General features: G+C 71.0%; 49 protein-coding genes (2 of these 49 only partly in view). 24 read left to right on the top strand and 25 right to left on the bottom strand.

Features of this window, described 5'->3' with window-relative positions; translation table 11 throughout:
• The 4 genes from ACLF3M_RS03480 to ACLF3M_RS03465 form a co-directional block, all read right to left on the bottom strand.
• Nucleotides 1-415, bottom strand: partial view of an ABC transporter ATP-binding protein gene (locus tag ACLF3M_RS03480; protein ID WP_430655447.1) — the 5' portion only. Its footprint begins 539 nt before the window's first position; only the first 415 of its 954 coding nucleotides appear in the window; its start codon is at nt 413-415; the stop codon falls past the left edge of the window.
• On the bottom strand, nt 412-1281 hold the full coding sequence (locus ACLF3M_RS03475) for an ABC transporter permease (protein ID WP_430655446.1): 870 nt from the start codon (nt 1279-1281) through the stop codon (nt 412-414). The genes ACLF3M_RS03480 and ACLF3M_RS03475 overlap by 4 nt, the downstream gene beginning before the upstream one ends.
• A gap of 4 nt (nt 1282-1285) precedes the next feature.
• On the bottom strand, nt 1286-2236 hold the full coding sequence (locus tag ACLF3M_RS03470; RefSeq protein ID WP_430655445.1) for an ABC transporter permease: 951 nt from the start codon (nt 2234-2236) through the stop codon (nt 1286-1288).
• A gap of 63 nt (nt 2237-2299) precedes the next feature.
• Nucleotides 2300-3841, bottom strand: a complete 1542-nt coding sequence (locus ACLF3M_RS03465) for an ABC transporter substrate-binding protein (RefSeq protein ID WP_430655444.1) — start codon at nt 3839-3841, stop codon at nt 2300-2302.
• Nucleotides 3842-3918: 77 nt separating this feature from the next.
• On the opposite strand from ACLF3M_RS03465, the gene ACLF3M_RS03460 reads away from it, so the two are divergent.
• The 7 genes from ACLF3M_RS03460 to ACLF3M_RS03430 are packed head-to-tail and all read left to right on the top strand — an operon-like array spanning nt 3919 to nt 11164.
• Nucleotides 3919-4929: a succinylglutamate desuccinylase/aspartoacylase family protein gene (locus ACLF3M_RS03460; protein ID WP_430655443.1), complete on the top strand. Its 1011-nt coding sequence runs from the start codon at nt 3919-3921 to the stop codon at nt 4927-4929.
• Between the two features lie 29 nt (nt 4930-4958).
• The gene (locus ACLF3M_RS03455) at nt 4959-5723 is read left to right on the top strand and encodes a class II aldolase/adducin family protein (protein ID WP_430655442.1); all 765 of its coding nucleotides are present in this window, start codon (nt 4959-4961) and stop codon (nt 5721-5723) included.
• Nucleotides 5720-7021, top strand: coding sequence for an alanine racemase (locus ACLF3M_RS03450; RefSeq protein ID WP_430655441.1), 1302 nt, complete (start codon nt 5720-5722; stop codon nt 7019-7021). Before ACLF3M_RS03455 ends, ACLF3M_RS03450 begins: the two co-directional genes overlap by 4 nt.
• A gap of 12 nt (nt 7022-7033) precedes the next feature.
• On the top strand, nt 7034-8014 hold the full coding sequence (locus tag ACLF3M_RS03445; RefSeq protein WP_430655440.1) for a Bug family tripartite tricarboxylate transporter substrate binding protein: 981 nt from the start codon (nt 7034-7036) through the stop codon (nt 8012-8014).
• Entirely contained in the window at nt 8011-9264 is a 1254-nt protein-coding gene (locus ACLF3M_RS03440) for an MmgE/PrpD family protein (RefSeq protein ID WP_430655439.1), read from the top strand. Before ACLF3M_RS03445 ends, ACLF3M_RS03440 begins: the two co-directional genes overlap by 4 nt.
• Nucleotides 9261-10421 (top strand): FAD-dependent oxidoreductase, encoded by a 1161-nt coding sequence (locus tag ACLF3M_RS03435; RefSeq protein WP_430655438.1) that lies wholly within the window; start codon nt 9261-9263, stop codon nt 10419-10421. The genes ACLF3M_RS03440 and ACLF3M_RS03435 overlap by 4 nt, the downstream gene beginning before the upstream one ends.
• Nucleotides 10418-11164, top strand: coding sequence for a hypothetical protein (locus ACLF3M_RS03430; protein WP_430655437.1), 747 nt, complete (start codon nt 10418-10420; stop codon nt 11162-11164). The genes ACLF3M_RS03435 and ACLF3M_RS03430 overlap by 4 nt, the downstream gene beginning before the upstream one ends.
• A gap of 204 nt (nt 11165-11368) precedes the next feature.
• Here the strand turns inward: ACLF3M_RS03430 and ACLF3M_RS03425 are convergent, their stop codons facing one another.
• Together ACLF3M_RS03425 and ACLF3M_RS03420 are read right to left on the bottom strand one after the other, a co-directional pair.
• Nucleotides 11369-11773 (bottom strand): DUF6481 family protein, encoded by a 405-nt coding sequence (locus ACLF3M_RS03425; protein WP_430655436.1) that lies wholly within the window; start codon nt 11771-11773, stop codon nt 11369-11371.
• A gap of 93 nt (nt 11774-11866) precedes the next feature.
• A complete protein-coding gene (locus ACLF3M_RS03420; protein WP_430655435.1) occupies nt 11867-12835 on the bottom strand; it encodes a Bug family tripartite tricarboxylate transporter substrate binding protein in 969 nt (322 codons plus the stop codon).
• A 46-nt stretch (nt 12836-12881) separates the two neighbouring features.
• Between ACLF3M_RS03420 and ACLF3M_RS03415 the strand changes: the two genes are divergently transcribed.
• Nucleotides 12882-13841, top strand: coding sequence for a 2-dehydropantoate 2-reductase (locus tag ACLF3M_RS03415; protein ID WP_430655434.1), 960 nt, complete (start codon nt 12882-12884; stop codon nt 13839-13841).
• 23 nt (nt 13842-13864) lie between these two features.
• On the top strand, nt 13865-15487 hold the full coding sequence (locus tag ACLF3M_RS03410) for a peptide chain release factor 3 (protein WP_430655433.1): 1623 nt from the start codon (nt 13865-13867) through the stop codon (nt 15485-15487).
• On the opposite strand, the gene ACLF3M_RS03405 is transcribed toward ACLF3M_RS03410, so the two are convergent.
• From ACLF3M_RS03405 to paaN, 7 genes are all read right to left on the bottom strand, one after another.
• Entirely contained in the window at nt 15484-16113 is a 630-nt protein-coding gene (locus ACLF3M_RS03405; protein ID WP_430655432.1) for a GAF domain-containing protein, read from the bottom strand. The genes ACLF3M_RS03410 and ACLF3M_RS03405 overlap by 4 nt on opposite strands.
• 2 nt (nt 16114-16115) lie before the next feature.
• Entirely contained in the window at nt 16116-16817 is a 702-nt protein-coding gene (locus ACLF3M_RS03400; RefSeq protein ID WP_430655431.1) for an ABC transporter ATP-binding protein, read from the bottom strand.
• On the bottom strand, nt 16810-17646 hold the full coding sequence (locus ACLF3M_RS03395) for an ABC transporter ATP-binding protein (RefSeq protein ID WP_430655430.1): 837 nt from the start codon (nt 17644-17646) through the stop codon (nt 16810-16812). The genes ACLF3M_RS03400 and ACLF3M_RS03395 overlap by 8 nt, the downstream gene beginning before the upstream one ends.
• Nucleotides 17643-18575: a branched-chain amino acid ABC transporter permease gene (locus ACLF3M_RS03390; RefSeq protein WP_430655429.1), complete on the bottom strand. Its 933-nt coding sequence runs from the start codon at nt 18573-18575 to the stop codon at nt 17643-17645. Before ACLF3M_RS03390 ends, ACLF3M_RS03395 begins: the two co-directional genes overlap by 4 nt.
• A gap of 1 nt (nt 18576) precedes the next feature.
• Nucleotides 18577-19452, bottom strand: coding sequence for a branched-chain amino acid ABC transporter permease (locus ACLF3M_RS03385; protein ID WP_430655428.1), 876 nt, complete (start codon nt 19450-19452; stop codon nt 18577-18579).
• A 193-nt stretch (nt 19453-19645) separates the two neighbouring features.
• Nucleotides 19646-20812: an ABC transporter substrate-binding protein gene (locus ACLF3M_RS03380; protein ID WP_430655427.1), complete on the bottom strand. Its 1167-nt coding sequence runs from the start codon at nt 20810-20812 to the stop codon at nt 19646-19648.
• Nucleotides 20813-20848: 36 nt separating this feature from the next.
• The gene (paaN, locus tag ACLF3M_RS03375) at nt 20849-22504 is read right to left on the bottom strand and encodes a phenylacetic acid degradation protein PaaN (RefSeq protein ID WP_430655426.1); all 1656 of its coding nucleotides are present in this window, start codon (nt 22502-22504) and stop codon (nt 20849-20851) included.
• Nucleotides 22505-22612: 108 nt separating this feature from the next.
• On the opposite strand from paaN, the gene ACLF3M_RS03370 reads away from it, so the two are divergent.
• The 7 genes from ACLF3M_RS03370 (at nt 22613) to ACLF3M_RS03340 (ending at nt 29027) form a co-directional block, all read left to right on the top strand.
• Complete coding sequence (locus ACLF3M_RS03370) at nt 22613-23404, top strand: enoyl-CoA hydratase-related protein (protein ID WP_430655425.1); 792 nt, start codon at nt 22613-22615, stop codon at nt 23402-23404.
• Nucleotides 23401-23832 carry a hydroxyphenylacetyl-CoA thioesterase PaaI gene (gene paaI / locus ACLF3M_RS03365; protein WP_430655424.1) on the top strand — a complete coding sequence of 144 codons (432 nt, stop codon included), beginning with the start codon at nt 23401-23403 and terminating at the stop codon, nt 23830-23832. Before ACLF3M_RS03370 ends, paaI begins: the two co-directional genes overlap by 4 nt.
• Complete coding sequence (gene paaK / locus ACLF3M_RS03360; RefSeq protein WP_430655423.1) at nt 23829-25142, top strand: phenylacetate--CoA ligase PaaK; 1314 nt, start codon at nt 23829-23831, stop codon at nt 25140-25142. The genes paaI and paaK overlap by 4 nt, the downstream gene beginning before the upstream one ends.
• 165 nt (nt 25143-25307) lie before the next feature.
• The gene (locus ACLF3M_RS03355; protein ID WP_430655422.1) at nt 25308-25952 is read left to right on the top strand and encodes a TetR/AcrR family transcriptional regulator; all 645 of its coding nucleotides are present in this window, start codon (nt 25308-25310) and stop codon (nt 25950-25952) included.
• A gap of 252 nt (nt 25953-26204) precedes the next feature.
• Nucleotides 26205-26549 (top strand): DOPA 4,5-dioxygenase family protein, encoded by a 345-nt coding sequence (locus ACLF3M_RS03350; RefSeq protein WP_430655421.1) that lies wholly within the window; start codon nt 26205-26207, stop codon nt 26547-26549.
• Between the two features lie 176 nt (nt 26550-26725).
• Nucleotides 26726-26965: a hypothetical protein gene (locus ACLF3M_RS03345; protein WP_430655420.1), complete on the top strand. Its 240-nt coding sequence runs from the start codon at nt 26726-26728 to the stop codon at nt 26963-26965.
• A gap of 139 nt (nt 26966-27104) precedes the next feature.
• Entirely contained in the window at nt 27105-29027 is a 1923-nt protein-coding gene (locus tag ACLF3M_RS03340; protein ID WP_430655419.1) for a hypothetical protein, read from the top strand.
• 286 nt (nt 29028-29313) lie between these two features.
• Here the strand turns inward: ACLF3M_RS03340 and ACLF3M_RS03335 are convergent, their stop codons facing one another.
• Together ACLF3M_RS03335 and ACLF3M_RS03330 are read right to left on the bottom strand one after the other, a co-directional pair.
• On the bottom strand, nt 29314-30597 hold the full coding sequence (locus ACLF3M_RS03335) for a PQQ-dependent sugar dehydrogenase (protein WP_430655418.1): 1284 nt from the start codon (nt 30595-30597) through the stop codon (nt 29314-29316).
• Entirely contained in the window at nt 30594-31013 is a 420-nt protein-coding gene (locus tag ACLF3M_RS03330) for a DUF2231 domain-containing protein (protein ID WP_430655417.1), read from the bottom strand. Before ACLF3M_RS03330 ends, ACLF3M_RS03335 begins: the two co-directional genes overlap by 4 nt.
• 184 nt (nt 31014-31197) lie before the next feature.
• Between ACLF3M_RS03330 and ACLF3M_RS03325 the strand changes: the two genes are divergently transcribed.
• Both ACLF3M_RS03325 and nikR read left to right on the top strand, forming a co-directional pair.
• A complete protein-coding gene (locus ACLF3M_RS03325) occupies nt 31198-33180 on the top strand; it encodes a sensor histidine kinase (RefSeq protein WP_430655416.1) in 1983 nt (660 codons plus the stop codon).
• 58 nt (nt 33181-33238) lie between these two features.
• A complete protein-coding gene (gene nikR, locus ACLF3M_RS03320; RefSeq protein WP_430655415.1) occupies nt 33239-33694 on the top strand; it encodes a nickel-responsive transcriptional regulator NikR in 456 nt (151 codons plus the stop codon).
• Nucleotides 33695-33732: 38 nt separating this feature from the next.
• Here the strand turns inward: nikR and ACLF3M_RS03315 are convergent, their stop codons facing one another.
• From ACLF3M_RS03315 to mdlC, 3 genes are all read right to left on the bottom strand, one after another.
• Nucleotides 33733-35277 carry an ABC transporter substrate-binding protein gene (locus ACLF3M_RS03315; protein WP_430655414.1) on the bottom strand — a complete coding sequence of 515 codons (1545 nt, stop codon included), beginning with the start codon at nt 35275-35277 and terminating at the stop codon, nt 33733-33735.
• A gap of 98 nt (nt 35278-35375) precedes the next feature.
• Nucleotides 35376-38204, bottom strand: coding sequence for a tandem-95 repeat protein (locus tag ACLF3M_RS03310; protein WP_430655413.1), 2829 nt, complete (start codon nt 38202-38204; stop codon nt 35376-35378).
• A 146-nt stretch (nt 38205-38350) separates the two neighbouring features.
• Entirely contained in the window at nt 38351-39955 is a 1605-nt protein-coding gene (gene mdlC / locus ACLF3M_RS03305; RefSeq protein ID WP_430655412.1) for a benzoylformate decarboxylase, read from the bottom strand.
• Between the two features lie 108 nt (nt 39956-40063).
• Here mdlC and ACLF3M_RS03300 point away from each other — a divergent pair, with 108 nt between their 5' ends.
• Nucleotides 40064-41728, top strand: coding sequence for a DUF924 family protein (locus tag ACLF3M_RS03300; protein ID WP_430655411.1), 1665 nt, complete (start codon nt 40064-40066; stop codon nt 41726-41728).
• Nucleotides 41729-41878: 150 nt separating this feature from the next.
• Here the strand turns inward: ACLF3M_RS03300 and ACLF3M_RS03295 are convergent, their stop codons facing one another.
• Nucleotides 41879-42853, bottom strand: coding sequence for a Bug family tripartite tricarboxylate transporter substrate binding protein (locus tag ACLF3M_RS03295; protein WP_430655410.1), 975 nt, complete (start codon nt 42851-42853; stop codon nt 41879-41881).
• A 161-nt stretch (nt 42854-43014) separates the two neighbouring features.
• Between ACLF3M_RS03295 and ACLF3M_RS03290 the strand changes: the two genes are divergently transcribed.
• A complete protein-coding gene (locus ACLF3M_RS03290) occupies nt 43015-44475 on the top strand; it encodes a right-handed parallel beta-helix repeat-containing protein (protein ID WP_430655409.1) in 1461 nt (486 codons plus the stop codon).
• 56 nt (nt 44476-44531) lie between these two features.
• Here the strand turns inward: ACLF3M_RS03290 and ACLF3M_RS03285 are convergent, their stop codons facing one another.
• Entirely contained in the window at nt 44532-44966 is a 435-nt protein-coding gene (locus ACLF3M_RS03285) for an RES family NAD+ phosphorylase (protein ID WP_430655408.1), read from the bottom strand.
• Nucleotides 44967-45083: 117 nt separating this feature from the next.
• Between ACLF3M_RS03285 and ACLF3M_RS03280 the strand changes: the two genes are divergently transcribed.
• Together ACLF3M_RS03280 and ACLF3M_RS03275 are read left to right on the top strand one after the other, a co-directional pair.
• Complete coding sequence (locus tag ACLF3M_RS03280) at nt 45084-45965, top strand: DUF2092 domain-containing protein (protein WP_430655407.1); 882 nt, start codon at nt 45084-45086, stop codon at nt 45963-45965.
• Nucleotides 45966-45976: 11 nt separating this feature from the next.
• Nucleotides 45977-46714, top strand: a complete 738-nt coding sequence (locus tag ACLF3M_RS03275; RefSeq protein ID WP_430655406.1) for a hypothetical protein — start codon at nt 45977-45979, stop codon at nt 46712-46714.
• 46 nt (nt 46715-46760) lie between these two features.
• On the opposite strand, the gene ACLF3M_RS03270 is transcribed toward ACLF3M_RS03275, so the two are convergent.
• A complete protein-coding gene (locus ACLF3M_RS03270) occupies nt 46761-47672 on the bottom strand; it encodes a hypothetical protein (RefSeq protein ID WP_430655405.1) in 912 nt (303 codons plus the stop codon).
• Between the two features lie 79 nt (nt 47673-47751).
• Nucleotides 47752-48777: a Tim44 domain-containing protein gene (locus ACLF3M_RS03265; protein WP_430655404.1), complete on the bottom strand. Its 1026-nt coding sequence runs from the start codon at nt 48775-48777 to the stop codon at nt 47752-47754.
• Nucleotides 48778-48884: 107 nt separating this feature from the next.
• Between ACLF3M_RS03265 and ACLF3M_RS03260 the strand changes: the two genes are divergently transcribed.
• The gene (locus ACLF3M_RS03260) at nt 48885-50471 is read left to right on the top strand and encodes an ABC transporter substrate-binding protein (RefSeq protein ID WP_430655403.1); all 1587 of its coding nucleotides are present in this window, start codon (nt 48885-48887) and stop codon (nt 50469-50471) included.
• Nucleotides 50472-50577: 106 nt separating this feature from the next.
• Here ACLF3M_RS03260 and ACLF3M_RS03255 read toward each other — a convergent pair whose 3' ends face one another.
• The 3 genes from ACLF3M_RS03255 to thrC form a co-directional block, all read right to left on the bottom strand.
• Nucleotides 50578-51909 carry a TldD/PmbA family protein gene (locus ACLF3M_RS03255; RefSeq protein WP_430655402.1) on the bottom strand — a complete coding sequence of 444 codons (1332 nt, stop codon included), beginning with the start codon at nt 51907-51909 and terminating at the stop codon, nt 50578-50580.
• Between the two features lie 187 nt (nt 51910-52096).
• Nucleotides 52097-53368 (bottom strand): M16 family metallopeptidase, encoded by a 1272-nt coding sequence (locus ACLF3M_RS03250; RefSeq protein ID WP_430655401.1) that lies wholly within the window; start codon nt 53366-53368, stop codon nt 52097-52099.
• A 13-nt stretch (nt 53369-53381) separates the two neighbouring features.
• The gene (thrC, locus tag ACLF3M_RS03245) at nt 53382-54788 is read right to left on the bottom strand and encodes a threonine synthase (protein WP_430655400.1); all 1407 of its coding nucleotides are present in this window, start codon (nt 54786-54788) and stop codon (nt 53382-53384) included.
• 1043 nt (nt 54789-55831) lie between these two features.
• Between thrC and ACLF3M_RS03240 the strand changes: the two genes are divergently transcribed.
• Nucleotides 55832-56132: the 5' portion of an OsmC family protein gene (locus ACLF3M_RS03240; protein WP_430655399.1), read on the top strand. 152 nt of this gene lie beyond the right edge of the window; the window shows 301 of its 453 coding nt (coding positions 1-301); it begins with the start codon at nt 55832-55834; its stop codon lies beyond the right edge, outside the window.

The following is a 56132-nucleotide window of genomic DNA, read 5'->3' as shown; positions in this document are numbered from 1 at the left end:
CGGCGGCCGCGATCTCCACCAGCTTCAGCAGCGCGACGGCTTCCCTGTGCGCGCTGCGCCGGTCCATGCCGCGGTGGCGGCGCAGCACCTCGGCGATCTGCTCGCCGATGGTGAAGACCGGGTTCAGGGACGATGTCGGCTCCTGGAAGATCATCGCGACGCGCTCGCCCCGCAGGCGCTGCATCTCGCGTTCCGGCAGCGTCAGCAGGTCGCGGCCCTCGAAGACGATGCGGCCGGCCGCGGTCCCGTGCATCGGCAGCAGGCCCATGATGGCGAGCGCGGTCATGGACTTGCCGCTGCCGGATTCGCCGACGACGCCGAGCACCTCGCCTTCCGCGATGTCGAAGGATACGGCTTCCAGGACGCGCGTCGGGCCGAAGGACACCGCGAGATCAGCGACCGAGAGCAGGCTCATCGGATGGCTGTCCGCAGCCGCGGGTCCAGCGCGTCGCGCAGCCCGTCGCCCATCAGGTTCAGCCCCAGCACCACCAGCGCGATAACCACGCCGGGTGCCAGGCTGATCCAGGGCGCTTCCTGGATGAAGTCGCGCCCATCCGAGATGATGCCGCCCAGCGTCGGCGTCGGCGGCGGCGGCCCGACGCCGAGGAAGCTCAGCACGGCCTCGGCCAGGACGGCGAGGGCGAAGACATAGGTCTGCTGCACCACCAGCGGCGCGATCGCGTTCGGCAGGACGTGCCTCAGCAGCACGCGCGTCGGCGAAGCGCCGATGGCGCGCGCGCCCTCCACGAAGGGGAATTCCCGCACGACCAGGACGCCCGCCCGCATCACGCGCGCGGTGCGCGGGGCATAGGCAATGGACAGCGCGAGGATCACATTCAGCTCCGACGGGCCGAGCGCCGCGGCGAGTGCGATTGCCAGCAGCACCGCGGGAAAGGCCATCAGCGCGTCCATGAAGCGCATGATCGGCCCGTCCGCCTTCCGCCAGAACCCCGCGACGGCGCCGATCGCGCCGCCGATCACCGCGGTCAGCGCGGCGACGCCGAGGCCGATGCGCAAGGATACCTGGATGCCGAACAGCGTGCGGGAGAGGATGTCGCGCCCGAAGCGGTCCGTTCCGAACCAGAACATCTCGTCCGGCGCGCGCATGCGCGTGCGGAAGTTGTTGCGCAGGGGATCGAAGGGCGCGAGCCAGGCCGCCAGCAGCCCGCACACCGCGACCGCGCCGAACAGCAGCAGCCCCCAGCGGAAGGAGGGATGCGCAAGGAGACGCGACAGCGCACCGGGAGGTCTCGCCCGTCGCGCCGGAGGCGCGCCAGACACAGCTTCAGCGCCGGCCATGGCGGATCCGGGGATCGAGGGCGGCGTAGAGGAGATCCACCAGCAAATTCACCACCACGAAGATGGTCGCCGTCAGCAGCAGCCCGCCCTGGATCACGGGGTAGTCGCGCCGCTGGATCGCGCCGACGATCAGGCGCCCAACACCGGGCAGCGAGAAGACGGATTCGATGACGACCGCGCCTCCGAGCAGCACGCCGACCGCAATGCCGGCCACCGTGACGACGGGGATCAGCGCGTTCCTCAGCGCGTGCTTGCCGACGACGATCCAGCCCGGCATGCCCTTGGCGCGCGCGGTGCGGACATAGTCCTGGCGCAGCACCTCGAGCATCGCCGCGCGCGTCATCCGCGCGAAGAGCCCCATCTGCGCCAGCGCCAGCGTGCCCGCGGGCAGGATCATGTTGCGCGCCCAGCCCAGCGGATCAGCGGAGAACGCGACATAGCCGCCGGTCGGCAGCCATCCCAGCACGACCGCGAAGAAGTAGACGAAGACCAGGCCCAGCCAGAAATCCGGGATCGAGAAGCCGATCAGCGCCGTGCCCATCGCCGCGCGGTCCGCGGCCTTGCCCGCGCGCACCGCCGCGACGACGCCGAGCGCGGTGCCGCAGACGAGCGCGATGGCGAGTGCGGTGAAGGTCAGCGACAGCGTCACAGGCAGGCGTTCCACGATCGCGGCGCCGACGCCCTGGCGCAACAGGATGCTCTCGCCGAGGTCGCCTCGGGCCAGCGCGCCGTACCAGCCGATGAGCTGCTCGTGCCAGGGCCGCGTCAGGCCGAGCCGTTCGCGCAGCCGCGCAAGTTCCTCGGCGGTCGCGGTCGGGCCCGCCATCTCGGCGGCCACGTCGCCTGGCACGATCCAGACGATGCCGAAGGACAGCAGCGAGACGATCGCAAGGACGGGCAGGGCGGCGAGAAGTCGGCCAGCGGCGTAGCGGATCATACCGCCCTCTCCCTCCCCCGCATGCGGGGGAGGGTCGGGGTGGGGGCGCTCACCCGCGCTGCCCTAAGCCAGCGAAATTCCCCACATCCGCGGGATGCGATAAGGCTTGTAGTCCCTGACCTGCGCGCGCGTGGCCTGCACGATGCCGACGTCGCCGCACTTGATGGCGATGGCCTGGTCGTACATCCGCGCCTGGAAGTCGCTGACCGCCTTCTTGCGGTCGGCCTCGGCCAGGCTGGTCGTCAGGCGGCGCTGGCAATCCTCGATCACCTCGTCGCGCTGGTGCTGCACCGGCGCGTTGCCGCTGAAGAAGCCGACCACGCCATAGGGCCCCTCATAGGGCTCGATGCCGAGCATCAGCGCCCACATGTGCCAGCCCGTGCGCTGCGTGCGCTGGCTGAAGGCGGTCGGCCAGTCCGTGATGACGGTGCGGACGTTGATGCCGACCGACTTCAGCTGCTCCGCCGCGGTGACGATCGTCGCCTGATGGTTGGAGAAGCTGGAATCACCCAGCAGGATGATCTCCTCGTTGCGGTAGTTCGCTTCCCGCAGCAGGGCGCGGGCGCGGTCCTTGTTGTTGATGTTGTAGAGCGGCCGACCGACATCGCCGGCGAAATAGGTCGTGTTCGGGTGCTGCCAGCCATGCGTCATGCGATAGAGCCCGTCGGTGGAGATCGCCATGATCTCCTCGAGGTCGAGTGCCGCCTGCAGCGCGCGGCGGAAGACCGGGTTGTCCATCGGCGGCTGCACGTGGTTGAGCATCAGCGTCTGGAAGGACCAGGGCATCATCTCGTGCATCTGCAGGCCGCGGTCGTTGCGCAGCCGCTGCGCCGCGGGGACAGCGATCGCCTCCAGGATCTGCATCTCGCCGGTCTGCAGCCCGGCGGTGCGGGCGCCGGCCTCCGGCACGAATCGGATCATGATGTTCTCGACATTCGCGACCTTGCGGCCGGCGAAGCCGTCCATGCCCTGGTACTTGGTGTTCTGCACATACTCGGCAAAACGCGTCATCCGGACATGGCTGTCGGGGCGGTATTCCACGAAGCGGAAGGGGCCGGTGCCGACGATCTCGATCCGGTTGAGCTCCTTGCCCGCCTCCTCCTCGGGGTAGATGGCGCAGGGCGCGCGCGGCGAGGAGATGCCGGCGATGAAGCCGGGGCTCGGCTCCTTCAGGCGGACGACGACGGTGTTGGCGTCGGGCGTGTCGATGGCGTCCACGGGGTTCATGATGAACGCCGATCCGCCGAGCCGGCCGTAGCGCTGCAGGCTGGCCTTCACGTCGGCGCTGGTCATGCGCTTGCCGTTGTGGAAGCGCGCCTCGCGCAGGCCGAAGCGATAGGTCAGGCCGTCGGCGCTGATATCCACACCCTCCGCCAGGTCGGGCACGGGGTTGCCGGCCTCATCGCGGGCGAAGAGCGTCTCGAAGATGTGCAGGCTGATGTTGCGGCTGGCCTGCGCCGTGGTGGTCTGCGCGTCGAGCGAGGGCGGCTGCGCCTGCTGCGCCATCACCACCGTCCCGCGCGCGCCCTGCGCCAGGGCGGGCCGTGCCAGCGGCGAAAGCCCGAGGGCCCCCGCGGTCAGGCCCAATTCGCGTCTCGTCAGCATAGCCGTCCCTCTCCCGTCTTCTGGGCGCGATGCTACCGTCGGGTCGCGCGAAACATCAATGCGGGGGAGCGAAGCGAATGACGAACAGCCCGGTGGTGCCGGAGGTGGACCTTTCAGCCGGCGGCCGTCAGGTCGGGCATCTCCGCGTGCCTCAATCCCGCGACGATTCGGGCTGGGGCACGATCCAGGTGCCGATCGTGGTGGTGGCGAACGGCACGGGCCCGACCGTGCTGCTGACTGCCGGCAACCATGGCGACGAGTATGAGGGCCAGGTCGCGCTGCTCGACCTCGCCCGCACGCTGGACCCGGGGTCGGTGCAGGGACGCGTGATCATCCTGCCCGCCATGCACTACCCCGCCTGCGCGGCGGGCAAGCGGCTGTCCCCGTTGGATGGGCGCGACTTCAACCGCTGCTTCCCCGGCGATCCCTTCGGCGGCTTCGCGATGAGCCTCGCGCATTTCGTGGACAGCGTCCTGCTGCCGGTCTGCGACTACCAGATGGACCTGCACAGCGGCGGGACCGGGATGGACATCGTGCCCTCCGCCGTCGGTCACATCCTCGATGACGCGGGGGATGACGCGGGGCTGCAGGCGAAGACGCTGGCCATGGCGGATGCCTTCGGCGCCCCCATCACGCTGCTGCTGAGGGAGGTCAATGCCGGCCCGACCCTGCTGGCCGCGGCGGAGAAGCACGGCGTCGTGGCGCTGTCGTCGGAGCTCGGCGGCGGCGGGCGGCTGAACCCCGCGGCGCTCGCGATCACGAAGCGCGGCGTGCGCAACTTGCTGCGCCATGCCGGCGTGCTGGAGGGGCTTCCGGCGACGGGAGAGTACGGCCCGTCGCGTCGCATGACCGTCCCGGACCTGGCGCATTACGTCTTCGCGCCGGCCGACGGCATCTGGGAAGCGGCCGACCCCCTGAACACGACGGTGGAGGCCGGCGCCCCGGCCGGCCTGCTGCACCGCATCGAGGACCCCGCCGCGCCACCGATCCAGCTTTCCTATAAGGCGACCGGCCTACTCTGGTGCGCGCGCTTCGCCGGCCGCGTGAAGGCCGGCGACCCCGTAGCGGTCATAGCCCGCGACATGTAGGCTCGGCCCAACCGGCAGGAGGAAGACAGATGTCCGCTATCATCGAATCCCGCAGCAGTTCCAAGGCGGACGAGCGGGAATGGGAGCTGCGCTGCGACATGGCCGCAGTCTTCCGCGTCGCCGCGCGCGAGGGCTGGAACGAGCAGATCGGCAACCACAATTCGCTGATGCTGCCCGATGAGGGGGAGCCGCGCTTCCTTATCAACCCCCGCGGCTATCTCTTCCAGGAACTGAAGGCGAGTGACCTCATCGTTTGCGACCTCGACGGCAAGGTCCTGCGCGGCACCGGCGAGCTGCGCAAGGTCGCCTTCCACATCCATGCGCGCATCCACCTGCTGAACCCCAACGCGACCTGCGTCATCCATGTCCATCCGCGCTGGCTGACCGCGCTGTCGCTGCTGCGCGATGCGGAGATGCACCTGTCGCATCACAACAACCTCGCGCTCAACGACCGCATCGTCTACGACCATGAGGGCGACGAGCCGGTGCATCACAACGAGGAAGGCGACCGCATCGCGCGCTGCCTCGGCGACAAGTCCACCATGGTGATGCGGGGGCATGGCGTGACGGTGGTGGGCCCGACCGTCGCCGACGCCTTCGACGAATGCTTCATCGCGGAGCGCACCGCGATGTACCAGATGACCGCGATGTCCACGGGCCAGGCGATGCACCACCTGCCGGAGCGCCTGCGCCGCCGCTACAACGGCCCCTGGGGCGACCGCTACGACGCGCGGCTGCACCTGGATGCCTGGCGGCGGATCCTCGACAGGGAAGAGCCGGACTACAAGCAGTGACCGACGGAATCGCGCTGCCCGATCCTTTGGCGCCGCGCGACGAGGCGATCGCGGGCTTCGCGCTGGACGGCACGGTCAAGGGCGTGAAGCCCGGCGCGTCGCTGCGGCTGGACCAGATCGGCGCGCAGGGCTGGGCGCTGCCGGAGATGCCGCTGCCTCTTGCCGTGCTGCGCACGGACCGCATGCGGCACAATGCGCGCTGGATGGCGGATTTCGCCAGGCGTAACGGGCTGTCGCTCTGCCCGCATGGCAAGACGACGATGGCGCCGCAGATCTGGGCGCTGCAGGTCGCCGAAGGCGCCTGGGGGATCACGGTCGCGACGTCGCACCAGCTTCAGGTCGCGCGGCGCTTCGGCATGAAGCGCGTGATCTGGGCGAACCAGCCGATCGGGACGATCGCGGTGGACGCCGCGCTCGGCGCGATCGCCGATCCGGAGTTCGACCTCTATGTGCTGGCCGACAGCCTGGCGGTGGTCGAAGGGCTTGCCGCCGGCGCTGCGCGGTCCGGGCACACGCGGCCGCTGAACGTGCTGCTGGAGGTCGGCGCGATGGGCGGGCGCACCGGCGCGCGCACGACCAAGGCCGCGCTGGAGGTCGCCCGCGCCATCTCTGCGGCGCCGGGCCTGAGCCTGGCCGGCGTCGAGGCCTTCGAGGGGCTGCTGGCGGAAACGCGCGACGTGGATGCCTTCCTCGACACGCTCACCGCGACGGCGCGCGCCTGCGCGGCCGAATCGCTGTTCGGCTCTTCGGAAATCCTGCTGACCGCCGGGGGCTCCGCGTTCTTCGACCGCATCGGCCCGCGTCTCGCCGAGGCCGGCGATCTCGGCCTGCCTGTCCGCCGTGTGCTGCGCAGCGGCTGCTATGTCACGCACGACAGCCTGGGGTACGAGCAGAACTACCGCCGCATGCGGAAGGAGAGCCTGACCCTCGACTGGCCCGTCGGCGACCTTCGGCCCGCGATGGAGGTCTGGGCGCATGTCCAGTCGATCCCGGAGCCCGGCCGCGCCATCATCACCTGCGGCAAGCGCGACATCGGCTTCGACACGGGCTGGCCCGTGCCGTTGCGGCTGATCCGCGTCGGCGACAAGACCTCGATGCCCTTCGGCGCCTTCCACAAGGTGACAGGCATGAACGACCAGCACGGCTACCTCATCGGGCCGGCGGACGGACTGCTGCGGGTCGGCGACATCGTCGTGCTCGGCGTCGCGCATCCCTGCACGACCTTCGACAAGTGGCAGGTCATCCCGCTGGTGGACGAGCAGTTCCGGATCACCGGCGCGATCCGCACCTTCTTCTGACGAGGCGTTCCCATGAAGAACCTGATGGCGCGCCGCACCGCGCTGGCCCTGCTCGCCATGCCGGCCGTTGCGCACGCACAGGCACCCTGGACACCGACGCGGCCGATGCGCCTGGTGCTGCCCTTCGCGCCAGGCGGGCTGACCGACATCCTCGCCCGCGCCTGCGCCGAGCAGCTGCAGGCCCGCATCGGCCAGCCCGTCGTGGTGGAGAACCGCGGCGGCGCCGGCGGCAACCTCGCGGCCGAGGCGGTCGCGCGCGCCACACCGGACGGCAGCACGGTGCTCATCGCGACACAGGGCATCATCGCGATCAACAAGGCGCTGTACCCGACGCTGCCCTACGACCCCGACCGCGACTTCACTCCGATCGCGATGCTGGGCCAGCAACCAAACCTGCTGGTGGTCTCGCCGCGCGCGCTGCCCGACGTGACCGACGTCGCGTCGCTGATCGCGAAGATCAAGGCGACGCCGGGCGGCATGCCCTATGGCTCGAACGGCGTCGGGTCCTTCACGCATCTCTCGTTGGAGCTGTTCCGCAGCCAGGCGGGCATCGAGATGACGCATGTCCCCTATCGCGGCAGCGCGCCGCTGCTGACGGACATGGTCGCGGGCACGATCCCCGTCGCCTTCGACGGTCTCGCGACCTCGGCGCCGCAGGTGCGGCCCGGCGGCGCGCTGCGCGCCATCGCCGTCAGTTCCGGCCAGCGCTTCCGGGCGATGCCGGACATCCCCGCTGTGGCCGAGGCGCTGCCAGGCTTCGACGCCAGCCCGTGGTACGGGATCTTCGTGCAGTCGTCCTTGCCCGAGAACATCCAGGCCGGCCTTGAAGCCGCCTTCCGCGCCGTGCTGGAAAGCCCGGCCTGGGCCGCCGTGCTGACGCAGCGCGAGGCCGATGCGATGCCGCAGGGCCGCGCGGCGCTCGCGCCGCTGATGGCGCGCGAACGCCAGGTCTGGCGCGACGCCGTGCGCCAATCCGGCGCGCGGGCGGAGTGACGCCCGACGCCGTCATCGCCTGGGCTTCGCCCGGGCCGTCGGGCGAGGCCGGGCGCAAGGCGAGGCTCATCCTGCTGGACAGCCTGGGCTGCGCGCTGGCGGGGCTGCGGCATCCCCGCGTCGCCGCCTTCTCGCGCGCGATGGAAGCGATGTTCCCCGGCGATGTCACGCTCGCCGGCGCGCGCCTCGCGCCGGGCGCGGCCGCGGCGGTTCTGGCCACCGCGACCTGCTGGGACGAAGCGAATGAGGGCCTGGCCCGCGCGCATGGCCGGCCCGCGCTGCCCGTCGCGCCGATGGCGCTCGTGGCGCGCGCTCGCGGGGCGGACGCGGGCGATGCCGTCGCCGCTTTCGCGCTGGGCTACGAGGTCGCGGCCCGCGCCGGCGAGGCCTGGCGCATCAGGCCGGGGATGCATGTGGACGGGTCGTGGCACAGCCTCGGCGCGGCCGCCTGCGCGGCGCGCCTGATGGGGTTGGACGACGAGGGCATCGCACGCGCGGTGCGGCTCGTGTCCTGCCAGGTGCCCTTCGCGATCTACGCGCCGATCGCGGCGGGGATGGACGGGCGGAACAGCTACCCCGCGCATGCCGCGCTGCTCGGCGCCATGGCCGCGGCCGCGGCTGCCGCGGGGATGGACGCGCCCGAGCATGGGTTCTTGGAGGCGCGGCGGATCGCGCTGGGGCTGGAGGCGGAAAACGTCGCCCCTCCCGGAACCTGGCTTCTCGTGGAAGCCTATCTCAAGCCCTATGCCGGCGTGCGCCACGCCCACTACGCTGCCGCCGCCGCGATCGCGCTGCGCGGCCGCGTGCCGCGCGACCCCGCTGAGATCGTGCTGTCCACCTACGCCGAGGCGCTGCGCTATGCCGGCAACCGCGCGCCGCGCGCCGCGATCTCGGCGCAGTTCAGCCTGAGCTGGGCGGTCGCGGCCGCGCTGGTCCAGGGCGACCTCGGCCCCGCCGCCTACACAGACGACGCGCTGTCCGACCCGCATCTGCGCGCGCTCGAGGCCCGCATCGAGCTCACCGAGGACGCCGCGCTGACAGCCGCCGGCAGGCGGGGCGCGACGCTGACCGTGGATGGCGAGAGCGTCACCATCACCGGCGTCACCGGCGACCCCGACCGCCCGATGAGCGAGGCCGAGGCGATCGCGAAGTTCGCGCGCTTCGCCTGCCCGACGCTCGGCGAATCCGGTGTCGCGCGCGCGATCGCCGCGCTGCTGCACGACGCGCCGGCCGAGGGCTTGCTGGGATGACGGATATCCTGATCGCCGGCGCCGGGCCGGTCGGCCTGACGCTCGCGCTCGCGCTGCACCGGCGGGGCATCGAGGCGCGCGTGCTGGAGAAGCGCGAGGGCCTGTCCACGGCGTCGCGCGCCTCCACCTTCCATCCGCCGACACTGGAGGCGCTGGACGAGGTCGGGGTCTTCGCGGGCCTGCGGCGGAGCGGCGTGCAGGTGGACCGCATCCTCTGGCGGCGCGTGGACAGCGGTGATTTCGCATCTTCCGCCGCGCCGCAAGCGGCGACCCTCGACCTCGGCATCCTGCGCGACGAGACGCGCTTCCCCTTCCGCTGGCATCGCGAGCAGCACTACCTCACGCCCGCGCTGCTCGGCGCGCTGCCCCCGGAGACGGTGCGCTTCTCTGCGGGCGTCGCCGCGCTGCACCAGGACGATGCCGGCGTGACCGTGACCTGCGACGACGGTTCCATGCATCGCGCGCGGTGGCTCATCGGCTGCGACGGATCCTCGGGCGCGGTGCGCGGCCTGGCGGGGATCGCCGCCGAGACCAGCGACTATGCCCATCGCGTGTTGAGGCTGCTGACGCCGCTCGACCTGCGCGCGCATGTCGAGGGGCTGGACGGCCTCGGCTACCTCTATGACGCCGGCGGGTCGTGCTCGCTGCTGCGCATGCCGGAGGTCTGGCGGCTGATCTTCCGCATCGCGCCAGAGACGCCCGACGATGCCGCCCTGGCGGAGGACCACGCCCGCGCCCGCATCAGGCGTTTCCTGCCGCATCTCGCGGACATGCCGATCAGTGGGCGCGACGTCTATGGCGTGCGGAAGGCGATGGCGGCGGCCTATCGCGCCGGCCGCGTGCTGCTCGCGGGCGACGCCGCACATCTGACGAACACGCGGGGCGGCATGAACATGAATGCCGGCGTGCACGACGCCATGACGCTGGCCGCGACGCTGCGGCGCGTGCTCGACGGCGGCGGCGACGCGCTGCTGGATGGCTGGGCGCGGGCGCGGCTGGACACGGTGCGCGGCGCGCTGCTGCCGCGGACGGACGCGCGCGTCGCCGCCGACCCGGGCGGCGAGGTCGCGCGGATGGCGGCGATGACGCCGGACCAGGCGCGCGCATGGGCGAGGGAGGCGAGCATGCTCGATATCGCGAAGGCGGGAGCGCCGTGAGTCGCCCTGCGCGACGCTGGCATCCCACGCATCGCGTGGGACTGCTTTCGCCCTCGGCCAATCCGGCGGTGGAGCCCGAGATCCGGCACCTGCTGCCGCACCAGGCGGCGCTCCATGTGGCGCGGCTGCCGGTGATGCCGGACACCACGCTGGAACAGCGCAACGCGGTCTACCTCGACCACGTGAAGGCCGCGCTGCATGCCTTCGGGGCGCTGGCGCTGGACGCGACCATCGTCGGCATCACCGGACCGAGCTACGCGCTGCCGCCGGCAGAGGACGAGGCACTGCAGGCGACGCTCTCGGCCGATGCCGGGCGGCCGGTGATCCTGGCGTCGCGCGCCATCGCCGCGGCCCTGGCGGCGCTCGGGCGGTCGCGTCTGCTGCTGTTCTCGCCCTATCCCGGCTGGCTGACGGAGCGCGCGGAGCGCTACTGGGCCGCGGCCGGGCTCGACCTCGTCGAGTCCTTCAAGGTCAGCGACACCTTCCGTGCCTATGACCTGGCACCGGAGGAGGTTGCGGACGGCCTCGCGAAGCTGTCGCCGCCCGGGGACTGCGTGGTGCTGATCTCGGGCACCGGCGCGGCGACGCTCGACGCCATGGAATGGATGGGCGCGCGGCTCGGCGTGCCGCTCGTCTCGTCCAACCTGGCCTGTGCGTTCGTCGCGTGCCGCACGCTCGGCCTGCCGGCGAGCGAGGCGATGCTGGCGTGCTGTCCGGAACTGGCGGGGCGTCTGCCGGGCTGAGGGCAGCTATCGCGCCGTCAGAAAGGGTGCAGAGCCCGCGGTGCCCAGCGGCCCCCCGGTGCCCTGTCGCGGCTTTGCCGCGACAGGCGGAGCCATCAGCGAAAGCTCAGCGCCAATCCGGGGCCCCCGCGGCGTTGCGCAGCAACGTCGTGGGGTTGGGTTCGGGGCCCCCGCGGCGTTGCGCAGCAACGTCGTGGGGCGTGGTTAGCGCTGGCGCGCCTTGCGCGCGTCCTGCATCGCCTTGTGGGCGGCAGCAAGAGTATGGGCCCGGTTGCGCTGGTCGGCGGCGCGGCGGGCGGCGGCGTTGGCGGCCTCGATCTCGGCGGCGCGCCGGATCGCGAGCTCCTCCTGCGCCTTGCGCTCGGCCTCGCGCTTGGCGGCCTCGCGCGCCGCCTGCTCGGCGCGCTTCTCCGCGAGCCTCGCGGCGCGCTTCTCGGCCTCGCGCGCGGCGCGGGCCTCGGCGATGGCCTTCTGCTCGGCCATCCGCTTCTGCACCTCGGGGTCGTCGAGGCGGGCCTTCATGGAGGCGAACTTCTCGGCGGCGGCCTTGCGGGCCTCCTCGGCGGCATTCTTGCGCTCGTTGAAATCGAAGAGCTTCTTGGTCTGCATGGTCCTGCTGGCTTTGGGCAGCCTGCATTTAGCCGCGACAGGCCGCGTGGCCAAGGGGGAGGGCCCCGTGCTGGGCGCAACCCTCCCCCCTCATCAGTTCGTGAGGGTGACGCCGGACTCCCGCACGAGCGCCGCCCACCGGCGCACCTCCGCCTGGTGGAAGGCGCCGAAGGCGGCGGGCGGCATGGTCGCGATCCGGAAGCCCGCGGCTTCCAGCCGGCCGCGAATCGCCGGGTCGGCCAGCGCGGCCTCGGTCGCGGCGTGCACTCGATCGAGCACGGCCGGCGGCGTGCCGGCGGGCGCGAAGAGCCCGAACCAGGCGTCGCCCGAGACGTAGTCGTAGCCCAGCTCCTTCAGGGTCGGGACGTCCGGGATGTCGGGGAAGCGTTCCTCCCCGCCGACGCCGAGCGCGCGGATCCGGCCATCGGCCGCCAGCGCCGAGACGCTCGCCCAGGTCGCCATCATGTAGTCCACCGTCCCGGCGACCAGGTCCTGCGCCGCCGGCGCGGCGCCGCGATAGGGGACATGGGTCGCCGTCATCCCGTTCCGCCGCGCGAAGGTCTCGCCCATCAAGTGCGACGACGACCCCGCCGAGGAGGAGGCGTAGGTCACCCCCTGGGGACGTTTCCCCAGCGCGATCAGTTGCGGCACGCTCCGCGCCGGGGAGGACGCCGGCACCACTAGCGCATGTGGCGCGCGCGCGACGAGCGTGATCGCGGCGAAGCCGGCGGGGTCATAGGGCAGGCCCGGGATCAGCGCGCCGTTGGTGCCATGCGTCTGGTTGTTTCCGAGCACCAGGACGTAGCCGTCGGGCGCGGCGCGGAACACCTCCTGCGTGCCGATCACCCCGCCGCCGCCGCCCTTGTTGTCCACGATGACCTGCTGGCCCCAGGCGTCCTGCCACCTGGCGGCCAGGGCGCGGGCGAGCACGTCGGTCGTGCCTCCTGGCGGGAAGGGCACGACGAGGCGGACGGGCCGGGCGGGCCAGGGAGCCTGGGCCAGCGCGGGGGTGGCGAGGGTCAGAGCCAGGCCAAGGGGAAGGAGAGCGCGGCGGGCGATCATGCCGTGCAGTCTTGCCGGTTCGCGGCCGTTAGGGCAGGGGGCATGCATGCGGGTGACGGTCCTCGGCGTGGGTGCGATCGGCGGCTGGCTGGCGGCGGGATTCACGGCCGGCGGGGCCGAGGTGTCGCTGCTGGCCCGCGGGGCGGCGCTGGATGCGCTGCAGCGCGACGGGCTGCGCCTGCGGGAGGGCGCGGCAGAGCGCGCCTTCCGCCTGGCCGTCGCTGCCGACCCGGCCGACCTGCCGCCTGCCGACCTGCTGGTGCTGGGGCTCAAGGGCCAGCAGCTGCCCGCCGCCCTGCCGCTGATCCGCGCCGCGCTGGGGCCGGCGACTCAGGTCATGGCGGCGCAGAACGGCGTGCCCTGGTTCTTCCTGCAGGGCTTCGGCGGGGCGCTCGCGGGCGCCGCGCTGGAGAGCGTGGATCCCGGCGGGGCGCTCGCCGCCGCGCTGCCGGCGGAGCGCACGCTGGCCGCCGTGGTGCACGCGGCGTCCTTGGTGGAGGCCCCGGGCGTCGTCCGCCTGGTCAAGGCCGACCGCCTGCCCATCGGCGGCGTGTCCAGCGCCGATCCCGCCGCCGTCGTCGCCGCGCTGCAAGCGGGCGGCCTGCCGGCCGAGGCCTCGCCTGCCATCCGGGACGAGATCTGGCGCAAGCTCTGGGGCAATTCGAACATGAACCCGCTCAGCGTGCTCTGCCGCGGCACGCTGTCGGACATGCTGGACGAGCCCGGCGTGAAGGGCCTGGCCGAGGCGATGATGGCGGAGATGGACGCGATCGGGCAGCGCATCGGCCTGGCGCCGCTCGGCTCCATCGCGGCCCGGACCGAGGTGACACGGCGTCTGGGCGCCTTCCGGACCTCGATGCTGCAGGACTGGGAGGCCGGGCGGCCGCTCGAGCTCGGCCCGATCCTCGGCGCGCTAGTGGAGATGGCCGGGAAGCTGGGCCAGCCCGCCCCCGTGATGCGCGGGGTGCATGGGCTGGTGCGGATCCTGGAACGCTCCAGGGGCTGATACGCGGCGCCCGAAAGGGCTATATGCCGCCCATCATGAGCGAAACCCTGGCCGCCGATGCGGTCGCGCGGGAAGCCGCGCGGCGGCGAACCTTCGCGATCATCGCCCACCCCGATGCGGGCAAGACCACCCTGACGGAGAAGCTGCTGCTCAAGGGCGGCGCGATCCAGCTCGCCGGCGCCGTGCGCGCCAAGGGCAATGCGCGTCGCACGCGATCGGACTGGATGAAGATCGAGCAGGACCGCGGCATTTCCGTCGCGACCTCCGTCATGACCTTCGAACGCGCCGGCGTCGTCTTCAACCTGCTGGACACACCGGGCCACGAGGACTTCTCCGAGGACACCTACCGCACGCTGACCGCCGTGGACGCCGCGGTGATGGTGCTCGACGCCGCCAAGGGCATCGAGAGCCAGACGCGCAAGCTGTTCGAGGTCTGCCGCCTGCGCGACATCCCGATCGTGACCTTCGTCAACAAGATGGACCGTGAGGCCCGCGATCCCTTCGAGCTGATCGACGAGATCGAGCAGACGCTGGCGCTGGACGCCGCCCCCGTCGCCTGGCCGGTCGGCCGCGCGTCCGAGTTCTGGGGCACCTACGACATCCTGGCAAAGCGCCTGATGCCGGTGGACGCGACGGAGGAGGAGGGCATCGCGGTCACCGGCTACGACGACCCGAAAATCGCGGAGCTGGTCGGCGAGCAACGCGCGACGGCGCTGTCCGAGGAGGTGCTGCTGGCCGAGGCCGGCCTCAAGCCCTTCGACCTCGCGGCGTTCCGGCAGGGCACGCTGACGCCGGTCTTCTTCGGCTCCGCGCTGCGCGACTTCGGCGTCGGCCATCTGCTGGAGGGCCTGTCGCGCTTCGCGCCCCCGCCCGGCGCGCGGCCTGCCGATCCCCGCGACATCGAACCCGAGGAGCCCCGCCTGACCGGCTTCGTCTTCAAGGTCCAGGCCAACATGGACCCCAACCATCGCGACCGCGTGGCCTTCGTGCGGCTGTGCAGCGGGCGGCTGACCAAGGGCATGCGGCTGCGCCAGGTCCGCACGGGCAAGCAGGTGCCGGTGAACGCGCCGCTCTTCTTCTTCGCGAAGGAACGCCAGGTCGCCGAGGAAGCCTGGCCCGGCGACGTCGTCGGCATCGCCAACCACGGGACGCTGCGCATCGGCGACACGCTGACGGAAGGCGAGGAGGTCAACTTCAAGGGCGTGCCTTCCTTCGCCCCGGAGATCCTGCGCCATGTGCGGCTGGAGGATCCGATGCTGGCGAAAAAGCTGCGCACGGCACTCGACCAGCTCGCCGAGGAAGGCGTCGTGCAGATCTTCCGGCCTCTCGACGGCTCGCCGCCCGTGGTCGGCGTGGTCGGGCAGCTTCAGCTCGACGTGCTGCAGTCGCGGCTCAAGGTGGAATACGGCGTCCCCGCGGGCTTCGACGCGACGCGCTGGCAGGTCCTGCGCTGGATCAGCGGCGAGCGCGCGGAGATCGAGCGCTGGGCCGCGACCAACCGCAGCGATACGGCGGAGGACCATGACGGCGAATACGTCGCGTTGTTCAGCAGCGACTGGCGCCGCAAGCGCGCGGAGGAGGACTTTCCCGCGCTAAAGTTCCACGCCGTGCGGGAGCAGCACGGCGTGGTGCAGATGGCGCGTTAGGTCCTGTCGCGCTCGTCCAACCCCTCGCGCCCGACGAAGAATCCATCCGCCGGCGGGTAGTTCGCCGCCAGCCAGGCCGGCCCTCCCTGCGCGACCCACACGCCGGCGGCGATCCGCGCGCAGGCCACCAGCACCGCCAGGTCCACCTCCCGCATCGTCCCGCGCGCCTGCGCCGCCATGATCAACTGGCCGAGGAACTCCCCGCGCCAGGTGATCGGCGCGAAGATGGTCGAGCCCATGCGCGAGGTCTTCAGGTACTGCCGGAAGCTGCCGTGGTCGTCCGTGTTGCGCAGCAGCAGCTTCGACCTGGTCGCGTGGACCCGGCCGGGATGCCCGCCATCGATCGGCACCAGCAGCCGCTGCTGCTCCGGCGGGAAGCCGATGCTGCCGACCAGCATGTGCCACTGCCTGTCCGGCGTGACGAAGAAGGCGCCGGCGACGAGATACTGCCGCTCGCCTTCCTTCAGCGCGCCGGGCCTGAGATGCGCGTCGCGGTCCCCCAGGAGATCGAAGCAGCCGCGCGCGATCGCGCGGATCGCCTCCTCCGGCCCGGCCGCGTCCAGCGCCTCGTCCCCGGCGCGCTCCATCATAGCCAGCGTTGCGGTCGCGAGTTCGGCGTCGGTCATGCTCACACTCCGAGATAGGCTTCGCGCATTGCGGGATCGTGCAGCAGCTCCTCACCCGTACCGCTGTGCGCGATCCTGCCGGTCTCGATGACATAGCCGCGGTCGGCGATCGCCAGCGCCGCGCTTGCGTTCTGCTCGACCAGCAGCACCGTGACGCCGGCGCCCTTCAGCGCCACCACCGCATCCAGGATCTGGTCCACCAGCACCGGCGCGAGGCCCATGGACGGCTCGTCCAGCAGCAGCAGCCGCGGCTCGCTCATCAGCGCGCGGCCGATCGCGAGCATCTGCTGCTGCCCGCCGGACAGGCCGGCGGCCGGCAGCGCCCGCTTGTCCCGCAGGATCGGGAACATGTCGAAGACGCGTTCGAGGTTCACCTCGGCCTCGGCGCGCCCGCGCCGGAAGGCGCCGAGGCGGAGGTTGTCCTCCACGCTCAGCGGCCCGAAGACCTGGCGGCCTTCCGGTGATTGCGCGATGCCCGCGGCGACGCGCCGGTGCGGGCTCCAGGCCGTGATGTCCTCGCCATGGAAGGTTACGCGGCCGGCACTGGCGGGCTGCACCCCCGACAGGCAGCGAAGCAGCGTCGTCTTGCCCGCGCCGTTGCCGCCGACGATCGCCGTGATCTCGCCGGTCTCGACGCGCAGCGAGACGCCCTTCAGCGCGAGGATGCGGCCATAGGCGGATTGGAGGTCCTCCACGTCAAGCATGCTGTGCCCCGCGCGCCTGCTGCTCGGCGCGACCAGCCTCCTTCGCGCCGTGGGTGCCGAGATAGGCCGCGATCACGTCCGGGTTCGACCGCACCTCCGACGGCGTGCCTTCCGCCAGCATCCGCCCCTGGTTCAGCACCACGACGTGGCGGCTGATGCGCATGACGAGCTTCATGTCGTGCTCGATCAGCACGACCGCCACGCCTCGCGCGGCGACCGCGGCGATCAAGCGGTCGATCTCCTCGGTCTCCACGGGATTGCAGCCGGCGGCGGGCTCGTCGAGCAGCAACACGCGCGGCTTCGTCGCCAGCGCTCGCGCGATCTCGAGCCGCTTCAGCGCGCCGTAGGGCAGCGACCCCGCGGCAAGGTCGGCCTTGTCGGCCAGGCCCACTTCGTCCAGCAGCGCCATCGCGGCGTCGCGCGTGGTGGCGTTGGCGCGGCGCGAGCGCGGCAGGCGGACCAGGTCGGCGAGCAGGTTCGAGCCTTCCTGCAGGTGCCGCCCCGCCATGACGTTCTCCAGCGCCGTCATGCGGAAGAAGACCTGGAGGTTCTGGAAGGTGCGGGACAGGCCGAGCGCGGCGAGTCGGTCCGGCGTGGCGTCCGTGACGTCGCGCCCGCCCAGCGCGATGCGGCCGCTCGTCGCGCGATAGAGGCCGGAGACGATGTTGAAGAGCGTGGTCTTCCCCGCCCCGTTCGGCCCGATGATCGCCAGGATCTCGCCCGCGCGCGCGGCGAAGCCGACGCCGTCCAGCGCGCGCAGCCCGCCGAAGGAGATGCCGATGCCCTCGGCGGTCAGCAGCACGGAACCACGAGGCGGGATCGCGTTCATGCGGGCTTCCGCCGCAGCAGGCCCGCGAGCCCGGGGACGATCCCCGCGCGCAGGAAGATCATGAAGAGCATGATCAACAGCCCGATCACCGCCTGCTCGTATTCATGCAGGAAGGTCAGGGTCTGCGGCAGCAGCACGATCAGCGCCGCCCCGACCACCGCGCCGGGGACGGAAGCGAGCCCGCCGATCACCACCATCGTCACGTACTCGATGGAGGCGAGGAACCCCGCCGCGTCGGGCGTGACGAAGCCGTTCATCAGCGCGAGCAGTCCGCCCGCCACCGCGCCATAGACCGCGGCGATCACGAAGGCCCGCAGCTTGTGTTTCGCGACGTCGATCCCGACGGTGCGTGCCGCAACCTCGCTGTCGTGCAGCGCGGCGAGCGCGCGGCCGGCGGGGCTGTCCTGCAGGTTCAGCGCGATCCAGACGCCGAGGATCAGCGCGCCGCCTGTGATCCAGTAGAAGGTCTCGCCGCCGCGGATGCGCCATTCCCCGATCTCGGCGCGCGGGATGCGGATGCCGTCGGGGCCGCCGGTCAGCCCGACCTCGTTCACCAGCACCATGCCGACAAGCATGCCGAAGCCCAACGTCGCGACCGCGAGGTAATGGCCCTTCAGCCGCAGGATCGGCCGGCCCACGACATAGGCGACGCCGGCCGCGACGGCTCCACCCAGCGGCAGGCAGAGCAGCACGTCCAGGCCGAGCAGCTTCGGCCCGAGCGCCATCGTGTAGGCGCCGATGCCGACGAAGCCGGCGTGGCCCAGGCTCACCTGGCCCGCCTGGCCCATCAGGATCTGCAGCCCCACGGCGGCGAGCGCGGTGACCCAGATCAGCGCGGTGACCCGGAAGTAGAAGCCCGAGGGGAAGAACCACGGGATGGTGCCGATAATCGCGATCAGGATCAGCAAGGTGGCCCAGCGCGCGTTCATGTCAGACGCGCTCCACGCTGCGCCGGCCGAACAGGCCCTGCGGCATGGCGAAGAGCGTCGCGAGGATCACCACGAAGGCGACCGCGTCCTTGTAGGCCGAGGAGATCGTGCCGGCGGAAAAGCTCTCGAGCAGCCCGAGCACCAGCCCGCCGACAACGGCTCCCAGCGGGCTGCCCATGCCGCCCAGCATCGCGGCGGCAAAGCCCTTCAGCGCGAGCAGCGTGCCGACATCGAAGGAGGTCAGCGTGATCGGCGTGATCAGGATGCCGGCCAGCGCGCCGATCGCGGCGGAGAGGCCGAAGGACAGCGCGAGCACGAAGGAGGTGTCCACGCCGACCAGCCGTGCCGCCAGCCGGTTCGCCGCGGTCGCCAGCACCGCCTTGCCGAGCAGCGTCTTCTCCAGGAACACGAAGAGCCCGACGAAGACAACGACCGCGCCGGACAGCACCCAGAGGCTCTGCGGCAGGATCGCCGCGCCGGCGAGCAGGATCGGGTCGTTGCCGCTGAAGCCCGGCATCTGATGGAAGCGCTTGTCGAAGACGATCTGCGCGACGCCCTTGAGGAAGATGGATGCGCCGATGGTGATGATGATGAGCGTGACCGGCGAGGCGCCGCGCGCCGGCTCGATCGCCAAGCGATGCAGCAGCAGGCCGACGACGACGGCGACGACGATGGCGAGCAGAGCGGCAAGCGGCAGCGGGATGCCGGCCGCGGTCGCGAAGACGGTGACCATGCCGCCGAGCATCACGAATTCGCCCTGCGCGAAGTTCACGACGTCGGACGCGTTGTAGATCAGCGTGAACCCCAGCGCGACCAGCGCATAGACCGCGCCGACCGTCAGGCCGGAGACGAGGAATTGCAGGAGTTCTGCGGTCATGCGTGGGGCTCCGGGCGTCTCTTCCTCCGCCGCTTGCCCTGCCCTCCCCCGTTCCTCGATTTCTCTCCCCCGCAAGCGGGGGCGGGTCAGGGTGGGGGTGCGAGGATAAGGGCGCCCTGAACGAAGCACCCCCACCCCATCCCTCCCCGCTTGCGGGGGAGGGAGGCGCTTCAGCGGGAGAGGGAAGTCCTGTTCAATTCCCGATCAGCACGAACTGCCCGTTCCGGATCTCCACCATCCGGAACGCACTGAGATCGAGACCCATGTGGTCGGTCGCGCTCATGTTCACGACGCCCCCGGTGCCGACGAAGCCGCGGGTCTGCCGGATCGCATCGCGCAGCCGCGTGCCGTCCGTGCCGTTGGCGCGCTTGATTGCGTCCACCAGGATCATCAGCCCGTCATAGGCATGCCCGCCAAAGGTGCTGACGGGCTGCCCCGTCTCGCGCTCGAACGCCGTCTTGTAGTCCACCAGCACCTGGCGCTGCGGGTCGTTCTGCGGGAGCTGCTCGGCGACCAGCAGCGCGGCGGCGGGAAGCCGCACGCCCTCTGCGGCCGCGGGGGTCGCGAGGTTGATGAACTCCGCGCTGGCAACCCCATGCGACTGATAGAGTGGCAGCCGGATGCCGAGCTGCGCGTAGTTGCGCGTCACGATCGCCGGGCCCTGGCCGAAGCCGGGATTCACCACGGCCTCGACGCCCTGGGTGTTGCGGATGCGCGTGAGCTGCGGGGTCATGTCGGAATCACGCGGGCCATACTGCTCGTCCGCCACCAGCGTGATCCCAGCGGCCTGCGCGACGCGCTGGCACTGCGTGCGCATGGACTGGCCGAAGCCGTCGGTACCGGAGATCAGCGCCACGCGCGTCAGGCCGCGCGCGCGCAGGTCGGCGAAGATCTTCTCGCAGGCCATGCGGTCGGTGTGCGGCGTCTTGAAGGTGTAGGGCGAGACGGGGTCCACGATCTCGATGCCGCCCGCGAGGCTGATGAAGGGGATACGCGCTTCCTCAAAGACCGGGCGCATCGCCATCGTCGTGCCGGTCGTCGTGCCGCCGACCATGGCGACAACGCGGTCGTCCTCCACCAGGCGGGTCGCGAAGGTGCGGGCACGGTTGGCGTCGCCGCCGTCGTCATAGACGATGAGCTGGATCGGCCGCCCGTTCACGCCGCCGGCGGCGTTGATGCGATTGACATAGAGCCGGAGCGTCTTGTCTTCGGGGTCGCCGAGGAAGCTTGCGGGGCCCGTCACCGACAGCACGGCGCCGATGCGGATCGGCTGGCCCTGCTGCGCAAAGGCCGGCAGTGCCAACGCCGCCGCGGCGCCGAGCGCGAGCACGCCGCGCCGGAGCATCGAACCGAGACTCATTCGTCTAGTCCTCCCTGTGTGTTCGTTGCGGTCAGGCTAGGCCGCGACGGGCCGGCGCGCCATGGCAATGACGAAGCGGTTGGCGACATAGGCGGCATCCGTCAGGCAGGACGTGCCCGAAGGGTTGGCGCCGGAGACGTGGTAGTCGCTGAAGGCGGCGGACTGGTTGACGAAGAGCCCGCCGGTCAGGTTCTCGCTCAGCGCCACGCCGGCGCGGGCGAATTCGTGCTCGGCCGTCGCCAGGAACGCGTCGTCGGTGCTGTGGACCAGCGCGGTGATGGCACCACGGGCGCGGGTGGAGCTCGCGGCCATGCTCAGCGCCTGCTCCGCGTCGGGGCAGGCGATGAGGAAGGCGATGGGGCCGAAGCGCTCCTCGCCCCAGGCTGCGCCGGCATCGCTGTCGGTCGCCACCAGCAGCGGCGTCGCGGTACGCGCCGCGTCCTGGCCGGGGATCGGCGCGGAGTCCCGGATGACCTCGCCGAGCCGCCGCGCGGCCGCGATGCGCTCGAGCGTGGCGGGGTTCTGGATGGCGCCGGCGATGCCGACGGCGCGCGCGGGATCCGCCAGCAGCGCGTCGAGCGCTGCGGCGAGCCCGGCGCCGACCTGCTCGTAGGATTTGTGGCCCTCGTTGGTCGCGATGCCGGCCCTCGGCACGAAGATGTTCTGTGGCGCTGTGCACATTTGTCCGCTGTAGAGGGCGAGCGAGAAGGCGAGGTTGCGGCAGAGCCCGGCGAAGTCGTCGGTCGAATGCAGCACGACGGGGTTGATCCCCGCTTCCTCCGTGTGCAGCGGCTTGCGGCCGCCAATGTGCTCGCGGAGCCAGTTCCCGAAGGCGGGGCCGCCCGTGAAGTCCACGATGCCGATGGCGGGATGCGCCGCGAGCTCGGCCGCGAGCGGCTGCTGCGCCGTGTCGGGGGCGAGCTGGACGATGTCGGCAGGAAGCCCTGCTTCCGTCAGCACCTCGCGCGCGATGCGGACGGTGATCGCAAGCGGCAGGATCGCCGCGGGATGCGGCTTCACGATCACCGCGTTGCCGGTGGCGAGGCTCGCGAAGATCCCGGGATAGCCGTTCCAGGTCGGGAATGTCGCGCAACCCACGACCAGACCGATGCCGCGGGGGACAGCCCGGAAGGTCTTGCGGATTGTCAGCGTCTCCTTGCCCATCGGCTTGGACCAGGTGACCTCGCCGGGGATCTTCGACAGTTCCTCCATGGCGTAGGCGACGGCTTCGAGCCCGCGGTCCTGCGCATGCGGGCCGCCGGCCTGGAAGGCCATGGCCCAGCCCTGGCCGGTGGTGTGCATCACGGCCTGCGCCATGAGGAAACTCTGGCGGTTGAGGCGATACAGGATCTCGAGGCAGATGCCGGCGCGGTGCGATGCGGGCGTCGCTTCCCAGGCGGGCTGCGCGGCCTCGGCACGGGCGACGAGCGCCGCGACGTCGAGCGCGGGATAGGTGATGCCGAGCGACGGGCCCCAGGGCGAGGTCTCGGCGCCGACCTGGTTGGGGCCGGGCTCGAAGGGCTTGTCGAGCAGCGCCTGGAACGCGGCCTCGCCTTCGGCCTTGGCCGTCTCGCCGTAGATCTTGCCGGACGGCGTCTCGGGGTAGGCCGAGAAGAAGATGCGGCTGCGCGCGGCGGCGACGGCCTGGTCGAGGATTGCCTGGTGCCTGGTCGAGAGAGCGTCTGCGCCCATCGCCTCCTCCCTCTTCCGCCGTTGACGCGGTGCTGGGCGCGAGAATAGATTGACTGAACGCTCAGTCAATACACGAAAATCGTATACCAGTTCGAGGGGAGGATGCGGATGTCCGAATCGCCGCTGCTGGTCGAGCCGAGGCCAGGCTACCGGAAGCTGACGCTGAACCGGCCGCAGAAGCTGAACGCCTTCGATGCCGGCCTGCACCAGGCGCTGTTCAAGGCGCTGGAGGAAGCGGCCTTCGATCCGGCCTGCCGCGCGGTGCTGCTGACCGGCGCGGGGCGGGGGTTCTGCGCGGGGCAGGACCTGGCGGAGCCGGGGCTGACGGGGCCGGAGGCGGACCTGGCGGGCGTGATCGAGCGCGGGTGGAACAGGTTGATCCGCGCGATCCGAGCGCTGCCGAAGCCGGTGGTTTGCGCGGTACATGGCGTGGCCGCGGGCGCGGGCGCGTCGGTGGCGTTCGCGTGCGACATCACCCTGGCGGCAGAGACCGCGAAGTTCTCGCAGGCGTTCATCAAGATCGGCTTGGTGCCGGATTCCGGGGCGACCTGGACGCTGCCGCGGCTGGTGGGGCCGGCGCGGGCGCGAGCCTTGGCGATGCTCGGGGATACCATCACCGGCAGCGAAGCCGCGGCGATGGGGGCGGTGTGGCGCGCGGTGCCCGAGGACAAGCTGATGGAGGAGGCGGAGGCGCTGTGCGCGCGCCTCGCGCGGCTGCCGGCGAAGGCGTTGGCGGAGACGAAGCGGATCCTCGATGCGTCGGAGGGCAATTCGCTCGACGCGCAGCTCGATCTCGAGGCGAAGGTGCAGCTCCAGCTCGGCCGCAGCCATGACTACGCCGAGGGCGTGAACGCCTTCGCGCAGAAGCGCGCGCCGCGCTTCGAGGGCGCGCCGGAATGACACCGCAAGCCCTGGCCGAGGCCTGCGCGGAGGCGATGTGGGCCGACGACCACGCCTCCGCCGGGCTCGGCATGAGGATCGCGCGCGTCGCGCCGGGCGAGGCCGAGCTGACCATGACAATCGAGCAGCGCATGGTGAACGGGCATGGCATCGCGCATGGCGGCTTCATCTTCGCCCTCGCGGACTCCGCCTTCGCCTTCGCCTGCAACAGCTTCAACCGGCGCGCCGTCGCGCAGTCCAACACGATCACCTATCTCCGTCCCGCGCGGCTGCACGACAGGCTGACCGCGCGCGCGGTGCAGACGCAATCCGCCGGCCGCAGCGGCATCACCGACGTCACCGTCCTCGACCAGGAAGGCCGCGTCGTCGCCGTGTTCCGCGGCCTGTCGCGGACCATCGAAGGCCATCTCGTGGAGGTCACGCCATGACCCGCCTCGGCGACCCGCCGCCGGCCGATCTGCTCGACGACGCCGAGCGCCTGTCCCTGCCGCAGCTGCGGGCGCTGCAGCGCGAGCGGCTGGCCGAGACGCTGGCGCATGCCTATGCCAAGGTCCCGCATTACCGCCGCGCCTTCGACGCCGCCGGCCTCACGCCGCTCGATTTCCGCGACCTGCCGGACCTCGCGAAGTTCCCCTTCACGACCAAGGCGGATCTTCGCGACAACTATCCCTTCGGCATGTTCGCCGTGCCGCGCGAGAAGGTGGCCCGCATCCATGCGTCGTCGGGCACCACGGGCAAGCCGACCGTCGTGGGCTACACGAGGAAGGACATCGAGACCTGGGCCGCGGTCGTCGCGCGGTCGATCCGCGCCTCCGGCGGCCGGCCCGGGATGATGGTGCATGTCGCCTATGGCTACGGCCTCTTCACCGGCGGCCTCGGCGCGCATTACGGGGCGGAGGCGCTGGGCTGCACCGTCATCCCGATGTCGGGCGGCATGTCGGAACGCCAGGTCCAGCTCATCACCGACTTCAGGCCCGAGATCATCATGGTGACGCCGAGCTACATGCTCGCCCTGCTCGACGAGTTCCGGAAGCAGGGCATCGACCCGCGTTCCACCAGCCTTCGCATCGGCATCTTCGGCGCCGAGCCCTGGACCGAGGCGATGCGCGCGCAGATCGAGGAGGCCTTCGACATCCACGCCGTCGACATCTACGGCCTGTCCGAGGTGATCGGCCCCGGCGTCGCCAATGAGTGCGTCGAGACCAAGGACGGCCCGCATATCTGGGAGGACCATTTCTACCCCGAGGTCATCGACCCCGCGACCGGCGAGCCCGTGCCGGAAGGCGAGCCCGGCGAGCTGGTCTTCACGAGCCTGACCAAGGAGGCGATGCCGATCATCCGCTACCGCACGCGGGACCTGACGCGGCTGCTGCCCGGCACCGCGCGGCCGGCGATGCGGCGGATGCAGAAGATCACCGGCCGCAGCGACGACATGATCATCCTGCGCGGCGTCAACGTCTTCCCGAGCCAGGTGGAGGAGCAGATCCTGCGCGTCCCGAACCTGGCGCCGCACTACCAGCTGATCCTCACGCGCGAAGGCCCGATGGATGCCATGACCATCGCCGTGGAGTGCGAGCCCGGCGCGAGCGAGGCCGAGCGCGCGGCGGCGGCGAGGACGCTCTCGCACCACGTCAAGGCGATGATCGGCGTGAGTGCCGCGATCGAGGTGCGCGATCCCGGCGCGATCGAGCGCAGCCTCGGCAAGGCGCGTCGTGTCGTGGACAAGAGGAAGCTTTAGCATGAGCCCTCAGACGCGTCACGCCGGGGGCGTGCTCTTCGCACGACGCGCGGCCTCCGGCGGCTTGGCTTCGTCGTGCCGAAGGCACGCCTCCGGCGTGACGCACTTGCCGCGGCGCGCATTCGCGCGCTCGGCCCGCTGCTCGGGCCGCCTGGAGCTTCGCTGATGGCCCGGACCCGCGCCGCCGACCACGACCAGAGGCGGTTCACCATCCTGATGCACGCGGCCGAGCAATTTGCGAAGCACGGCTATGACCGCGCGAGCCAGGCGATGATCGCCAAGGCGGCCGGCGTGTCGAAGACGCTGGCCTATCACTACTGGCCCGACAAGGAAGCCATGCTGTTCGAGGTGCTGGAGCATCACCTCCGGCGGCTGGTGGACATCGCGCGCATCGCGCCGAACCTCGACATGGCGCCGCGCGAGCAGCTGGAATCCTTCGCGCGCATGCTGCTGGAGGCCTACCAGGACGCGGACGCCGTGCACCGCGTGCAGATCGCCTGCCTGTCGCTGCTGTCGCCCGAGCGCCAGGCCACGCTGAAGGCGATGGAGCGCGAGATGGTGCAGGCCGCGGCCGGCATCATCGCGGAGCTGCATCCCGGCACGCCCGAGGCGCTGCTGAAGCCGCTGACGATGAGCTTCTTCGCCATGCTGAACTGGCACTACCTCTGGCACCGCGAGGGCGCGGCGCTGTCGCGGGAGGATTACGCGACGGTGGTCGCGGCGATGATCGCGTCCGGCACGCCGGGCGTCACCGAGGCGTTCCGCGGGCGCCTGAAGCCGAGGGTCCGGCTGCCGGAAGACGCGCGCTGAGAGACCGCCTGGGAACACCGGGCGGGTCGGCGCCGCGGGTCGGCTCCGCCCCGGCGTCGTGGCCAGGCTTGCCGATGCAATCAGCGGGGCGGTGCCCGGCGCCTGGCCGTGACGACGGATCCCCGGCGGATCCTCGGCCGCCGGTAGTCCCGAACGGTCCCTGAGCGTTCCGGGCGGCCGGTTCGCCGCTTCGGCGTTCCGCCTTCGCGGATCGGGCGCTAGGCTGGCGTGCCGACCAAGGGGAACGCCGCCATGCCCGACCTGCCGATCACCGGGTGGCACGCCCATATCTACTACGACCCCGCCGCGACGAAGGAGGTCGCGGCGGCGCTGCGGGAGGGGATTGCGCAGCACTTCCCCGCCGCGGTGCTCGGCCGCTGGCACGATGTGAAGGTGGGGCCGCATCCGCAGGCGATGTACCAGGTGGCCTTCCCGCCCGAGCTGTTCCCGACGCTGGTGCCGTATGTCGCGCTGAACCGGGCGGGGCTGGCGGTGCTGGTGCATCCCGAGACGGGCAGGCAGAAGGCGGACCATCTGCACCACGCGCTGTGGATGGGGGAGGTGTTGCCGTTGGATGCGAGCGCCTTGCCGGACTGAGTCCGGCAAGACGCTTGATCGGATGACCGGAGGGCCGCAGGCCCGTAGGTCTGAATCCGATCATCCACGTAGTTGCCCCCAGCCCGCTGAATTCGCTTGCTTTTAGGACTTTAGTCTTTTAGCATTTTATCCCTAAAGCCGGTGCTTCTGCCGGCTTGGACAGGGAGTGGCTGGTCATGCCGAGGGTGCTGAAGGTTTCGCCGCAGCGGCAGGTGACGCTGCCGAAGGACGTATGGGTAGCGATAGGCAAACCATCCTACGTCGAGGCGGAGATTGTCAAGCAGGATCTGGTGATCCGGCGGTCGTCGTACCTGACGCTGGAGGAGGCCGAGCAGGCCTGGGGGAAGCAGGGGATCACGCGGGCGGTGCTGGTGGAGGCGTTGAAGATCGTGGAGGGGAAGGAACGAGACAAATAAACATTCACGATCTGAGCTATATCGTCCTGCGCAGTGCGTTGGATGTCGCTGCCAAGGAACCGCTCAAGCGTGTTGCAGGCGTAAACTGGTTTGGGTTAGCTTCATTCGCTTGTAAGCCCTTGATGACGTCAGGCACAAGATGAAATTCGCAAAAGCCTACCGCTCCGGAATGAAAAAATCAGCACGCATTGTAACGTTAGACAACGTTGCAAAAGTCAGTGCTGTTGTCACACCGCTATTGCTTGGCATTGGGGGGTGGCAGATGACGAGAATTGCTCAAGAACGCCGAGAACCGCTCGATACCTACAAAGAAACATCCTCGCAAATCGGAACGCTCTCCGTTTCCGACGTTGCAAAGCAGAGAGACATACTCTTTTCAACCATGCAATTAAATCGAATTGATCTCGTACGCCGGATAGCAGCATACATTGATGCGCGAATTTCCTATGAACTAATCAAAGAAGAGAATTCAATTGTACGCTCGACTCCAAATAACAGTGCTAGAGCCCTGCAAATAATTGAGAAACGTGCAAACTTCGAGAGAATTCGACAAGAGGTGTTTGAGCCCTTGATTGTTGGCGCATTGCAGTCAAATGAGGAGGAAGTTGCCCAAGCCATAATCTTATCGGTTCCTGGATCGGCTTCATTTCGCCAGCGCATTGATGCCGGTAGGGAAGACGTTAGGGATATTGCGGGCCGCGCAGCGTCGAGTCCGGGTGCGGGAATCCCGCTTTCACTCCTAGACTTTGCGGTGTCCGCACAGGCGGAGGGAGTGGTCCGGCTGTTGCTAGATCGGGGGGTCGAGCCGGGATTTTGGACTATCAACCGCGCGATTTCGACGAGGAATGAACGGCTGCTACGCGATGTACTGGAAAAGTTGCGTCGCAACTCAGCGATCTCGTTCGCCGTCTGGTCATATGCGGCAAAATACGCAACGCCGAATCAAATTGACATCATTGCATCTGCAGGACTTGCAAATGATACTGGAACAATAATAGGCGAGTCACCAATACTGGTGCAGGCGGCACAAGCCTATAGATTTGATCTGATACCAAATTTGGTGCGAGCGGGCTTTTCACCCTTGAGGTCATCAGTAGACGCAAGAGACGAAATAATTAATCTGACAACAAAAAGTTTTGAGTCAGGCTTTATCGGAAGGACAAGGCAGGAAGAAATACAGTTCGAAAATACTATTCACGCATTGTGTCAGGAATACTTAAGAACGAGGAGAAGATTTTCTGATTTGCGTAGTCAATTTAGATTTCTGGAGTCCGTTCAGATGAAATTAGATGCGTCGGTCGCAAGTGTATTTTCCGCGATATTACCATTTGGTGGCGTTGAAACTATAGATTGTCTTGGAGAATTCTACGGACTTCGTCGATTTTCATCTGAGAGACAATACGCATTGCTGGTGGATACGTTATTCCGAAATGAAAGGCCGGCGAGACTTCTCAGAGAGCGCTTCGGCTTTCCTCTTCACCTCGTTGACGCGCAAGATGTCGGGTTGGCGCACATTGCGGCCGAAAGAAATAATCCAGAACTTTTATATTATTTAGACAGAAATGGTGTTAATTTGCGCACTAATGATCGCAATGGAAGATCGCTATGGGCGTATGCGATAGATAGCCGTTGGTCCAGAATTTCAAATGAGAGCAACGTGATGTTTCGAATTGAACTCGAGGATTTTGATCGATTGGTGAGAGCGATAGTGCGTCGTATTCCCATAAATTCACTTGATGGCCGTGGATGGGCGCCTCTGCATTATGCAGTACAGCAGGGCGATTTTAATAAGATAAGAGTTTTGTTAGAATATCAGCCGCCCCTTAATCAATTGACAAGGGATGGCGATAGTGTGCTTTCCCTCGCGCGAAATCCCGAACTATTCATCGCACTATATGGCCTCGGTGCGCGTGCCCCGGGTGTCATACCAATCTGCCAAAGAGCTAATGAGCTAACCTCATGGATTCGTACCAATGGAAGCTTGTATAGGCCAATAAATGCCACCGAAGCGAATTGGGACCCAGAGTCTGCTGTGCGTGAGGCTGCCAAGAACTGCACATGACAAGAATCTGGTTGGCTCGCGGCCTCCGCGGCGCATGCTCTATCACCGGAGGCAGCCTCAATACCGAACGCCCGGTACGTCGAGCACGTGCGAGCAACGGATCTGCAGGACGCGGCTTCTGCCGCGCGGCGTAGCCGCCTTTTCGTAGCACGACCGTTTCCAGTCGTAGCCTGTGCTGCCCCGCGGTCGATAACGTCTACGGGGGAGTAGAAGGGGCTGCCGGGCCGATCACGCAGCAGTCCGGTCAGCCGGGCTGCTGCGGCACTAAATGACCGCTTCGGCACCCTCACCCCACCCTAGTCACCCGCCACACCGCATTCGACACGTCATCCGCCACCAGCAGCGCCCCCTTCCGGTCCACCGTCACCCCCACCGGCCGCCCGCGCGTACTCCGCGCGCCGGTCAGGAAGCCCGTGACGACATCCACGGGCTCGCCCACCGGCTTGCCGTCGCGGAAGGGGACGAAGACCACGCGGTAGCCCACGGGCTCGCGGCGGTTCCAGCTGCCGTGCTCGCCGACGAAGACGCCCTCGGCGAAGGTCTCGCCCATCGCCGCATTCGAAAACGCGACGCCCAGCGCCGCGACATGCGCGCCCAGCGCATAGTCCGGCGCGATCGCGGCCGCGACCAAGCCAGGGTTCTGCGGGCGCACGCGCTCGTCCAGGTTCTGGCCCCAATAGCTGTACGGCCAGCCATAGAAGGCGCCCTCGCGCACGCGGGTGAGGTAGTCCGGCACCAGGTTCGGGCCGATCTCGTCGCGCTCGTTCGCGACGCACCAGAGCTCGTCGGTGCCGGGGCGGATGGCCAGCGCGGTCGGGTTGCGGATGCCGGTGGCATAGGGGCGGTGCGCGCCGGTGCGGGCGTCGATCGCCCAGATCATGGCGCGGTCGACCTCCACCTCCATGCCGCGCTCCGTGATGTTGCTGTTGGAGCCGATGCCGACATAGAGCGTCCGCCCGTCCGGGCTCGCCGCCAGCGACTTCGTCCAGTGGTGGTTCACGGCGGAGGGCAGGTCGGTGACCAGGCGCGGCGGGCCGGCGGCGCTTGTCTGGCCCTCGGCGTAATCGAAGCGGACCAGGCTGTCCTGGTTGGCGACGTAGAGCGCGCCATTGGCGAAGGCCAGGCCATAGGGGGCGTTCAGGCCCTCGGCGAAGATGGACCGCGTCTCGTAGGTGCCATCGCCGTCGGCGTCGCGCAGCAGCGTGATGCGGTTGCCGCCGCGCACCGTCGTCTTGCCCAGCGCCTTGATCCAGCCCGCGATGAAGTCCTTGGGGCGGAGGGGGGATTCGCCGCCGCCGGTGCCCTCGGCGACCAGGATGTCGCCGTTCGGCAGGACCAGCGTCTGGCGCGGGATGCGCAGGTCTGGCGCGATGGCCTGGATGCGGTAGCCCTGCGGGACGGTCGGCAGGTCCTCGCCCCAGGCGGTGGGGCGGGGGATGGTCATGTCGGGCAGCAGGCCGCGATGCGGCTCGGGCAGGGTGGGGGAGGCGCCCCGCGGCTCGGAACCCGGGTTCTCGTCGCAGGCGGCAAGCCCGGCTGCGGAGGCGAGGAGAAGGGTGCGGCGGTTCATGCGGCGTCTCCGGCCCGGCGGGCATGGGCGAGCCAGAAGGCGACGATGGCGAGAAGCGAGACCAGGCCGGAAAGCCAGAGCGCCTCCGGCATGATGGCCCAGGCGTCCTTGCCGTGGACGAAGGCGTTGACCAGGCCGAGCAGCCACATCGCGGCGAGGGTCGCGAGGTAGAGAACGGCGCGGCCGGTGCGGCGGCGGATGGCGTCCACCAGCGCCCAGAGCACGGCGAAGCCACCGACCAGCAGCGCGCCGGCGATCATCCAGGATGCGAAGTTCGCCCACTGGACCTCGAAGCTCCGCCAATACGCGAGGTCGGCGAGGAAGGCGCCGAGGAAGAGCGGCAGCGGGAAGGCCAGCAGCATCGCGTGCAGCGGGTGCAACGGGCGGGCGGGCGCGTGCAGGGTTGTGGCGGACATCAGGCCTCTCGTCCCGCGGGATGCCTGCCGAACGGGGCGGAGGGGGCGCGGGTTGCCAGGCCCTGCCGCCGGGCATGGCGTCGCCGGCCGTCGAAGGCGGAACCTTCCCGGTCCGGATTGCGGACGCGCGCGCGCAGGTGACATGCCATAAGGTCCCGATCTGGCAGTGCCTGGGGATCCCCTGATGAGTTCCGGTGTCCGCCCCGCCGGGGCGACGAGCCCAGGCGGGGCGGCCAGGCCGGTGCGTCCGTCGTCCTCGGCCCCGGTGCCGTGGACGGCGTCGTGGCGCCCGCGCGTGTCGGCGCGGCTCGGCGCGGTGCTGGCCATCGCGCTGCTGCCGCTCGTGCTGTTCGGCGGCTATGCCGCCATGAAGGCCGACCAGGGCCGCCGGGCCGAGGTCGAGTGGCGGCTGCTCGAGGTGGCGCGCACGATCGCCAGCGCGCTGGACGCCGAGATCCGGGTGCGCATCCGCGGCGCCGAGCTCCTCGCCATGACGCCTGCCTTCGACCGCTTCCCGGACGTGCCGGCCGAGGACATGCAGGTCCTGCTCCAGCGGCTGCGGGACTTCGCCCCGGGCATGGGCGAGTTCGCCAGCGTCTGGCGGCTGGACGGCCCGGTCCCGATCCGCATCGCCAGCGCCCGCGCACCCCTGCAGCGCCTCGCCGAGCCCGTCGTCACGCCGGAAGTCGCTTTGGCGATCCGCGGGGCCGCGGAGGAGCGCCGGCCCGTGGCGAGCGACATGTTCTGCTTCGGCGGGGATTGCGGCTTCATCGTCGCCGTGCCCGTCCTGCGCGGCGACCGGGCGGTGGCCGCGGTCACCGTCGCCCTGCTGACCCGGCACGTCCAGGCCCTGCTGGCCGCCCAGGCGCTGCCGCGGGATGCCGTGGCGTCGGTGGTGGACGGCCGGTTCCGCGTCGTCGCGCGCATTCCCGAACGCCACATCGGATCCGAGGCCGGGCCCGACTTCCAGCTGGCCGCCAGCGGCGAAGCCTCCGGCCTGGTGCGCCTGACCTCGCTCGACAGCACGCCGGTGATCGCGGCCTTCACGACGCCGCTGTCCGTCCCGGCCTTCCGGGCCAGCGTCGGCGCCCCCGCCGCTGCCATCGAGGCGGAATGGCGGCACACGCGCGCGCTGCTGGTGGCCGGCGGCGCCATCGCGCTCGGGGTCGCGGTGACGGCGATCCTGCTGTGGGACCTGCAATGGAGCCGCACGCGGCAGCGGATGCAGGACCAGGAAGCGCATCTCGGCATCGCCCTCGCGCAGTCCGGCCTGGCGACCTGGGAGGCCGACCTGCGCACGGGGATCGCGACATGGTCGCCGCAGCATTTCGACATGCTGGGCTATCCGCGGGATCCGGATGGACGGGCGACGCCGCGCATGTGGTGGGACGCGGTCCACCCCGAGGACATCGAGGCGGTGCGGGAGCAGTGGCGCCTCGCTGAGGCGCATCCCGACGGGGTGCTCCGGCTGAACTACCGCCTGGTCCGCCAGGACGATGGCGAGGTCCGCTGGTTCGAAAGCATCGGGCGTATCCTGGAGGACGGCCGCACGATCGGCGTGCTGGTGGACGAGACCGAGGCGCGGCGCGACGAGCAGGAGCGTCTTCTGCTGGCGCGCGAGGTGGACCACCGCGCCAAGAACCTGCTGGCGGTCGTGCAGGCCATGGTCACGATGACCCGCGCCGGCGATGCGGAGACGCTCCGTGCGGCGCTGCTCGGGCGCGTGCTCTCGCTGGCCAAGGCGCACGACCTTCTGGCGCGCAACCGCTGGACCGGCTCGACCCTGCGCGAGCTTGCCGAGGCGGAGCTGTCGTCCTTCGGCGCTGCCGTCGAGCTCGACGGCGAGGAGGTGGCGCTGCGCGCCCATGCCGTGCAGTCGCTGGCGATGGTGCTGCACGAGCTCGCCACCAACTCCGTGAAATACGGCGCGCTGTCCTCGGCCGATGGGCGGGTCGTGCTGAGCTGGGACGCGTCTCCGACGGGGCTCGAGATCCGCTGGACGGAACGGCACGGCCCGCCCGTGCAGCCGCCGCTGGCGCCGGGCTTCGGCACGCGGATGATGTCGCGCGTGCTCGCCCAGGTCGGCGGTTCCGTCGAGTTCGCCTGGGACATGGAGGGCCTGTCCGTGCGCCTCGGCGTGCCGGCGTCCTGCCTCGGCCGGCCTTGACCGCGCGCCGGGCGACGGAGGACGGCGCGACGATGTCCATCCGCTTCGGAGCAGAGGCATGACGCAGCGCGTCACCGTCACCCTCGACGACGACACGGCCGGGGCGCTCGACGCCTTCATGGCGCGCCGCGGCTACGCCAACCGGTCGGAGGCGATGCGCGACCTGATCCATGGCGGCCTGGCCCGCGCCGCGGAGGAGGCCGGCGACCCGCCGGGCGATTGCGTGGCGGTCGTGTCCTTCGCCTACGACCACGATGAACGCGAGCTCGGCCGGCGCCTGCTGGACACGCAGCACGCCCATCACGAGATCGGCGTCGCCACCCTGCACGCGCATCTCGACGCGCATCACTGCGTGGAGGTCGCGCTGCTGCGCGGCCCCGCGCGCGAGGTCCGCCCCTTCGCCGAGGCGCTGATCGCCGAGCGCGGCGTCCGCCTCGGCCGGCTCAACCTGATGCCGGCGCCCGGCGGGGCACATCGGCACGATCGAGGTCATACCGCCGAGCCCATGGCCTGACCTGCGGCCCGCGTTCAAACGCGAGACGGCACCGGCCGTCAGCCGAAGCGCGCCTGCTCCGTGATCAGCGGCCCCGTCGCCATCGCGCCCCGGAAGGCGAAGCCGTAGTCGAAGCCCGGCCGCCGCGCCCAGACGGCCATGGATTCCACCAGCGGCACCGCGCAGCCCGCGGCCAGGATCTTCCGCTGCGCCTCGGCCCAGAGCCGGGCCTGCGCGGCCTCCTCGGGCTCGGCGCGCGCGGCGTCGATCTCCGCATCCGCCACCGCGCAATGCGAGAAGTTGGTCGCGGCGCCCGGCGCGCCGACGATGCCGCGGGAATGGAAGAACGGCGTCAGCGTCGCGTCCGCCACGGGGAAGCGCGCCGCGGCGTAGTGCACGACGGGGCTGAGGTCCTGCCGGATCATCGCGTGCCAGGTCAGGTGGTCCACCACCTCGATGTCGAGCGTGATCCCCGCCCGCCGCAGCTGCGCCTGCACCACCTGGATGGCGCCGAGCATCCCGGCATTGGAGGTATGGACGGTGCGCAGCGTGATGCCGTTGGGGTGGCCGGCCTCCGCCAGCAGCCGCCGCGCCGCCTCGGGGTCCGGGCCGGGCAGCGCGGCATCCCCCGCGAAGCCGAGCGCGCCGGAGGGCACCACGCCCCCCGCCGCGCGGGCGAGGTCGCCGCGCCAGCGCGCGAGCTCCGCGCGGTTCACCGCCAGCGCCACCGCGCGCCGCACCCGGGGATCGTCCAGCGGCGCGCGCGTGACGTTCAGGTGCAGCTGCGACAGCTCCGCGGGCTCGATCACATCCACCACGGCGCCGCCGGCCCGCTGCCGCGCGATCCAGGCGCCGTCGGCCTGGCCCTCGACCACATCCACCTCGTTGGCCTGGAAGGCCAGGTCCGCCGTCGCGGGCGAGGCGACGAAGCGATAGGCGATCCCGGCGAGCTTCGGCGGGCCGCGGAAATAGCCGGCATGCGCGACCAGGCGCATCGACTGCCCGGCTTGGTGCTCCGCCACCGCAAAGGGGCCGAAGCCGACCGTCGCGGCCTCGGCGCCGCCGGCCTCCATCGCCCGGTGCGAGAGGATGAAGCCGCCGGCGTAGTTGGCGAGCGGCCCGAGCGGCACGGGCGGCGCGGCGCGCCAGACGACCCGCACCGTCCGGGCATCGAGGGCGGCGACCTCCTCGAGCGTGGCAAGGTCGCCGGCATGGGCGGAGATCGCGGGATCGGCGGCCCTGCGCAGGCTGAACGCGACATCCTCCGCCGTCACCGGCCCGAAGCCCCGGTGGAAGGCGACGCCCTCGCGCAGGCGGAAATGCCAGGTGCGGCGGTCCGGCGAATGCTCCCAGGCCTCGGCGAGGTCGGGCTCGATCGTGGCGGGGCTGGTCGTGCCCGGCCGGAACCGCACCAGCGCCCCGTGCACCCAGGACGCCAGCATCCGGTCGGGATGGGCCGTCGCCCGGTGGGGGTCGGGCGACCCGACGCCGCGCGGCGCCAGGACCGCCACCCGCACCACATCGGCCTGCGCACGCGCCTGCGCCATGGCGGGCGCCGGCAGGGCGATGGCACCGCCGAGCAGGCGCCGTCTCGATAAATCCATCATCCCCGCCCGGCCGTCACGATCGGCGAGGATGAGGATAAGGTGGGACCGGTATGACGTGAACCGCGTTTCGTCTTACCGAGAGGCGGGGCCGCCCGTCAGTACCACAGCATGTCGGCCAGCGGATCGAAGTTGTCGCTGTCCACGTGCCAGGTCCGGGTCCAGACGCCGGTCGCGGCGTCCTGATCGCTGGTCATCCAGGTGTTGGAGTTGGTGATGAAGCGATCGTCGGTGCCGACGATCCGCCAGACCTTCTGGGAGACGTAGTCGACCATCGGGCCGTAGGTCTCGGTGCGGGTGCGGGGGTCGTAGACGATCGTCGTGTAGATCTGCTCGGTCGCTGTGGCCTCCAGCACGACGCTGCCCTGGCCGTAGCCCACCATGACGATCTGGTCGCCGCTGCCGCCGGCGACGCCGTCGAAGCCGGCGATGACGTCGAAGGTGACCTGGCCGCTGCGGAGGACGAAGCCCTCGAAGCTGTTGATGCCGCCGCTCGCCGCGGCGGCGCCGCCGCCCTGCAGGAGGTCGTTGCCGGCGCCCCCATCGAGCCAGGCGCCGCCCGCCACGCGGTCCGCGCGCAACAGGTCGTCGCCGCCGGCGCCCATCAGCGAGGCGGTGAGGCCGACGTCCTGCACCGTCAGCGTGCCGCCGCCCTCGAGAACGGCGGAGCCTGCGACGTGCGCCGCGGATTTGTAGCCGCCCGTGCCCGTCAGCCAGACATTGCCGGAGACGTAGTCGACCGTGGCCGTCCCGCCCTGCACGAGCGTCATCCAGGCGAGGCCGTCGATGCGGTCGGCGTAGACCGACTGCACCTTGGACAGCCGGAGGTCGCCGGTGACGAAGGAGATCTCGGAATAGCCGATCACCGCGGCACCGGAGACGCTGAGCGCGCCCTGCATGCCATCGATAGACAGGCGCACGACCGACGCATCCGATCGCAGGTCGAGCCCGCCCGTCGTGCCGGCCAGGCGGAGCGTCAGGGACTCGCCGCCGCTGTCGAGGAGGAGGACGTCGCCGCCGATGCCCTCGGCGAAGACCTGGTCGTTGCCGCCGCCGGTCGAGAGCGTGCCGCCGCCGCCGGGCAGCAGGACGATGTCGTCGCCGGCGCCGCCGGCGAGCGAGAAGCCGGGAAGCTCGGCCGCGACGCGCTGCAGGGTGAGGGTGCCGGACGCGGTGTCGCCGGCCTGGTCGAGTGCGACGAAGGTGGCGGCGGTCGTGCCGGCGGGGCCGGTGCCGACGTTCACGCCGATGTATCCCGAGGCGTCGGTCCAGGGCACGAGCGGGCCGCCGCCGACCTCGGGGTTCTGGGTCACGACATAGGTGGTAGCGCCGAAGCCGCCGGCGCTGCCGAGCTGGAGCGCGAGGGCGTAGGCGGGGTTGGCGCCGTCGTACTGCTCGCCGGCGATCACGACGGAATCGACGGCCTGCAGCCCGTCGCGGACCGGATCGGTGGCGGCGGAGGCGACGCTCTCGGCCGTGCCGCCGCCATCGGTGTAGGAGGCGAGGACGCGGAGCGCCTTGCCGAGCTCGGCCGCGGCGATGGTGTGCGTCGCGCCGGTGCCGATCGTCGTCCAGAGCGCGCCGTCCTGCACCTGCCAGGCGTAGGTCATGCTGCCGAGCCCGTCGGCATCGGTGAGGCCCGCGGTGCCGACGGTCAGGGTCTGGCCGACCTTCGGGGTGCCGCTGATCGTGGGCTGGCCGGTCGGGGCGTCGTTCATCGGCGTGATGCCGACGAAGACCCGCTGCTCGGTCGTGCCGCCCTTGCCGTCGCTGATGACGATGGTGAAGGCGTCGCTGCCATTGGCGTTGGCGAAGGGCGTGTAGGTGAAGCCACCATTCGAATAGGCGACGGTGCCCTTGGTGGGCTGCGCGCCGGCCTTGGTGGCATAGGTCAGGGCATCGCCGTCCACGTCCGACGCGCCGATGGCAATGCGCGCGGTGGCGGTGTCCTCGTTCGTCGTGACGCTGCGGGTCGCGGGCGCGGTGGGGGCGTCGTTGACGGCGGCGATCGAGACCGTGACGGCCTGCTCGGTCGTGCCGCCCTTGCCGTCGCTGATGACGACGGTGAAGGCGTCGCTGCCATTGGCGTTGGCGAAGGGCGTGTAGGTGAAGCCGCCATTGGCATAGGCGACGACGCCCTTGGCGGGCTGCGCGGTCGCCTTGGTCGCATAGGCCAGCGCGTCGCCGTCCAGGTCGGCGGCGCCGATCGCGACGGTGATGGCAGTGTCTTCTGTGGCGGAGACGCTGCGCGTGGCCGGCGCGGTGGGCGCGTCGTTCACCGCGGCGACGGCGATGGTGACGGTGCCCTGCGCGGTGGCCGGCGAGACCAGCGTGCCCGCGGTGTTGTAGGCCGGCAGGGTGCCGAGGCTTTCGGTGACGGCGTAGGTGATGGTGGCCGTGCCGTTGAAGTTCGCGGCGGCGGTGAAGACGATCCTGCCGTTGACGATGGACGCCGTACCGCCGGCGACGCCGATGATGGCGGACAGCGTCAGGGCGTCGCGGTCGCCGTCGCTGTCGTTGGCGAGCACGTCGATGGTGACCGGCGCACCGTCCTCGACCATCGCCGCGGTGTCGGCCAGCGCGACGGGCGCGATGTCGGGCGAGAGCAGGATGATGCGGTCGTCGAACTGCAGGCGCTCGACGCCGATGAGCAGGTCGGTCGGGCCGTTCTTGCTGGAGGCGTCCTTGACCTGCCAGTTGCCGTTGGCGAGCTGGGTGATCTGGAAGGCGGAGGAGCGGCCGAGCCAGGCGGCGGTGTCGGTGCCACTGCCGCCGTCGATCGTGTCCGCGCCGTCGTCGCCCCAGATCGTGTCCCGCCCGCCACCGCCGAGAAGACGGTCATTGCCCTTCAGGCCACGGATGACGTCGTCGGCGGCATCGCCGACCAGGGTGTCGGCGCCGGCGGTTGCAGACCCGGTGACAGCCACGCGCAGCTTCCTCCCTACAATGGAACCCGATCGATTACTTCAGCTGATCTTGCGATGATTTCGTCCGAAAAGACGACATCAGTCAACTTCTTGTTCAACTCAAGGGGTTTGGGAGGGGAAAGGAAAGTGCTTCCGGGTTGCCGTTCCTAGCCAGGCTTGCCGCCGTAGAGCGTCGGGATGGCGGGATCCACCGCGACCTCGACCAGGAAGGGGCCGTCGGCGGTCAGCGCCTGGCGCAGCGCGTCGTCGAGGGCGGCGGGGTCGGTCACGCGGACCGACGGGCATCCCAGCGTGCGCGCCATCCCCGCATGGTCCACGCCGGGGACGTCGATGCCGGGCGCGCCGCGGATCTGCAGGACGCGGCTGAAGCTGCGGAGCGCGCCGTAGCCGCCGTTCTCGAGCAGGATGACGGCGAGAAGCAGCCGGTGCTGTACCGCGGTCCAGAGCGCCTGGGGCGAATAGAGGAAGCTGCCATCCCCGATCAGGCAGCAGACGCGCGTGTCCGGCTTCGCAAGCGCGACGCCGACCGCGGCGGGCAGGCCATAGCCCAGGCCCCCGCTTGCCATCGTCAGGAACCCGCCCCAGCGGCGCATCGGTAGCTGGGCGTGCATGGCGGGGCGGTGGGACGGCGCTTCCTCGACCAGCACGGCGTCGTCGGGCAGCGCGGCACGCAGGCGCGACAGCGCCCAGCCCGCGGGGATCGGCGTCGCGGCGGCGGGCGGCGCGGGGCGCTCCCGCAGGGCGGGCAGGGCCAGGCCGCGGTCGGGGACGAGGCGCGCCAGGGCGGGGATGGCGTGGCGCAGCGCGCCGAGGATGGTGGTGCCGACGGGCGCGGCCGCGCCGGCCTCGGCGTCGGCGGTCAGGTGGATCAGCTTCACGCCGGATCGGAAGAAGGCGCAGTCGCCCGCGACGTGGAAGGTGAAGACCGGCGCGCCGATCGCCAGCACGAGGTCGTGCGGGGAGAGGGCCGCGGAGACCGCCTCGGGCGAGGCGACGAGGTGGCCGGCATGCAGGGGATGGTCCTCGGGGAAGGCCAGGCGCGCGGCGAAGGGCGCGGTCCAGACCGGGGCGCCCAGGCGCTCGGCCAGCGCGACCAGGGCGGGGCCGGCGCCCTCGGCATCGGCTTCCGAGCCCGAGACGATGACGGGCCGGCGCGCGGCGGCGATCAGCGCGGCGGCTTCCTCGATCCCCGCGGGGTCGGGGGCGAGGTCAGAATGCTGCGCGCGGACCGCGACGGGCGCGCAGGGCGCGGCCCAGTCGTCGGAGGGAACCGAGACGAAGGTCGGGCCATGCGGGCGCTGCATCGCGATGCGATGCGCCTGGGCGATGGCGGCGGGCACGTCCTCGGCGCGCGCGGGCTCGACGGCGAACTTGACGTAGGGCCTGGGGAAGGAAGCCGCATCGGTGGCGCCGAGGAAGGGCAGGTTGGGCAGCAGCGACCGCGCCTGCTGCCCCGCCGTGATGACCAGCGGCGCCTGGTTCTTCCAGGCCGTGAAGAGATTGCCGAGCGCATGCCCGACGCCGGCCGCGGAATGCAGGTTCACGAAGGCCGCGCGCCCCGTCGCGCGGGCGTAGCCGTCGGCCATGCCCAGCACCGACGCCTCCTGAAGTCCCAGCACATAAGTGAAGTCCTCGGGCCAGCGGTCGAGGAAGGGCAATTCGGTCGAGCCGGGATTGCCGAAGACCGTCGTCATGCCGAGGCCGCGCAGCAGGTCGAGCGTGGCCTGCCTGACATTCGTTGCGCTGGTCATGCGTTCCTCCGGCCTGCGGGGCCCAGTGTGCACGCCGCGGGCGCCGCGGCGAAGGGCGGTCGCGGCGGTTGCTTCCGGCCGGGCGCGCTGGGTAGCCTCATCTTCCCAATGCGGAAGGACAGCCTCGAGATGCCGCAGCAGCGCGCCGGCCGTGCCTGGCGCAGCGCCGAGGGGGTGGGGCAGCGCATCCAGGCCTGCCTGCAGGTGATCCTGGCCGGCGTGGAGGGCCGCGAGGCGGTCGCGGGGGCCGAGATGGACCGGCTGCGCAGCGACCTCCGGATGCTGCTGCAGCTCGAGCGCCTGCAGGTCGCGGCGGCGGAGGAGGAGAAGGCCGAGCAGATCCTGAAATACATGCTGCGCCCGAGCATCGAGGAGTGCCTGAAGCTCTGGTTCGGCAAGTCGGAGCAGACCGACCAGGAGATCGGCGATCTCTTCGGCGCCGATGTCGCGCAGGCCGCGAACGGGCAGTACGACCACTGGGCGCTGGCGGTGCGCGATCCCCGGCTGCTGGTCGCGCTGGTGATCCTGCTCGACCAGTTCCCGCGCAACATGTACCGCGACACGCCGCGCATGTACGCCGCCGACGAGCGCTGCCGCGCGCTGGTCAAGCGCGGCCTGAGGGTCGAGATGGTGGAGCGGCTGCGCCCGCTGGAGCGCGTCTTCCTCTGCCTCGCGCTCACGCATTCCGAGGCGCTGGAGGACCAGCATCTCTGCATGACGGAATGGGCCCGCGTGATGGAGGCGCTGGCGCCGGACGATCCGCTCAACCTCTTCCACGAGATCTTCCACCGGCATGTCGCGGTGATCAGCCGCTTCGGCCGCTTCCCGCACCGGAACAAGGTGCTCGGCCGGGTCAGCACGGCGGAGGAGGAGGATTTCCTGGCCAATGCCTCCTTCCGCTTCGACCTGCCGCTGCTGCGCCGCGCCGACGGCAGCTTCGCCTTCGCGGGCACGGTGAAGCGGCGGACGGTCCGGCTGCTCGACCACGAGTACCAGACGCTGCTGCCCGATGCGGACGAGGCGCCGGCAGGGTCCTTCGAATACAAGTACGAGGGCCCCGACCGCATCTTCACCCGCGCGCAGGAACAGCTGCGCGACCAGGGCTACATCCGCATCGGCGACGCCGTGCCGGACTTCGAGGCGGAGACGAGCCTCGGCCCCCTGCGCTTCCATGACTTCGTGGGCAAGGGGTGGTGCGTCCTGTTCTCCCACCCCGCGGACTTCACGCCGGTCTGCACGACGGAATTCGGCGCGACCGCCAGGCTGTCGGCGGAATGGCAGCGGCGCGGCGTGAAGGTGATCGGGCTCAGCGTTGACTCAGCGGAGGACCACGACCGCTGGATCCACGACATCGAGGACACGCAGCACGTCTCGGTGGACTTCCCGATCATCGCCGACAAGGACCGCCGCGTCGCGATGCTGTTCGGCATGCTGGACGCCACGAATTTCCGGCACGGCACGGCGCTGGGTCAGACGATGACGGTGCGCAGCGTCTTCATCATCTCGCCGGCGAAGCGCGTCGAGCTGATCATCACCTACCCCGCCTATATCGGCCGCAACTTCGACGAGATCCTGCGCGCGATCGACGCGCTGCAACTGTCGGCGCGGCACCGCGTGGCGACGCCCGCGAACTGGCGGCCGGGCGAGGACACGGTGGTGCTGCCCTTCATCTCGGACGAGGAGGCGGAGCGCATGTTCGCGGCCCAGGGCGGGGTGCGGAAGGTGCGCTCCTACCTCCGCTACGTCCGCGATCCCTCGCTGCGGACGGTCTGATACCGCCGCGCCTTCGTTGACCTGCGCCCGCCTCGGCGGGCGAGGCCGCGAATGCGGCCCGCGGCCTATGCCGCGAAGCCAAGGCCCGGAGGGCCGCCGGCGTCTGAGGGCCTTTCCGTGTCCAACGGAAAGGCTCGCCTGTGTGAGCCGTCATTCCGCGCGGATGTTGGCGGCGCGGATGATCGGGGCCTGGGTCGCCTTCTCCCGCGCGATCAGGGCCGCGAAATCGGCGGGCGTGCCGCCGCCGGGCTGCGCGCCCTGTTCCGTCAGGCGGCCGCCCACCGCGGGCTCGCGCAGCGCCTCGGTGGTGAGCGACGCCAGGCGCGCGACGATCGCGTCGGGCGTGCCCGCCGGCGCCGCCAGGCCGAAGGCGGTGCCGAACAGGAAGTCCACGCCCTGCTCGCGCATCGTCGGCAGGTCCGGCAGCTGCGGCACGCGGCGCTCCGTCGCCATCCCGACGGGGCGCACCTGGCCGCCCGCGATCTGCGCCATGATGTTCGGCAGGTTGTCGATCACCAGGTCGATCCGGCCGGAGACGAGGTCCGTCACCGCCGGCGCCGCGCCGCGATAGGGGACGTGCTGGATGTCGGTGCCGGTCAGGCGCTTGAAGAGCTCGAGCGCGATGTGCAGCGAGGAACCGGCGCCCGCCGATCCCGCGGAGAGCACGCCCGGCCTTTCCTTCGCCGCGGCGATGACGTCCTGCACGCTGCGCCACGGCCGCGCATTGGCGACGCACATCACCTTCGGCGTGCGCGCCAGCAGCACGATCGGCGCGAAGGCGGTGTCGGTGTCGTAGGGCATGGTCGCGTAGATGAACTGGTTGGTCGCGATCGGCCCGAGCGAGGTCGCGAGCAGCGTGTAGCCGTCGGGTGCGGCCTTCGCGACGACCTCGGCGCCGATGTTGCCGTTCGCGCCGGCGCGGTTCTCCACCACCACGGGCTGGCCGAGGCGCGCGGAGAGCGTCGGCGCCACCAGGCGCGGCAGCAGGTCCACCATCCCGCCGGGCGGGAAGGGCGCGACGATGCGGACCGGACGCGTGGGCCAGGCCTGCGCGAGCGCCGGCGCCGAGAGGAACGCCGCCGCGACGCCGGGCATCGCGCGGCGGGTGAAGCGAACTCCGGTCATGGGACGTTCCTCTGCACGGGCCTCTGCACGGGCCGAGGCCGGATGATGTCGCAGGACCGCAGCGGCCAGCAACGGACAATCGCGCCCGCCGCGCCCGCCGCGCTTGCCAGCGCCGCCGCGTGCTCGTCATGCTGCGCGGAAAGACGGAGGAGGGTCGTCGGATGCGCCCAGCGCTCGCGGTGCTTGCGGTGCTTCTCGGCGGGCCGGCGCTGGCCCAGCCGCAGCCCGAGCCCCTGCGTGTCACCAGCCCCGCCGACGACGGCCCCGGCACCCTGCGCTGGGCGATCGCGCGTGCCAATGCCGAGCCCGGCCGCTACCGCATCGAGATCGGCGCCGAGGATGGCGGCCCGATCGAGATCCGGCCCGCCAACCCGCTGCCGCCGCTCCGCGGCCCGCTGCGGATCGAGGGTACGGCCTGGGCGCTCGACGGGCGGTTCTCCGTGCTCGACGGCAGCGCCGTCGCGCCCGCTTCCTGCCCGGGCGAGACGCAAGGCCAGTCCGGCCCGAACGTGCGCACGCTGCAATTCCCGGGGCTTGCCGTCGTGGACACCGAGCGCGTCGAGATCGCGGGGCTCGAGATCCGCCGCTTCTGCATCGGTGTGCTGCTTCACCGCAGCAGCCGCAACACCGTTCGCGACAGTCGCCTGGTCGCGAACCACGGCGGGGCGGGGATCATGCTCACCGGCGACGACGGGCGCGGCGGGCAGACGCTGACGACGACGAGCCACAACCGCATCCTGCGCAACGACTTCCTCGACAACGGCGACGGGCTGGAGCTGACGCGCGGCGCGTCCTTCAACATCGTCGCCGACAACGTCTTCCGCTCGACCGCGGCGAACCCCGAGCCGTCGCAGGGGATCGAGGTGCTGCTCGGCCATGACAACGTCATCGCCCGCAACCGCTTCCAGGGCTATTCCGATGGCGTGCAGATCAACTCGGGCGACCGCAACGACCTCGGCGCCAATGTCTTCGAGGACAACACCTTCGGCGTGAGCCTGACGGGCCACGGCAACACGATCGCCGCCAACGTCTTCCGCGGCAACGCGGTCGCGGTCGCGGTACGGCCGACGGCGGCGGGCACGATTTCCCGCCTGTCGCGCAACGTGATGGTGGGCAACGGCGCGCCGGTCGCGCGCTGCTGGGTCGGCGGCAGCTGCGATCCCGCGCTCCGGCGCGGCGCGATCGTGTTCGGTCTGCCGTCGGGCGAGCACGCCGCCTATGTCGGGCACCGCAGCACCGGCGTGCCGGTGGACCCCGCGCGGCTCGCCCGGATCTGCCCGGACGGCGCGCCGGACTGCCAGGCGCCGCCGAATGAAGGCATCGCGGCGCCGGTCATCGAGCGTGTCTCGCGCCAGGCCGATGGCAGGCTCCGCATCGAGGGCCGCATCGCCGGCGCGCCTTCCTCGCGGCACGAGGTCGAGCTGTTCGGCAACGCCGATGCGGCGACGGCGGAGGCGGAGGTCTTCCTCGGCAGCGCGCCGGTCGCGACCGGGGCGGACGGCACGGGGCGCTTCGTGCTGGAGCTCGGCGCGGAGGAGCCGGCGGACGCGCGCGCCTTCACCGCGACGGTGACGACCCCGACGGGCGCGACCTCGCCGCTCAGCGCGGCGGCGCGGGAGTAGGCTGCCCCAAAGAGCCCTCTCCCCTCTGAGAGGGGGAGAGGGCTTTCGCAACCCTGCTACCCCCCGCCACCCCACAGCCGGCGGTCGAAGCGGAAGGGCGTGCAGGCCTCGATGCGTGCTTCCTTCGCACGCGGATGGGCGGGGTTGAGGAGCAGGTTGCGGCCCTCCCGCACCACGATGCTCGGCACGCGCAGCACGGCGCGGCGCGCGGCGCGCAGCCAGGCCTCGCCAGCGGCGCAGGGATCGACGGGAATGTCGGGCAGGTCCTCGACATCCTCGGGCAGCGCGACGCGGACCAGGACATGGTCGTGGACGACTTCGTCATAGGGCTTGTCGAGATGCACGCGCATCTCCAGCACCGCCAGCGCGGGATGCTCGGCGAGGTAGACGACGCGGCGGCCGGGCGCGTTCCAGCGCTCGCCGTCATGCGCCTGCTCGCCGGTCAGCGAGACCTGGTGTTCGCGGCAGATCTGCCAGGCGGTCAGGTCCATGCCGGCCCGACGCGGCGCGGGGCGGGCGGGTTCCGCGCGCTTTTCGGATAGGCTTCATGCGCGCCGCCGCCCGCCGCGATGCTATGCTGGGCGACGAGGATGGCAGGAGGACCGCGCATGCAGTGGAACCCGCGCGTGGCCGTGATGGCCGCGCCGCTGCTGGTGGGGTGGCTTGCCGGCGCGGCGATGGCGCAGCAGGCGCCCGCGCAAGCCCAGGGGACGCAAGCCCAGGGGACGCAAGTACAGGGGACGCAAGTACAGGGGACGCAGGCCCAGGCGACGCCGCCCGCCGGCCGGCTCGGCCTGCGCATCGAGGTCGAGCCGCGCGCGATCCAGCTCCTGCAGGGCATGTGCGCCGCGCTGACCGGCGCGCGGTCGCTGTCCTTCAACGCCGTCGCGACCTATGAGAGCATGGCCCGCACCGGCCATCCGCTCGCCTATGCCACTGCCTTCGAGGTGCTGATGCAGCGCCCCGACCGGCTGCGCGTGGTCATGCCGGGCGACGGGCCGGCCAGCGAATTCTACTACGACGGCACGCGCATGATCGCCTTCGCGCCGGAGGCCAACCTGGTCGCGGTGGCCGACGCCCCGCCGACCATCGATGCGATGCTGCAGAAGGCCTACGCCGACGCCGCGATCTACTTCCCCTTCGGCGACCTGCTCGGCGCCGATCCCTGCCGCGAGATGCAGGAAGGCCTGCGCGTCGTCTTCGTCGTCGGCCAGTCCCGCGTCGTCGGCGGCGTGACGACGGATGTGCTCGCCTTCGCCAACGACCAGCTGCAGGGGCAGATCTGGATCGGGGCGGAGGACAGGCTGCCGCGCCTGTTCCGCGCGACCTATTTCGACGACCCGCAGACCTACCGGCACGCCATCGCCTTCAGCGACTGGCGGCTGAACCCGCCGGTGCCGGCGGACGCCTTCGCCAGCGCGCGCGCCGCGCAGGCCAATCCGATGAGCTTCGCCCGCCCGGACGCGCCGACGCGCGCGCCGCAGCGTTGAGGAGGAGGACGATGCGCAAGCCGATCCTGATCGCCGCGGCGCTCGCCGGCGTGGTGGCCGCCATGCCGGCCGAGGCCTGGTACCGCGCCAACCGCTGGGGCGGCTCGACCGCCGGCACGGCCGGCGCCTGGAGCCATGAAGGCTATCGCGGCGGCACCGCGTCGGGCGGGGACGGGTCCTGGAACGCGACGGGCTGGCGGGGCGGCACGGCCTCGGGCGGCGAGGGATCCTGGCATGCGCAGGGTGCCGAGGGCGGCACGGCCTCGGGCTATGACGGGCGGTGGACGGCGACGGGGCGCTACGGCAACACGGCCTATGGCGGCTATCACAGCGCCTACGGTTACCACGGGGCCTATCCCTATTACGGGCCCTATGCCTATCACCCGCCGGTCGTCGTGAACTCCTACGGCACGGGTTGCTACAATTGCGGCGGCTGGGCCGCGGGCGCGGCAGTGGCCGGGGCCGCCGTCGGCGCGGCGGCGGTCGGCGCGGCGGCGAGCGCGAACGCCAATGCCGCGGCTGCCAACACCGCCACGGCCTACAGCGCGGGCTACAACGCCGCGCTGGCCAACCCGGCGCCGCCGGCCCCGCCACGGACGGGCTATGCGCCGATCGGCGCGGTGGTGCCGGCGCTGCCAGGGAACTGCGCCTGGCGGGCCAATGTGCAGACCTATGATTGCGGCACCGAATGGCTGAAGCCCCAGTTCGGGGCGAACGGGGTCTACTACCGGGTGGTGCCGCCGGGCTGACCGGCCCGGCGCCCGCCGTCCAGCCGGGGCGGCATCGGCGCCGGCATCAGAAGCCGTGGCAGCCCGCCAGCGCGTCGCGCACCGGGCCGGCCGCGCCCTCCAGGTTCAGCCGGCCCTGGCGACCGCCATTGATCGCGATGTCGAGCCCGGCCTCGCCGCCCGCCAGCAGCCGCGGCAGCGGCGTGCCCCGGAGGTCCCCGATCCAGGTCTCGCCGCGCCCGAGCTGCTGCAGCGGCAGGGAGGCGCGCTCGGCGCGGCCGGCGAAGGCCGCGGTCACCGGGCCCGGCGGGGGCTGGGCACGCAGCGTGAGCGCCACCACGGGCGTCCCGGCGTGGCAGAGCACGCTGACGGCCCGGACGACGCCGGCGCCCGGCCCCATCGCCATGGTGCCCCCGGGCGTGGCGCGCGACTGCCAGGCCGAGCCGGGCGCGGCGGGCGCCTTGCCGCCGGCCGCCGCGGGCGGGGTCGCGGGTGTCGGCAAGGGCGCGGCCTGGCGTGGCGGGGTGCCCGCGGCGGCGCGCGCCATCTCGCGCCCGTTCCAGGCCAGGCGGACGGCGCCGCGCCCGGTCTGCAGGATCAGGACGGGCAGTCCGGCGCCGCGCTGGACGGACCAGCCCTGGACATGGCCGAGCGGATCGGCGGCGAAGCGCCGCGCGCCCGACAGGAACAGCACGAGAGGGCAGCCGGCCGCGCCGCAGAAGAAGCCCTCGGCGCCGGCGCAGTTCAGATGGGTGTAGTCCAGCAGCCAGTCGGGCTCGCCGTCGCCGTTCAGCTCCTGGCTGGTCTGGAACTGCGGGCCCGGGGAGGGCCGGCCGCCGGCCTCGCGGCATTCCCGCTCGGCGGTCGCGACGGCCTGCGCGACCGCGGGCGGCAGCTGCGCCGCCGCCGGGGAGACCAAGAGGCCCGACAGGAGGCCCCAGGCGGCGACATGGATCCAGGCCGAGGCAGGGCCCCGCATCGCCGCCTCTCGGGCTTCGTTCCGGGGCTGATCCTGCGCGGACGTAACCGTCCGCGCAAGGTCGCGACCCGCGCGCGGCTCAGCCCGCCTGCTGGATCGCCGACAGGATCCAGGGGCCGCCCGCGCGGCGGGTGAAGGTCCAGAGCTCCGTGACGGTCTGGCGGTCGGTCGGGCTGCCCTCGACCACGCGGCCGGTGGCGTCCGTCGTGAAGTCCAGCAGCGAGAAGCGCATCGCCACCGTCGCATAGTCCTGGCCGTTCTCGCTCCAGGCCTCGGACAGGTCGCCGGCCTCGAGCTTCACGTCGCGGGTCACGTTGGTCCAGCCGCGCGCCTTCAGGTCCTGCAGGTCCTGCGAGAAGATGCGCGTCATCTCCGGCGTGGAGAGCCGCGACAGCGCATCGACGTCCTGGCGCGACCAGGCGGCGTTGACGTCCACCAGCGCACGCTCGAAGGCCTGGTAGTCGGCGGGGCCGACCTCGATCGAGCGGGTGGTCGGCGCGGCGCCGCCGGCGGCCAGGCCGACCGGGCCTCCCATCGGGCCACGCCCCGGGCCGGTGGGCTGGGCATAGGCATAGCCCTGCGGACCGCCGGCCATGGCGGGCTGCTGGCGGCCGCGCAGCAGGCGCATCACCAGGAAGACCAGGCCCACGATCAGCCCGATCTGCAGCAGCAGGCCGAAGAAGCCGGCGAAGCCCGCCATGCCGCCGAACAGGCCATGGCCGGAGAGCAGGCCGAACAGGCCGGCGCCGAGCAGGCCGCCCATCAGGCCCGCCATCAGCGGATTGCGGCTGAAGAAGCCGCCGGCCGGGGCCGGGGTGGCCATGCCGGGGCGCGGCGCGGTCTGCGCGACGCCGGGGGAGGGGCGCGGCGTCTCGGTGCGCTGGAACTGGGTGCCGCCGCTCGGCGCGGTCTGGGTCGAGGGCGGGGCCGAATAGGTCCGGCTGCCCCGGCTGCCCGAGGAGATGCTGCCGCCCGGCCGCGCCTCGGCGATCGCCGGGGCGAGGGCAAGGGCGATGACGGCGAAGGCCGCAAACAGGGCGGAGCCCCGGCGGGCGTTCGTCCGGCGGTGAGTGGTGCGGTCCATGGGGTGGTGCGTCTCCGGCATGTCGTTGGCCCCAATATAGGGATCCGGGGGGGCGGTTGCGAAGAACCTTAAGGCTGCGTCATGCTGAGTCCACGGAAAAAACCAGGGGGTTCCGGATGATGAAGCGGATGGCTGGCGCGGCGGTTGCCGCGCTGGTGGCGGGCGGGCTTTCCGCCGCGGCGGCCGAGGCGCAGCAGCCCGGCCGGGTGCTGCGCATGGCGACCAGCGTGGACGCCGCGACGCTTGACCCCCACGCGACCAACGCGCTCTTCACCTTCCTGGTGGTGCACCAGGTCTATGAGGGCCTGACCTGGCGCGGCGACGACCTGAAGGTGCATCCGGGCCTGGCCACGCGGTGGGAGCAGGTGGAGCCGAACCGCTGGCGCTTCAGCTTGCGCGAGGGCGTGCGCTTCGCCGGCGGCGAGAGCTTCGAGGCCGACGACGTCGTGTTCAGCATCCAGCGCGCGCTGGCGCCGACCTCGAACTACGGGATCTTCGTGGACACGGTCGAGCGCGTCGAGGCGCGCGACCGCCTGACGGTGGACATCGTCACCCGAGTCCCCGACCCCGTGATCCCCGACAAGATGACGCGGGTGATGATCATGGACCGCGGCTGGTCGGAGGCGAACCGCGCGACGGTGCCGCAAAACTTCGCGCGGCAGGAGGAAACCTTCAGCGTCCGCAACGCCAACGGCACCGGTCCCTACGTGATCCGCGCGCGGGAGCAGGAGCAGCGGACGGTGATGGTGCGCAACCCCAACTGGTGGGGTTGGCAGGCCGGCGGGCCGGCGCGGGGCAACGTCACGGAATACCACCACGTCACGCTGACATCGGACGCGACGCGGATCGCGGCGCTGATCTCGGGCGAGGTGGATTTCGTGCATGTCGTCCCCGTGCAGGACGTCGCGCGCGTCGGGCGCGATGCGCGGCTGCGCGTGCTGGAGGGGCAGGAGAACCGCACGGTCTGGATCGGCATGCGCCAGGACGTGGACGAGCTGGCCGGCAGCGACGTGCGCGGGCGCAATCCCTTCAAGGATTTGCGCGTGCGCCAGGCGGTGGCGCATGCCATGGACCTCGATGCGCTGCGGCGCGCGACGCTGCGCGGGCAGGGCGTGCCGACGGGCAGCATGTGGACGGAGTTCGTCAATGGCTGGTCGCGGGATACCGACCGGCGCACGCCCTTCGACCCCGCGCGGGCGCGGGCGCTGCTGGCGGAGGCGGGCTATCCGCAGGGGTTCAGCGTGCCGCTGGACTGCCCGACGGGCACCTATGACGAGGCCTGCCAGGCGGTGGCCGGGATGCTGGCGCGCGTCGGCATCCGGGCGCAGCTGACGATCCATCCGAACGCGGTCTTCACCCAGCGCGTCAGGCGGCAGGAGTCGACGATGTACATGCTGAGCTGGGGCGTGCCGACCTTCGACGCGAGCTACACGCTGCGCGCGATCATGGCGTCGCGCAGCATCGGCGGCGCGGCGACCTGGAACGCCGGCGGCTATTCCAACGCCGACTTCGACGCGCTGCTGCCGCGCATCGACGCCGAGCAGGACCCCGAGCGTCGGCGCGCCCTGATCCGGGAGGCGCATGCGATGCACAACGCCGATCTCGGGCATGTGCCGCTGTACCACATGATGATCCCCTGGGCGGTGCGCGCGGGGGTGACCGTCACGCACCGCGCGGATAACCAGTTCCAGGTGCGGGAGATCAGGGTGGATTGAGGGCGGGTCCCGCTCCGCTCATGAGCTCCCTCCCACGCTCAAATGCTTCCCTCCCCCGCAAGCGGGGAAGGGAAATCAAGCGGCGGGCGAGGGCGATCCTGTGTCCCTACGCCCCCGCCAGCGTCAGCCCCTCGATCCTGATCGTCGGCGCGTCCGTCCCGCGCCGGAAGACCAGGTCGTTCGCGGGCGTCATGTTCAGGAAGATGTCCTTCAGATTGCCGGCGATGGTGATCTCGCTGACGGCCTCGGCCAGCGCGCCGCCCCGGATCATGAAGCCGGCGGCGCCGCGGCTGTAGTCGCCGGTGACGCCGTTGACGCCCATGCCGATGAGGTCGGTGACGTAGAGCCCCTCCGCGATGTCGGCCATGAGCTCGGCCGGCGTCAGCGTGCCGGGCTCGAGCCAGAGGTTGCTGGGCGCGGGGCCAGGCGGGCCGCCGGTGCCGCGGCTGGCATGGCCGGTGGACTGCATCCCGAGCTGCCGGGCCGAACGCCAGTCCAGGATCCAGGTCGTCAGCACGCCGTCATCCACCAGCGCGCGCGCCTGGCCCGCCATGCCCTCGCCGTCAAAGGGGCGGGAGCGAAGGCCGCGCACCCGCGTGGGGTCGTCGCGCACCGTCAGCCCCTTGGCCAGCACCGGCTTGCCGAGGTGCTCGCGCAGGAAGGACGTGCCGCGCGCGACCGAGGCGCCGTTGATCGCGCTGAGCAGGTGGCCGAGCAGCGACGACGAGACGCGCGTGTCGAACACCACGGGGATGCGCGCGGTCTTCGGCCGCGTCGGGTTCAGCCGCGCGACGGCCTTCTCCGCCGCCTTCCGGCCGATCGTGGCGGGATCCTCGAGGTCCGAGAGATGGACCACCGACGAATACTCGTAGTCCCGCTCCATCCCCGTGCCCTCGCCGGCCAGCGCGGTGCAGGAGAGCGAGTGGGAGGTGCAGGAGAAGGCGCCGGCGAAGCCGTTCGACATTGCCAGCGCGATGCGCACCCGGCCCCAGCCGGCGTCGGCGCCTTCGCTGTTGGTCACGCCCTTGACGGCCAGAGCGGCGTCCTCGGCCAGCGCGGCGCGGGCAATGAGATCCTCGGCGCTGGGCTCGATGATGTCGAAGAGATCGAGCGGCGCGGCGTCGCGCGGTGGATCGAAGCGGTCGGGCAGGCCGCCATACGGGTCTTCCGGCACGACCTTCGCCATGGCGACGGCGCGCTCGGCAAGGGCTGCGAAGCCCTTGGGGTCGGGGTCGGTGGAGGAGACGATGGCCTGCCGCCTGCCGACGAAGACGCGGAGCCCGAGGTCGAAGCCCTCCGCGCGCTCAAGCTGCTCGATCTTGCCGAGACGGCGCGTGACGGAGAGCGAGGTGTTGTCCACGAGGATGGCGTCGGCGGCGTCGGCGCCGGCGCGCCTGGCGGCGGCGACGAGGTCGGAGAGGCGGTCGAGCTCGGTCATGGTTGCCTTTCCCGTGTTGCGCCGCCTTCCCCGCAGCAGCGGCCCCTCCCCCGCAAGCGCGGGAGGGAGGGGATGGGGGTGCGGCTTGTCAGCGCGTGCTGATACTCGAACCCCCACCCTAACCCTCCCCCGCAAGCGGGGGAGGGAATAGTCGGGAGCGGGGGAGGGAACTCGCAGCGAGTGCGTGCTACGCCGCCAGCTTCTCCGCGATCACCGGCAGCGCCGGCACCTTCCCCGCCGGGCCGAGCGCCGCCAGAGTCGGCACCGCGCGGAACATCTTCGCCGCACAGGCCTGGATCTGGTCCACCGTCACCGCCGCGATCTTCGCCTTGGTCTCCTCGACCGGGATGATGCGGCCATGCACCTGCAGCTGCCGCGCGAGCTGCTCGCAGCGGCTGCCGGTGCTCTCGAGCGACATCAGCAGCGACGCCCGCAGCTGCGCCTTGGCGCGCGCCAGCTCGTCCTCCGTCACGTCCTTCTGGACGCGGCGCAGTTCCTCCAGTGCCACCGGGACCAGCTCCTCCGCCTGGTCCTCGCCGGTGCCGGCATAAATCGTGAAGATGCCGGAATCCGCGAAGGGCGAGACGTAGGAATAGACGGAGTAGACCAGGCCCCGCTTCTCCCGGATCTCCTGGAACAGGCGCGACGACATGCCGCCGCCGAGCAGCGTCGAGAGCAGCTGCGTCGTCATGTGCTCGGGGTCGGTCGCCGCGCAGGACGGGAAGCCGAGCACGAGGTGCACCTGGTCGAGGTCGCGCTCCTCGCGGAACTCGCCGCCGGTGTAGCGCGCGGCCTCGGCGGCGGCGGGGACGGCATGCGGCAGGTCGGCGAAATGCTTGCCGACCATGGCGAGGACGTCGTCATGCTCGATCGCGCCGGCGGCGGCGACGATCATGCGCTGGCTGCCGTAGTGGCGCTGCATGTAGCCCGTGAGCGCGTCGCGCTTCATGTGCTTGATCGTGTCCTCGGTGCCGAGGACGGGGCGGCCCATCGCCTGCGCGGCATAGGCCGTAGACTGGAAATGGTCGAAGACGATGTCGTCCGGCGTGTCGTTGGACTGGCCGATCTCCTGCAGGATCACGCCGCGCTCGCGCTCGACTTCCTCGGGCGCGAAGGTGGAGTGGCTCAGGATGTCGCCGATGATGTCGGCGGCCAGCCCCGCATCCTCCTTCAGCACCTTGCAGTAGAAGGCGGTGTTTTCCCGCGACGTGTAGGCGTTGATGTGGCCGCCGACATTCTCGATCTCGCGCGCGATGGCCGCGGCGTCGCGCTTCGCGGTGCCCTTGAAGGCCATGTGCTCGAGGAAATGGGAGACGCCGTTCTCGACCGCGGTCTCGTGCCGCGCGCCGGCATCGACATAGGCGCCGATCGAGACGGTCTCGACACGCGGCATCTTCTCCGAGACGACCGTCAGGCCGGAGGGCAGCTTGGTCAGGCGGATGGCGTCGTTGTTGGACATCGGTGTTCCTGGCTTACGCGGCGTTCCGGCGCGCATGCGCCCTGACGAAGGTCTCGACGGCGTCGAGCTTCGCGGGCAGGCGGGTGAAGCGTTCAGGACGCTCATATAGGTCGGCAAGGCGCGCTGGCAGCGGGGGGGCGATGCCGGTCGCCTTCCGCACGGCGTCGGGGAACTTGGCGGGGTGGGCCGTCGCGGCGACCACGACGGGGATGGACCGGTCGGAGGGCGGCACGGCCATCGCCGCTGCGGTGCCGATCGCGGTGTGGGGGTCGGCGAGATAGCCGCAATCCCGCCAGAGCCTCCCGATCTCCTCCAGCGTCCCCTCGTCGTCCAGCGCGAAGCCCCGGAAGAGCTGCGCCGCGTCGCGCCAGGCGGCATCGGTGACCGGCATCCGGCCCTCGGTGCGGAAGCGCAGCATGGTGTCGCGCGTCGCGCGGGCGTCGCGGCCCAGCAGCTCGAAGAGCAGTCGCTCGAAGTTCGAGCTGACCTGGATGTCCATGGACGGCGAGAGCGAGGGCTCCACCGCGCGCACCGTCATGTCGTTGGCGCTGAGGAACCGGGTCAGGATGTCGTTGCGGTTCGACCCCACGATGAGCTGCGTGATTGGGAGACCCATTCGCCGCGCCGCCCAGGCCGCCAGCACGTTGCCGAAATTGCCGGTCGGCACGCTGAAGGCGACCTCGCGGTCCGGCGCGCCGAGCGCCAGCGCGGCGGCGACGTAGTAGGGGATCTGCAGCGCGACGCGCGCCCAGTTGATGGAGTTGACCGCGGCGAGCCGCATCTCCTCCCGGAAGGGCGCGTCGGCGAACATCGCCTTCACCAGGTCCTGGCAGTCGTCGAAGGACCCCTGCAGCGCCAGGTTGGCGATGTTGGGCGACAGCACCGTCGTCATCTGCCGGCGCTGGACCTCGGAGGTCCGGCCCTCGGGGTGCAGGATCACGACGTCCACCGCGGCGCGGTCGCGGCAGGCCTCGATGGCGGCGGAGCCGGTGTCGCCCGAGGTCGCGCCGACGATCGTCACGCGCTCCCCCCGGCGCTTCAGCGTCACGTCGAAGAGACGCCCGAGCGCCTGCATCGCCATGTCCTTGAAGGCGAGCGTGGGCCCATGGAACAGCTCCAGCGCGAAGACCCGGGCGTCCAGCTGGACCAGCGGGCAGACCGCGGGATGGCCGAAGCCGGCATAGGCCTCGGCCAGCAGGGTCCGGAGTTCCCCTTCCGACGGCGTCCCGCCGGTGAACAGCGCCATGATCCGGGCGGCGAGATCGGGATAGGGCAGGCCGCGCAGCGCGCGCCACTCCGCCGTCGTCAGGACCGGCCAGGTCTCGGGCAGGAACAGCCCGCCATCCTCGGCGAGGCCGGCCAGCAGGACGCCTTCGAAGTCACGGGGGGCGGCCTCGCCGCGGGTGGAGACGTAACGCATGGCCGGAACCTAGTCCGGCCACGGGGCGGGCGCGAGAGGCCCGGGGAGGGCGCTGCCCTCCCTGATCCGCCTCTATCGAACTGATAAGCGAGGCCAAGACGGCGGTGTTGCGGGCCTCCCCCTCCCGCGTCAGCTTTGCCCCGCCAGCTTGTAACATAGCCATCAGCTGGGCGCAGAGGTCGATGCCGGGTCGCTCGTCTGGCCCCACCGGCCGATGGCTGACGACCCGGTCGATGAGGGCGCGGGCGGCCTCAAGCGCGTCTGAGCCGTCTTGGCGCGCCAGGGCTTCCTGAAACGCGGCGACCCGGGTTCGGTAGACTTGGCCGAGGTTGGGGTGTGCGGCCTGCCGGGGGGCCTTTGCTACCGGGCTGGCGCGTCTGTTCTGGCCTGATCGCTCGAGTACTGAATTGCGGCTTGCCAGGAGGCTGACACGCGCGCCGCTCGCGGCCAGCCACTCCGCCGCCCTGCCCGGCTTTGGCCCGGTATCGAGCACGGCGAGCAGCACGATCGCGAGATTGACCAAGCGGAAGGCGAGGCCGTCGTTCAGTCCGACGCCAGCACGGGGTCCGTCGGCGCGAGCACGGCGCCGAGCAGCAGGGAAGCGGCCAGGCCGAGGCCGAGCCAGGCATGGCCGATCAGCGCGATGTCCGGGATCGAAGAGCGGCATCGCGACGCCGAGCAGCCGCCAGGTCATGTTCCAGGACCGCCAGCCTAGCCGCCGGTCGAGCTTCAGCCCCGATCCCAGGAGCGAGACGATGACGATGATCTCCTGGGCGCATGACGGCGCGTGCGAGCTGGCAGAGTTCGTCCGCGGCGCATGGGAGGCGGCGGCGCTCGCGCTCTGAGGCGTGACGCATCCGCGCATAGCGCCTCGGCGAAGTTTCGCCGCGCCGGCGGCCTTTCGGCGCACTAACTGGACTGACGTGCGTGCCTGCAACGATCCCCCAGGGACTTCGAGGAAGGACATCGCCCTTGCACAACCGGGATACGCCACCCGCAAGCCGGCCGGAACCGCTTCGGGCGCCATGGCTCGCGTCTCGATCATGAGCGCCGTGCGGACGATCCACTGTCGCACCGTGGCCGAGGGGGGCTTCCGCCTCACCAACCACATCCGCGACCTGCCGCCGATCACGGTGGACGAGCCGGGCGGCCTACCCGGTCCCGATCCGACGCTGCAGCCCCTCGATGTCCTGCTCGCGGCGCTCGGTTCCTGTCTTGCGAGCTCCATCCGTGCGCAGGCGGCGGTGCGAGGCATCGCGCTGTCGGCCCTGTCGCTCGATGTGGAGGCCGACCTGGCCGCAGCGCCGGCCGACGAAGCGAGCCCGCCGTCGCTAGGCTTCGACG

The sequence above is a fragment of the Falsiroseomonas sp. HW251 genome (assembly GCF_050563545.1).
Taxonomy (GTDB): domain Bacteria; phylum Pseudomonadota; class Alphaproteobacteria; order Acetobacterales; family Acetobacteraceae; genus Falsiroseomonas.
This window is presented reverse-complemented; position numbering and strand designations above follow the sequence as displayed.

Bases quoted from the DNA above. Each gene is read 5' to 3' on its own strand.
- ACLF3M_RS03340 (WP_430655419.1), top strand. From the start codon at position 27,105: ATGAAATTCGCAAAAGCCTACCGCTCCGGAATGAAAAAATCAGCACGC.
- mdlC (WP_430655412.1), bottom strand. From the start codon at position 39,955: ATGACCAGCGCAACGAATGTCAGGCAGGCCACGCTCGACCTGCTGCGC.
- ACLF3M_RS03465 (WP_430655444.1), bottom strand. From the start codon at position 3,841: ATGCTGACGAGACGCGAATTGGGCCTGACCGCGGGGGCCCTCGGGCTT.
- paaK (WP_430655423.1), top strand. From the start codon at position 23,829: ATGACCCGCCTCGGCGACCCGCCGCCGGCCGATCTGCTCGACGACGCC.
- ACLF3M_RS03280 (WP_430655407.1), top strand. From the start codon at position 45,084: ATGCAGTGGAACCCGCGCGTGGCCGTGATGGCCGCGCCGCTGCTGGTG.
- ACLF3M_RS03445 (WP_430655440.1), top strand. From the start codon at position 7,034: ATGAAGAACCTGATGGCGCGCCGCACCGCGCTGGCCCTGCTCGCCATG.
- ACLF3M_RS03385 (WP_430655428.1), bottom strand. From the start codon at position 19,452: ATGACCGCAGAACTCCTGCAATTCCTCGTCTCCGGCCTGACGGTCGGC.
- ACLF3M_RS03350 (WP_430655421.1), top strand. From the start codon at position 26,205: ATGCCCGACCTGCCGATCACCGGGTGGCACGCCCATATCTACTACGAC.
- ACLF3M_RS03255 (WP_430655402.1), bottom strand. From the start codon at position 51,909: ATGACCGAGCTCGACCGCCTCTCCGACCTCGTCGCCGCCGCCAGGCGC.
- ACLF3M_RS03410 (WP_430655433.1), top strand. From the start codon at position 13,865: ATGCCGCCCATCATGAGCGAAACCCTGGCCGCCGATGCGGTCGCGCGG.
- ACLF3M_RS03330 (WP_430655417.1), bottom strand. From the start codon at position 31,013: ATGTCCGCCACAACCCTGCACGCGCCCGCCCGCCCGTTGCACCCGCTG.
- ACLF3M_RS03415 (WP_430655434.1), top strand. From the start codon at position 12,882: ATGCGGGTGACGGTCCTCGGCGTGGGTGCGATCGGCGGCTGGCTGGCG.
- ACLF3M_RS03265 (WP_430655404.1), bottom strand. From the start codon at position 48,777: ATGCCGGAGACGCACCACCCCATGGACCGCACCACTCACCGCCGGACG.
- ACLF3M_RS03455 (WP_430655442.1), top strand. From the start codon at position 4,959: ATGTCCGCTATCATCGAATCCCGCAGCAGTTCCAAGGCGGACGAGCGG.
- nikR (WP_430655415.1), top strand. From the start codon at position 33,239: ATGACGCAGCGCGTCACCGTCACCCTCGACGACGACACGGCCGGGGCG.
- paaN (WP_430655426.1), bottom strand. From the start codon at position 22,504: ATGGGCGCAGACGCTCTCTCGACCAGGCACCAGGCAATCCTCGACCAG.
- ACLF3M_RS03290 (WP_430655409.1), top strand. From the start codon at position 43,015: ATGCGCCCAGCGCTCGCGGTGCTTGCGGTGCTTCTCGGCGGGCCGGCG.
- ACLF3M_RS03285 (WP_430655408.1), bottom strand. From the start codon at position 44,966: ATGGACCTGACCGCCTGGCAGATCTGCCGCGAACACCAGGTCTCGCTG.
- ACLF3M_RS03315 (WP_430655414.1), bottom strand. From the start codon at position 35,277: ATGGATTTATCGAGACGGCGCCTGCTCGGCGGTGCCATCGCCCTGCCG.
- ACLF3M_RS03390 (WP_430655429.1), bottom strand. From the start codon at position 18,575: ATGAACGCGCGCTGGGCCACCTTGCTGATCCTGATCGCGATTATCGGC.
- paaI (WP_430655424.1), top strand. From the start codon at position 23,401: ATGACACCGCAAGCCCTGGCCGAGGCCTGCGCGGAGGCGATGTGGGCC.
- ACLF3M_RS03425 (WP_430655436.1), bottom strand. From the start codon at position 11,773: ATGCAGACCAAGAAGCTCTTCGATTTCAACGAGCGCAAGAATGCCGCC.
- ACLF3M_RS03400 (WP_430655431.1), bottom strand. From the start codon at position 16,817: ATGCTTGACGTGGAGGACCTCCAATCCGCCTATGGCCGCATCCTCGCG.
- ACLF3M_RS03300 (WP_430655411.1), top strand. From the start codon at position 40,064: ATGCGGAAGGACAGCCTCGAGATGCCGCAGCAGCGCGCCGGCCGTGCC.
- ACLF3M_RS03420 (WP_430655435.1), bottom strand. From the start codon at position 12,835: ATGATCGCCCGCCGCGCTCTCCTTCCCCTTGGCCTGGCTCTGACCCTC.
- ACLF3M_RS03275 (WP_430655406.1), top strand. From the start codon at position 45,977: ATGCGCAAGCCGATCCTGATCGCCGCGGCGCTCGCCGGCGTGGTGGCC.
- ACLF3M_RS03405 (WP_430655432.1), bottom strand. From the start codon at position 16,113: ATGACCGACGCCGAACTCGCGACCGCAACGCTGGCTATGATGGAGCGC.
- ACLF3M_RS03355 (WP_430655422.1), top strand. From the start codon at position 25,308: ATGGCCCGGACCCGCGCCGCCGACCACGACCAGAGGCGGTTCACCATC.
- ACLF3M_RS03345 (WP_430655420.1), top strand. From the start codon at position 26,726: ATGCCGAGGGTGCTGAAGGTTTCGCCGCAGCGGCAGGTGACGCTGCCG.
- ACLF3M_RS03380 (WP_430655427.1), bottom strand. From the start codon at position 20,812: ATGAGTCTCGGTTCGATGCTCCGGCGCGGCGTGCTCGCGCTCGGCGCC.
- ACLF3M_RS03270 (WP_430655405.1), bottom strand. From the start codon at position 47,672: ATGCGGGGCCCTGCCTCGGCCTGGATCCATGTCGCCGCCTGGGGCCTC.
- ACLF3M_RS03435 (WP_430655438.1), top strand. From the start codon at position 9,261: ATGACGGATATCCTGATCGCCGGCGCCGGGCCGGTCGGCCTGACGCTC.
- ACLF3M_RS03295 (WP_430655410.1), bottom strand. From the start codon at position 42,853: ATGACCGGAGTTCGCTTCACCCGCCGCGCGATGCCCGGCGTCGCGGCG.
- ACLF3M_RS03460 (WP_430655443.1), top strand. From the start codon at position 3,919: ATGACGAACAGCCCGGTGGTGCCGGAGGTGGACCTTTCAGCCGGCGGC.
- ACLF3M_RS03395 (WP_430655430.1), bottom strand. From the start codon at position 17,646: ATGAACGCGATCCCGCCTCGTGGTTCCGTGCTGCTGACCGCCGAGGGC.
- ACLF3M_RS03370 (WP_430655425.1), top strand. From the start codon at position 22,613: ATGTCCGAATCGCCGCTGCTGGTCGAGCCGAGGCCAGGCTACCGGAAG.
- ACLF3M_RS03260 (WP_430655403.1), top strand. From the start codon at position 48,885: ATGGCTGGCGCGGCGGTTGCCGCGCTGGTGGCGGGCGGGCTTTCCGCC.
- ACLF3M_RS03325 (WP_430655416.1), top strand. From the start codon at position 31,198: ATGAGTTCCGGTGTCCGCCCCGCCGGGGCGACGAGCCCAGGCGGGGCG.
- ACLF3M_RS03335 (WP_430655418.1), bottom strand. From the start codon at position 30,597: ATGAACCGCCGCACCCTTCTCCTCGCCTCCGCAGCCGGGCTTGCCGCC.
- ACLF3M_RS03250 (WP_430655401.1), bottom strand. From the start codon at position 53,368: ATGTCCAACAACGACGCCATCCGCCTGACCAAGCTGCCCTCCGGCCTG.
- ACLF3M_RS03470 (WP_430655445.1), bottom strand. From the start codon at position 2,236: ATGATCCGCTACGCCGCTGGCCGACTTCTCGCCGCCCTGCCCGTCCTT.
- thrC (WP_430655400.1), bottom strand. From the start codon at position 54,788: ATGCGTTACGTCTCCACCCGCGGCGAGGCCGCCCCCCGTGACTTCGAA.